A 56,698-nucleotide genomic window follows, 5' to 3' on the forward strand; every position below is an offset into this window, starting at 1 on the left:
AGGCCAGCGGCCTCGCCGAGCCGCAGGAGCTGGTCCGGATGATCCTCGCCGCGGACAACCCCCGCACGGTGTACGGAGGGCTGGTCGAGGTCGTCGACGCGGCCGAGTTCGACGCCACCCGGGAGCGCCACCCCGAGATCGACCGGCACCTGGCGATCGCCGACCTCGTGGTGCTCAACAAGACCGACCGGGTGGCGGAGCCCGAACTGCGGCGCCTGCGCGCCACCCTCGGCGAGCTGAGCCCGGGGACACCGGCGGTCTCCGCCTCGTACGGACGGATCGACCCGGCGCTGCTGTTCGACCCGGCCGTCCGGCCGGCCGGGGAGGAGAAGGTGCGCCAGCTCTCCTTCGAGGACCTGTTGGGCGGCGCGGGAGCCCATGACGGCCACTCCGGCCATGACGGCCATCTCCACGCGGGCTACGAGAGCGTCTCGTTCACCTCGCGCGCCCCGGTGGACCCCCGGCGGCTCATGGCGTTCCTCGATTCACGCCCCGACGGCCTGTACCGCATCAAGGGCTTCGTCGGCTTCGGATCGTACGACGCGGCCAACCGTTACGCGCTCCACGCGGTCGGCCGGTTCCTGCGCTTCCACCCTGAGCCCTGGCCCCGCGACGAGGAGCCGGGCACCCAACTCGTGCTGATCGGCTCGGGCACCGACGGGGACGCCCTGCTCAAGGAGCTGGCGGCCTGCGAGCAGACGGACCCCCCGGAGCCCCACGGCCCGGGCGTCCAGGCCGGTCCCGTCGACGACCGGGCGATGTGGGGCGTCCTGCGGTACGTGCCCGGCCTGTCCGGGGCCGAGGACCCGGACAGGCCGTGAGCACACCGGCCGGCCCGGCGGTCAGCGCGCGGGCCTGACCCTCAGGGCGCGGGCCTGACCGTCGGCGCGTGTCAGTGCGCGGGCCCGGCCAGCACGTCGATCGCCGCGGTGTACGGCGTCCCCGAACCGTCCCGGCGCGGGTCGGGCTCCGGCAGCTTCACCGGTGTGCCGTTCTTCTGCGCGGCGCGCGCCGGGGTGGCCCCCGCCCAGGCCAGCGTCAGCAGGTCCTCGCCCTTCAAGAAGCGGTGACAGCGCACGCCGCCCGTGGCCCGGCCCTTGCGCGGGTACTGGTCGAAGGGGGTGAGCTTGGCCGTACGCGCCGGGACGTCCAGCGTGCCGAGCGAACCGGTCAGCGTGAACACCGCCGCGTCCGCCGCCGGGTCCACCGCCGTGAAGGAGATCACGGACGCGCCCTCGGCCAGCTTGATGCCCGCCATGCCACCCGCGGCCCGGCCCTGCGGCCGTACCTGCGACGCCTGGTAGCGCAGCAGTTGCGCGTCGGAGGTGATGAAGACCAGGTCCTCCTCGCCCGTGCGCAGCTCCGCCGCGCCGACGATCCGGTCGCCCTCCTTGAGGGAGATGACCTCCAACTCCTCCTTGTTGGCGGGGTAGTCGGGGACCACCCGCTTGACCACGCCCTGGAGCGTGCCCAGCGCGAGTCCTGGCGACGACTCGTCGAGCGTGGTCAGACAGACGAGCGTCTCGTCGTCCTCCAGCGCGAGGAACTCCGACACCGGCGCGCCTCCCGACAGGTTCGGCGCGGCGGTCGCGGCCGGCAGCTGGGGCAGGTCGATCACCGCGATGCGCAGCAGCCGCCCCGCGGAGGTCACCGCGCCCACGTCGCCGCGCGCCGTCGCCGGCACGGCCGAGACGATCACGTCGTGCTTGACGCGCTTGCCGTCACCGCCGGCCAGCGGTTCGCCGTTGGCCGTACGCGCCAGCAGACCGGTCGAGGACAGCAGGACCCGGCACGGGTCGTCGGCGACCTGCAGCGGCACCGCGGCCACCTCGACGCCCGTGGACTCCAGCAGCTGGGTGCGCCGGGGCGTGCCGAACTTCTTCGCCACCGCGGCCAGTTCGCCGGAGACGAGCTTGCGCAGCTCCGTGTCCGACTCCAGGATCCCGGTCAGCTCGTCGATCTCCCCGTTGAGCCGGTCGCGCTCGCTCTCCAGCTCGATGCGGTCGAAGCGGGTGAGCCGGCGCAGCGGCGTGTCCAGGATGTACTGCGTCTGGACGTCGCTCAGCGAGAAGCGCTCGATCAGCCGCTCCTTGGCCTGCGCCGAGTTGTCGCTCGACCGGATCAGCCGGATGACCTCGTCGATGTCGACCAGCGCGACAAGAAGTCCCTCGACCAGGTGAAGCCGGTCGCGCCGCTTGGTCCGCCGGAACTCGCTGCGCCGGCGCACCACCGTGAACCGGTGGTCCAGGTAGACCTCCAGCAGTTCCTTCAGGCCCAGCGTCAGCGGCTGCCCGTCGACCAGCGCCACGTTGTTGATGCCGAAGGACTCCTCCATCGGCGTCAGCTTGTAGAGCTGCTCCAGCACCGCCTCGGGCACGAAACCGTTCTTGATCTCGATGACCAGGCGCAGTCCGTGGGCCCGGTCCGTGAGGTCCTTGACGTCCGCGATGCCCTGGAGCTTCTTGGCGGAGACCAGGTCCTTGATCTTCGAGATGACCTTCTCGGGACCGACCGCGAACGGCAGCTCCGTGACGACCAGGCCCTTGCGGCGCGCGGTGACGTCCTCCACCGTCGTGGTGGCACGGATCTTGAACGTGCCGCGGCCCTTCTCGTACGCGTCCTTGATGCCGCCCGTGCCGACGATCCGGCCGCCGGTGGGCAGGTCGGGCCCCGGGACGAACCGCATCAGCGTCTCCAGGTCGGCGCCCGGATGCTTGATCAGATGGCGGGCGGCCGCCACGACCTCGCCGAGGTTGTGCGGCGGCATGTTCGTCGCCATGCCGACGGCGATCCCGGAGGCGCCGTTGACCAGCAGGTTCGGATACGCGGCCGGGAGCGTGACCGGCTCCCGCTCCTGACCGTCGTAATTCGGCTCGAAATCGACGGTGTCCTCGTCGATCGACTCCGTCATCAGTGACGTCGCGTCGGCCATCCGGCACTCTGTGTACCGCATCGCGGCCGGCGGGTCGTCGTTGCCGAGCGAACCGAAGTTGCCATGGCCGTCGACCAGGGGAAGCCGCATCGAGAACGGCTGTGCCATCCTGACCAGAGCGTCGTAAATGGAGGCGTCGCCGTGCGGGTGGAGCTTACCCATCACCTCACCGACGACCCGGGCGCACTTCACATAGCCACGGTCGGGGCGCAGCCCCATCTCGTTCATCTGGTAGACGATCCGGCGGTGCACCGGCTTCATGCCGTCCCGGGCGTCCGGCAGGGCACGGGAGTAGATCACCGAGTAGGCGTACTCGAGGAAGGAGCCCTGCATTTCATCGACCACGTCGATGTCGAGGATCCTCTCCTCGAAGTCCTCCGGCGGCGGGGTCTTCGTGCTGCGGCGGGCCATCGCTGCTGCGGCTCCTTCACAGGATCAGGGTGCTGGACCAGTGGCCAGCTGCTGGCGGGACGCGGGATCCGTACGACAACGTCGCGGTCCGACGCCGACCATTGTGGACCGGGCCACCGACAACACCGACCTCGACCCGTCGTCGGCCGTGCGTCGAGGGTACGCGGCGAGGGAACGGGCGCGGGAACTTCGCCAGGTGTCAGCACGCTTGCATACAGTGGCAGGACCTCTCCATATCGCGATCGAAGGGACGTACATGCCCATGGGTCACACGGCCACAGCGCAGGCCGGTACCAGCGGCCTGACAGCGACTGAGCACCGGCTGGACAACGGCCTGCGCGTGGTGCTCTCCGAGGACCACCTGACCCCGGTCGCCGCGGTCTGCCTCTGGTACGACGTCGGTTCGCGCCACGAAGTCAAGGGCCGTACCGGCCTGGCTCACCTCTTCGAGCACCTGATGTTCCAGGGCTCGGCCCAGGTCCGGGGCAACGGCCACTTCGAACTGGTGCAGGGCGCGGGCGGTTCCCTCAACGGCACCACCAGCTTCGAGCGCACCAACTACTTCGAGACGATGCCCGCCCACCAGTTGGAGCTGGCGCTCTGGCTGGAGGCGGACCGCATGGGCTCGCTCCTCGCCGCGCTCGACGAGGAGTCCATGGAGAACCAGCGGGACGTCGTCAAGAACGAGCGCCGCCAGCGCTACGACAACGTGCCCTACGGCACGGCTTTCGAGCGGCTGACCGCCCTCTCCTACCCCGACGGCCACCCGTACCACCACACGCCGATCGGCTCCATGGCCGACCTGGACGCAGCGACCCTGGAGGACGCCCGCGCGTTCTTCCGTACCAACTACGCGCCGAACAACGCCGTGCTGTCGGTCGTCGGCGACATCGACCCCGAGCAGACGCTCGCCTGGATCGAGAAGTACTTCGGCTCCATCCCGTCCCACGACGGCAAGAAGCCGCCGCGCGACGGCACGCTGCCCGACATCATCGGCGAGCAGCTGCGCCAGGAGATCCACGAGGAGGTCCCGGCCCGCGCGCTGATGGCCGCCTACCGGCTGCCCCACGACGGCACGCGCGAGTGCGACGCCGCCGACCTGGCGCTCACCGTCCTCGGCGGCGGCGAGTCCTCCCGCCTCCACAACCGACTGGTGCGCCGGGACCGCACGGCGGTGGGCGCCGGATTCGGGCTGCTGCGGCTGGCCGGCGCCCCCTCGCTCGGCTGGCTGGACGTGAAGGCGTCCGGCGGCGTCGAGGTGGACCGGATCGAGGCGGCCGTCGACGAGGAGCTGGCCCGGCTCGCCGCCGACGGACCCACCGAGGAGGAGATGGAGCGGGCCCAGGCCCAGCTGGAGCGCGAGTGGCTGGACCGGCTCGGCACCGTCGCCGGCCGCGCCGACGAACTGTGCCGGTACGCGGTCCTGTTCGGCGACCCGCAGCTGGCGCTGACCGCCGTCGGCCGGATCCTGGACATCTCCGCGGAAGAGGTGCGTGCCGTCGCCGCGGCGCGGCTGCACCCGAACAACAGGGCGGTGCTGGTGTACGAGCCGCTCGCCGCCGCCGACGACGACACCGCTGCCGAAGGCGCCGACGCCGCCACCGCCGACGAGACCGACGAGCACGAAGGGGCGGACCAGTGACCGACGCTGCCGTGACCATGGACCTCCACCCGCAGCCGACCGCCGGCACCGCCAAGCCCTGGGCCTTCCCGGCCCCCGAGCGCGGCACCCTCCCCAACGGGCTGACGGTGCTGCGCTGCGACCGCCCCGGCCAGCAGGTGGTGGCCGTCGAGATCAACCTCGACGCGCCGCTGGACGCCGAGCCGGAGGGCCTCGACGGCGTCGCCACGATCATGGCCCGCGCCTTCTCGGAGGGCACCGACAAGCACACCGCCGAGGAGTTCGCCGCCGAGCTGGAGCGCTGCGGCGCCACGCTCGACGCGCACGCGGACCACCCGGGCGTCCGGCTCTCCCTGGAGGTCCCCGTCTCCCGGCTGGCCAAGGCGCTCGGCCTGCTCGCCGAGGCGCTGCGGGCCCCCGCCTTCGCGGACAGCGAGGTCGAGCGGCTGGTCCGCAACCGGCTGGACGAGATCCCGCACGAGACCGCCAACCCCGGGCGCCGCGCGGCCAAGCAGCTCTCCAAGGAGCTCTTCCCCGCCTCCTCGCGCCTGTCCCGGCCGCGCCAGGGCACCGAGGAGACGGTCGAGCGCATCGACGCCGCCGGGGTGCGCGCCTTCTACGAAGCGCACGTGCGCCCCGCCACGGCCACGGCGGTGATCGTCGGCGACCTCTCCGGCGTGGACCTGGACGCGCTGCTGACCGACAGCCTCGGCGCCTGGACGGGCAACACCGCCGCGCCCCGCCCCGTACCGCCGGTGACGGCCGACGACACCGGCCGGGTCGTGATCGTGGACCGGCCGGGCGCCGTCCAGACCCAGCTGCTGATCGGCCGGATCGGCCCGGACCGGCACGACCGGGTCTGGCCGGCCCAGGTGCTCGGTACGTACTGCCTCGGCGGCACGCTCACCTCCCGGCTCGACCGCGTGCTGCGCGAGGAGAAGGGCTACACCTACGGTGTCCGGGCCTTCGGCCAGGTGCTGCGCTCCGCAGCGCCCTCGTCGCCGGGCGGGGCGACGGGCGCCGCGATGCTCGCGATCAGCGGCTCCGTGGACACCGAGTCCACCGGCCCGGCGCTCGCCGACCTCTGGACGGTGCTGCGCACCCTGGCGGCCGACGGGCTCACCGACGCCGAGCGCGACGTGGCCGTGCAGAACCTGGTGGGAGTGGCCCCGCTGAAGTACGAGATGGCGGCGTCGGTCGCGGCCACGCTCGCCGACCAGGTCGAACAGCACCTCCCGGACGACTTCCAGGCGCAGTTGTACGCGCGCCTGGCCGAGACCGGCACGGTCGAGGCGACCGCCGCGGCCGTCAACGCCTTCCCGGTGGACCGGCTCGTCACCGTGCTCGTGGGGGACGCCGCGCAGATCGAGGAGCCGGTCAAGGCGCTCGGCATCGGTGAAGTGACCGTCGTCGCGAGCTGATTCGCGGATCTTCACGAGCTGATCCGTGGATCTCCGTACCACAGAGGGAACCCCGGCGGCGGGCGCTGCCGGGGTTCCGGTCTTATTTCCGTTTTGTTGGTCAATTGGCTTGTTTGAGGGAGAGGTTGCCTGTCTGGGGTGTGGGCTGCGCTACAAAAACACGCGTCCGTTTGGTTATCGAAAGATGACGCGCTTAGCGTCGGTCCGGCTGTTCGCCCGTCCCGCCGCATCCCGTGGCACGGACAGCCATCGCCGAGTTCCCGGTTCGCCGGGGAGCCGGGGACCCACCGTGTCCCTGGGGTGAATCGGACGCCTTCGCGCGGCGCGTGGAGGGGCCCGTAGGAGACCTTCCTGCTCCGAACCCGTCAGCTAACCCGGTAGGCGAGAAGGAAGGAAAGGACCGGCCACCCCATGGCTTTCACCCGCGCCACCGGGAAGCATCGTGCCCGCAGCCAGATGAGCCGTACGAGCGCGAGAGCCGCGGGCGCCGCGACGCTCACCGCGACCGGCGTCATCGGCACCCTCGCGGCCTCCCCGGCGTTCGCCGGTGGTGCCGCCGACGCCCAGGCCGCCTCGCACACCGGTCTGACCGGGGCCGTCGCCCTCGGGGACGACCTGGCCGGTACGGTCGACGACCAGGCCGACGCGCAGGCCCGGGCCGCCGCCCAGGACAAGGCGAGGGCCGTGGCGAAGGCCGAGGCCGAACGCAGGGCGGAGGCCCGCGCCAAGGAGGCGCGCGCCGAGGAGATCCGCGCCGCCCGGGAGGCGGAGCGCAAGCGGCTGAACACCTTCCAGCTGCCCGTCGCCGGCTCGTACGTCACGACCGGCTACCAGTCCGGCGGCTCCCTCTGGTCCTCCGGCAGCCACTCCGGTGTCGACTTCCGTGCCGCCTCCGGCACCCCGGTCGTCTCCGTCGGCACCGGCACCGTGGTCGAGGCCGGCTGGGGCGGTTCCTACGGCAACAACATCGTGATCCGGATGCACGACGGCACGTACACGCAGTACGGCCACCTCTCCTCCATCGGCGTCTCCGTCGGGCAGAGCGTCACCCCGGGCCAGCAGATCGGTCTGTCCGGCGCGACCGGCAACGTCACCGGGCCGCACCTGCACTTCGAGGCCCGTACCAGCCCGGACTACGGGTCGGACATGGACCCGGTCGGCTACCTGCGCGCGCACGGCGTGAACCTCTGACGCGCCGGGGCGCCCGCGCCCCCGCGCTTCCGTGTGCGGTGCGCCGCCCCGCGTGCGCGGGTGCGTACTCCGAACCCCGCGCACCTTCGTTTCCCCAGCCCCCGTCAGGCCCCGGCAGCGCGCCGGGGCCTGACGCGTCCGGTCCTGCGCTGTCAGGTCCGCTCCGGTCCGCTCCGCTCCCGGGCCGGGTTCTTCCGCTGTTTCTGGCCAAAAGATATCCATGGATTCCGGGTGGCCATCGGAAATTCGTTGCTGCTGCAATAGAGTCACGGAACAGGCGTCAATCGGAAGAGTTTCACGCCGATTAAGTCGGAGGTTCGGACATGCGCATTCCCGCGCACTCGGTATGCACGGCGATCCGCGACGACATCGTCTCCGGACTGTTCGAGCGGGGCAGCAGGCTCACCGAGGAGCAGCTGGCCCGGCGCTACGGCGTCTCCCGCGTCCCGGTGCGCGAGGCGCTGCGCACCCTGGAGTCGGAGGGGTTCGTGACCACCCGCCGCCACGCGGGCGCGTGCGTGGCCGAGCCGACGGAGCAGGAGGCCGCCGATCTGCTGGAGGTGCGGCTGCTGCTGGAGCCCCTGGGCGCCGCCCGGGCCGCCCAGCGCCGCACCGACGCGCATCTGAAGGTACTGCGCGGCCTGGTCAGACTGGGGCAGGAGCGGGCCCGCCGGGGACAGGGCCAGGACCTGCGCTCACTCGGCGCCTGGTTCCACGAGACGCTCACGCAGGCGTCCGTGAGCCCCGGTCTGATCGCGCTGCTCACCCAGCTCCGGCACAAGATCGCCTGGATGTACACGGTCGAACAGCCCGCCCATCCTGTGGAGGCGTGGGCCGAGCACGGCGCGATCGTGGACGCGGTGGCGCGCGGGGACGCGGAGCGGGCGCGCACGCTCACCGCCCTGCACGCGGAGCGGAGCACGGCCGCGCACCGGCTGCGCAGGCCGGAGGCGGGCCCGGAAAGGGTGAGGGTTTCGCAACACGGCGTAAACACCGCGAGCGTCCGCGCTTAACATGCCCGCCGTATACAAAGACTGTAAATAGGCGGGGCCTGTTTTTTGCTGCCCATTCACGAAAAGAGGGCCGGGGTGCGCTGAATTCAGCGCACCCCGGCCCTGTCATGCGATTCCCGGGAAAACGGGCCCCGCGGCCTCGGGCCGTCTCAGGGGCGGACCGTCTCGGGGTCGGACCGTCTTGAGGTCAGACCGTCTCGGGCAGTTCGTCGAGGCCCTCGGCGACCAGCTTCGCCAGTCGGTCGAGGGCGACGTCGGCGTCCTCCGCGTCGGACGCGAGCACGATCTCCTCGCCGCCCTGCGCGCCCAGGCCGAGCACCGCGAGCATCGACGCGGCGTTGACCGGGTTGCCCCCGGCCTTGGCGATGGTCACGGGGATGCCGGCGGCCGTGGCGGCGCGGACGAAGATGGAGGCGGGACGAGCGTGCAGGCCCTCGGCCCAGCCGACATTGACGCGGCGCTCAGCCATGGTGTGTTGCCCTTCAAGTCGCAAAAAGTCTGAATAATGCTGCCTGCCCCCAGCCTCTCATGTGCTGACACGGGGTCCTCCGCCACCCCTCCCGGCCCACGTCCGACGGCCGGACGCGGCCCCGCCCGGCCCCGCCCGGGACGGTCCGGCCCGGCTCCGGACGGCCCGGCTCCGGATCGACCGGGGTTCGGGCGGCGGACCGGCCGGTGTCGGACCCGCGCCGTACGCTGTGGCCATGGAGAAGCCGCCGGACTTCGCGTACCCCTCCCACTGGGAGGCGGACGTGGTGCTCAGGGACGGCGGCACGGCCCGGATCAGGCCCATCACCGCGGACGACGCCCAGCGGCTGGTCAGCTTCTATGAACAGGTCTCCGACGAGTCGAAGTACTACCGCTTCTTCGCCCCCTACCCTCGCCTGTCCGCCAAGGACGTGCACCGCTTCACCCACCACGACTACGTGGACCGGGTCGGACTCGCCGTGACGGTGAGCGGCCGGTTCATCGCGACCGTGCGGTACGACCGCGTCGACGCCCGCGGACTGCCCGCCTCCGCGCCCGCCGAGGAGGCGGAGGTCGCCTTCCTCGTCCAGGACGCGCACCAGGGGCGCGGGGTCGCCTCAGCACTCCTGGAGCACATCGCGGCGGTCGCCCGCGAGCGCGGTATCCGGCGCTTCGCCGCCGAGGTGCTGCCGGCCAACAGCAAGATGATCAAAGTCTTCCGGGACGCCGGGTACACCCAGCGGCGCAGCTTCGAGGACGGCGCCGTCCGGCTCACGCTCGACCTGGAACCGACCGCCGAGTCCGTCGCCGTCCAGTACGCCCGCGAGCAGCGCGCCGAGGCCCGCTCGGTGCAGCGCCTGCTCGCCCCCGGATCGGTCGCGGTCGTCGGCGCGGGTCGTGCGCCCGGGGGCGTCGGCCGTACGGTGCTGCGCAATCTGCTCGCCGCGGGCTTCACGGGTCGTACGTACGCGGTGAACGACGCCTTCGCCCCGGACCAGGACCGGATCGACGGCGTCCCGGCGGTCCGTTCCCTGACAGGGCCGGGCGGGGTGGACGGGCCCGTGGACCTCGCGGTGCTGGCCGTCCCCGCGGAGCGGGTGCCCGAAGCGGTCGAGGACTGCGGCCGGCACGGCGTGCAGGGGCTGGTGGTCCTCTCGGCGGGCTACGCGGAGAGCGGGCCGCGGGGGCGGGAGCGCCAGCGCGAACTGGTGCGGCGGGCCCGCTCGTACGGGATGCGCGTCATCGGCCCCAACGCCCTGGGGATCATCAACACGGCCGACGCGGTCCGGCTCAACGCGTCCCTCGCCCCCGAACTGCCCGTGCGCGGGCGCACCGGCATGTTCACCCAGTCCGGCGCGATCGGCATCGCCCTGCTGTCCGCGCTGCACCGGCGCGGCGCCGGCCTGTCGTCCTTCGTCTCGGCGGGCAACAGGGCGGACGTGTCGGGGAACGACTTCCTCCAGTACGTCTTCGAGGACCCTGACACCGATGTGGCCCTCCTCTACCTCGAAACGATCGGCAATCCGCGCAAGTTCACCCGGCTCGCCCGGCGCACGGCGGCGGTGAAGCCGGTCGTGGTCGTCAAGGGCGCGCGGCACAGCGGCAGCACGCCCCAGGGGCACGCGGTCCCGGTGGGCCGGATCCCGGACGCGACGGTGTCGGCGCTCATGCGCCAGGCGGGGGTGATCCGGGTGGACACGGTCACCGAACTGGTCGACGCGGGCCTGTTGCTCTCCTCCCAGCCGCTCCCGGCGGGACCGCGCGTGGCGATCCTCGGCAACTCGGAGTCGCTGGGCCTGCTCACGTACGACGCCTGCCGTACGGAGGGCCTGAGCCCGCTGCCGCCGCGCGACCTGACGACCGCCGCGACCCCGGCCGACTTCGGTACGGCCCTCACGAAGGCCCTGGCGGACCCGGACTCCGACGCGGCGGTGGTGACGGCGATACCGGCCGTGGCGGGGACGGCCATGACCGGCCCGCCCGACGCCGGCGCCCTGGGCGCGGCCCTGCGCGAGGCGGCGGCCACGGCGCCGGCGAAGCCGGTGATGGTGGTGCACGTGGAACTCGGCGGTCTGACGGAGGCGCTCGCGACGGCCTCGAACAACCCGCCGCACGCCCTGCCCGAGGACCGGCCGGACACGGACGGCCCGGGGGAGGGGCCGCGCGTGGACGAGGCGTACGACGGCGTACGAGCGCGGGCCGGGCGTCCGGCGGCGGGAGCGGAGCCGGGACCCGGCGCGTCCGACTCCGGCGGGTCCGGCGGGTCCGGCGGGTCCGGCGGGTCCGGCGGGTCTGGCACCGGCGTGTCCGGCGCCGTCGGCCGGACGCCCGGCGGTACGGCCGGTCCCGAGGCGATCGACCGCGGCGGCTCCGGCCGCATCCCCGCCTACCCCGCCGCCGAGCGCGCCGTACGGGCGCTCGCCGAGGCCGTCCGGTACGCGCGGTGGCGGCGGCAGGCCGCCGAGCCCGGCAAGGTGCCCGAGTACGACGACATCGACCAGGCCGCGGCCACCGCGCTGATAGAGCGGCTGCTGGGCCCTCGCGATCCGTCCGGCCAGGCGTCCGCCGACGGCCCCAGGAGCGTCCCCGTCCCGGCGGACGACGCGCGTGCGCTGCTCGGCATGTACGGCATCCCCGTGCGGCAGGCCCTGGCCGCGCCCGGGCCCGACGAGGCCGCCGCGGCGGCGGCCCGGCTCGGCTATCCCGTCGCGCTCAAGACCACCGCTCCGCACCTGCGCCACCGCGCCGACCTCGGCGGCGTCCGGCTCGACCTCGCCGACGAGGCGCAACTGCGCCTGGCCTACCGCGAGCTGACCGACGCCCTGGGCAGCCCCGCCGAACTGCGGCCCGTCGTCCAGTCCATGGTCCCGCGCGGCGTGGACACGGTCGTACGGGCCGTCGTCGACGCGGCCGCGGGCTCGGTCCTCTCCTTCGGCCTCGCGGGCGCCCCCTCCGAACTGCTCGGGGACGTCGCCCACCGGCTCGTGCCCGCCACCGACCGCGACGCCGCCGAGTTGATCAGGTCCATCAGGACGGCACCGCTCCTGTTCGGCTGGCGGGGCTCCGCCCCGGTCGACACCCCCGCCCTGGAGGAACTGCTCCTGCGCGTGTCCCGGCTGGTGGACGACCACCCCGAGATCGTCTCCGTCTCGCTGGAGCCCGTCGTCGTCGCCCCCCGCGGCCTCTCCGTCCTCGACGCGAGCGTCCGGCTCGCGCCGCCGCCCGCCCGCGACGACCTCGGCCCGCGCCACCTCCCGAGCTACTGAGACCCGAGTCCCGGCCGAGAGGCCCGCCGGACGCCGCCCGAGGCCGCCGAGGACGACCGACCGAAGGAACGGGGCCTGGCCTCGCACCCGCGAGGCCGAGCACCGTGGCCCCGAGCGTGGTGGCCCCCGAGCGTCGTGGCCCCCGAGCGTCGTGGCCCCCGAGCGTCGTGGCCCCCGAGCGTCGTGGCCCTCGCCTCCCCGGGGCACCGCCTCCCCGGGGCACCGCCCGCCCGGTGCCGTCGGCGGCCGGAGACCTGGCCACGACCTCCACAGCCCCGCCCCGGACGTCTTCCACAGTCATCCGGCCCCCGTAGGATGGAGCCCATGGCGAAGACCGGTACGACGACCCAGGGGCTGCGCACGGCGATCGAGCGCAGCGGCTACTACCCGGCTCTCGTGGCCGAGGCGGTGGAGGCCGCCGTCGGCGGCGAGCGGATCTCGTCGTACCTGGTCCACCAGGAGACGACGTTCGACGCCAACGAGGTGCGGCGGCATGTCACCGTCCTCGTGCTGACCGCCCACCGCTTCATCGTCAGCCACACCGACGAGCAGGCCGCCGACTCCAGCTCCCCGACCCCGTACGCCACCACCTCCACCGAATCGGTCAAGCTCGACCGGATCTCCTCGGTCGTGGTCAGCCGGGTCGTCGCGAACCCGGAGTCGTACAAGCCGGGCACCCTGCCGCGCGAGGTCGTCCTCACCATCGGCTGGGGCGCCGTCTCCCGTATCGACCTGGAGCCCGCCGCCTGCGGTGACCCCAACTGCGAGGCGGACCACGGCTATACCGGCAACACCACGGCCGACGACCTGAGCCTGCGCGTCAGCGAGGCCGGGGACGGCCCCGACACCGTCCGGCAGGCACTCGCCTTCGCCCAGTCCCTGTCCGAGGCCACCGCGGCCGCCGCGGCGACCGGCCGCTGATGTCCGCCGAGGCCGTCCGACAGGACCAGGGGCAGGCGCGGGACCGGGGACGGAGCCATCCACACGACCAGGCACGCGATCAGGCATGGAACCAGGTGCGGGACACCCACCGGCCCGGGCACCCGTCCCCGGCGTACGAGCAGGACCCCGTCCCGCTCGCCCTCCACACCGCGCCGCTCCCGGAGTACGGCAGCGGCTCCCTCGCCGACCTGCTGCCCACCCTCGCGGCCGGCCAAGGCGTACCGGATCTGACCGCGAACATCACCGAACTGACCCCCGCCGACCGGAACTGCGTGTTTCTGATCGATGGTCTCGGCTGGGAGCAGATCAAAGCCCACCCGGATGAGGCGCCGTACCTGACGTCGCTGCTCGGCACCTCTCGCGGCAACACCGGCCGGCCGCTGACCGCCGGGTTCCCCGCCACCACCGCGACCTCCCTGGCGTCCGTGGGCACGGGGCTGCCGCCCTCCTCGCACGGACTGCCCGGCTACACCGTCCGGGACCCCGCGACCGGCGAGCTGATGAACCAGCTCCGCTGGAAGCCCTGGACGGACCCGCACGCCTGGCAGCCGTATCCCACCGTCTTCCAGCTCGCCGAGGCCGCCGGGGTGCACACCGCGCAGGTGAGCTCCCCGGCGTTCGCCGACACCCCGCTCACCCGGATCGCGCTCAGCGGCGGCACCTTCCACGGCAGGCTCACCGGCGAGGAGCGCATGGACCTCGCCGCCGGGCAACTCGCCGCGGGTGACCGGTCGCTGGTCTACACGTACTACAGCGAGGTCGACGGCAACGGCCATCGCTTCGGCGTCGACTCCGACGCCTGGCGGGGCCAGCTGATGTACGTGGACCGGCTCGTCCAGCGGCTCGCCGCGCAACTTCCGCCCCGGGCCGCGCTCTACGTCACCGCCGACCACGGGATGATCGACATCCCCTTCGACGAGCGGTCGCGCGTCGACTTCGACGAGGACTGGGAGTTGAAGGCCGGCGTCGCCCTGCTGGGCGGCGAGGGCCGGGCCCGCCATGTGTACGCCGTACCGGGCGCCGAGAGCGATGTGCTCGCAGTCTGGCGCGAGGTGCTGGGCGAACAGTTCTGGGTGGCGAGCCGGGACGAGGCCGTCGCCGCGGGCTGGTTCGGCCCGCCGGGCATGCTCGACGAGCGGGTGTACGGACGGCTCGGCGATGTCATCGCGGCGGCCCACGACGACATCGTGATCACCGCCTCGGTCCGGGAGCCGAACGAGTCCGCGATGGTGGGCATGCACGGCTCCATGACCCCCGTCGAACAACTCGTCCCGCTCCTGGAAGTACGCTCGTAGCCGTCCGCGCGACGGCGCGCGGACGCGTTCGCCCGGGGCTCCGGCAGCACAACCACCGCACGAGTGGCCCCGACCCCACCTTTCGAAAGGCCGTCACCCTGTCATGCCCGAGCTGGTGTTCTTCTCCGGAACCATGGACTGCGGGAAGAGCACCCTCGCTCTCCAGATCGAACACAACCGGTCGGCACGCGGACTCCAGGGCATGATCTTCACCCGGGACGACCGCGCGGGGGAGGGCAAGCTCTCCTCCCGCCTGGGCCTCGTCACCGACGCCGTCGAGGCCGCGGACGGCTTCGACTTCTACGCCTACCTGGTCGACCGGCTCTCCCAGGGCGGCCGGTGCGACTACGTCATCGTCGACGAGGCACAGTTCCTCGCGCCCGAGCAGATCGACCAGCTCGCCCGGGTCGTGGACGACCTGGAGCTGGACGTCTTCACCTTCGGCATCACCACCGACTTCCGCTCCAAGCTCTTCCCCGGCTCGCAGCGGCTGGTGGAACTGGCCGACCGGGTCGAGGTCCTCCAGGTCGAGGCGCTGTGCTGGTGCGGCGCCCGGGCCACCCACAACGCCCGCACGGTCGGCGGCGTCATGGTGGTCGAGGGCGCCCAGGTCGTTGTCGGGGACGTCCACCAGACCGGCGGCGAGGTCGGCTACGAGGTGCTCTGCCGGCGCCACCACCGCCGCCGGATGACCGCCGCCACCGCCCGCGCGGCCACGCTATCCCCGGACGTTCTGCCCATCGGCCCCGCCTGACCCCGTTCAGGAGGCGAAGCCGCCCGGCGCTGTGTCGAACCTGCCGGCCGCCGGGCGTCGGCGGCCACTCTGCCGAGGAGCGCGGAATTCATGCCGGCACCGAAGCGCGCCGGAGAGGACCCCGATGAGCTCTCGCCCGTCCCCGTGGCGTGCCCGGTACCAGCAGCGGTTCGCGGCCGCGCAGACCGTGGTGGTGCAGCCCAGGACCTGGTGCAATCTGGCCTGCGCTATGTCACGATCGCGCTGTGAGGAAGAACATCGCATTAGTGGCAACTGTCCTGCCCACGCTCATCGACGAAGAGCAGTACCGGCGGCCGGCCCCCGACGACCCCCACTGCGGCCTCCTCACCGACTTGACCAACTGGTAGAGCCGCTGCACCTACCGATAAAAGCGCCAGGGGTCGGCGGGCTGATCAGCGCTGCAAGGACGGGGAGTTGGTGCGGCTGCCAGGCAGTCGCACCACGTCCGCCTTCTGGGTGAGTTCCTCCTTCGCCTGCTCCAACTCCAGAGACCGTTCGACCCGAGCCGGTGGCTCTCACTCGTCGTGACGATCTGCCTCGCCGGTGTCGTCCGCCTCGGCGGGCGTTGGCAGCGAGAGCGTCGCCCACACCGCCTTGCCGGGGCCGCTCCGGGCGCGTACTCCCCACGCCTCCGCAAGCGCGGCGACGAGGACGAGCCCGCGCCCGTCACACGCGTCCGCGCCCGGAGCGCGCGGCTCGGGCGGCGTCGGCGACGCGTCGTGCACCTCGATCCGCAGGCCGTCCGGCAGTTGGGCGAACCGCGTCTCGATCACGTGTCCGGGGGAGACACGGGCGTGCCGCACGGCGTTGGTGAGGAGTTCCGAGAGCACCAGTGCGGCGGGATCCTCCAGCGCGGCGAGCCCCCAGTCCGCCAGAGCCTTGCGCAGCTCACGCCGCGCCTGCCCGACGCTACGGGGGTGGCGCGGCCAGCGCCGTACGACGACGGCGTGATCGGTGTCGGCCGAACAGGGCGTCCGAGCTGTACGGGACACCTCGACGGGGTCGTCCCACCCGAGGCCGGGCACCATCAGGACCGCCCTTCGCGGCGCAGCGCGAGCGCCAGCTCCATGCGCCGCGACCGCAGTTCGGCGCGTTGCCAGCGCTCGAACTCGGCCCGCGAGCAGGGCGTCGCGGGGAGTACGTACTCGCCGTGCAACGGGATGTCCCCGGTGGCGACGAGCGCGACGGAATACGCGACGACCACCGGGCGCCGCAGCGGTGGCATGGGGGTGGGTACGGGCACGGGCGGCCGAGGTGCGAGGGCGACAGCTCCGGCGCGATGCCGGGCGGTGGCCGAGCGGCGGAACAGCCGCCGGATGCGACGGAGTCCGAGTTCCAACACGTGTGACGCTCCTTGCTTCGCTCTCTGTGATGAATCGCTCACAGCATGTTGCTTGCGTCGCTAGGCTTGCCAGTGGTTGGTGCATGACGGAGCAGGTGTCAGGAAGGGGAGTTGGTACCGATGGCCGAGCAACGGAAGCCACGAACACACAGGGAGAAGTACGGGGAGGAACTGAGGATTCGGCGCCTGGCGGCGGAGATGACACAAGAGGCGTTGAGCGACGGGGTGGTGTGTTCCCCGACGTTGATCAGCCACTTCGAGGCGGGGCGGCGGTTGCCGAGCCCGGACGACGCCAAACGGATCGACCTCGCGTTGGGGACTGACGGCTTCTTCGCTCGCTGGCTGAAAGATCTGGAGGCCAAATACGCCGACCACTTCGCTGTCGCGGCCGAACTGGAACGGCAGGCCCGGGAAATCCGGCAGTTCGGGCTGTCACTCGTCCCTGGGCTGCTCCAGACCGATGGGTACGCGCGCGCTGTCTTCCGTGCCTATCGCGCGAACTACCGGGCGGACGATCTTGACCGGCGAGTGGTCAACCGTCTGGAGCGTGCTCAAATCCTTGAGGCGCCATCGCGGCCGGTAATTTGGACCCTGTTGGACGAAGCGGTACTGCGGCGACGTGTGGGTGGCCCACGCTGTATGGCTGAGCAACTACTCAAGATCGTAAGCATGGCGGAGGCCGGGCGGGTGAGACTGCACGTCCTGCCATTCGGGGCTGGTGAGCATGCACTCATGGAGAGCATGCTCACCCTGATGAGCTTCGAGGATGCCGCGCCGATCTCGTATGTCGAAGGCGTGTGCACGGGCAACTTGATGGATGACCCGGCACTGGTCGATGAATGCCGAGCAGCCTACGATCTCGCTATGAGCGATGCGTTGTCGCACAAGGAGTCAATGGCCCTCGTCAGGGCCATAGCGGAGGAACACGAGCATGCGCACCGGTGAGCACCTTGCCGTTGAAGGTCCATCCTCTTTGGACTGGCGGAAGTCAAGCTATAGCGGTGGCGGCAACGGCGACTGCCTCGAAGTCGCCGACGGACACCCCGCCGTCCCGGTCCGTGACTCCAAGAACGTCCCGGGCCCCGTGCTCGTCTTCGGCGCCGACGGCTGGTCGTCGTTCGTCTCCGCCGTCAGGCGCGGCGAACTCGCCTGAGCGGCGGCGGTCGGTCCTCGCCGTACGACGAGAACCGACCGCCGGGTATTACGTCCGGGTGTTCGTCAGGTGCGGGCCGATGTAGCCCACGTACACGCGTCCCGTCCCAGGGCCGTCGTCGTAGAAGTGCAGCCGGGGCGCGACGGTGTTTCCGCCTCCGATGCGCAGATGCGCTTCCATGTAGATCTCGCCGGAGGGATCGACCGAGGTGGGCACGGCGAACGTCCGCTGCTTGCGCCACCGCCCCCGGTTGCCCACCGTGTCGGACTCCTTCATCTTCACCTTGCCCGCCGAGAACGGGTGGGCGTCGTTCGGTGGCTTGGAACACCAGGCACGGAAATCACCGCACGTGGTTCCGGCCGCCGATGCCGCCGCGAAGTCCTGGAGCGCCAGCAGCGCGTCCCAGGCCATCTCCACCCAGTTGCTGACCGACTGTTCGTCAAGGGCTCGAGTGATCTTCGCATCCCCTGTGAAGGTCAGTTGCGGCAACTCCTGCAACCTGCCCAGTATCTCGTCGAAGGAGGACGGGGCATTGACGGGTTCCTCGGTGGGCGTGTGCGCGAGTTCGTACTCGCCGACCTTCTCCAGGCCGGCCTCCAGGGCTTTGACCCTTCGGCGCAACCGCCGGAGTTCGGCCTCCAGTTCCTCGTTCTCGCCGATGAGCCCGTACTCGCGGTCTCCCGTCTGCTTGAGTTCGGACCGCAGCGCGCTGATCTCGTCCGCGTGGGCCGTCTCGGTCTGTTCGGCCTGGGCGAGCATGTCGTACAGCGTCTGGTTCTCGACGGTGAGTTTCTCGACCTCCGAGCCCCGGGCGGCGGGGCGGGGCCGGGTGCGCTGGACGGGAAGGGTGTCCAGCGGCGCGGGTAACGGCTGCCGCAGGGCCAGCCGCTGGGGCATGGAGGCCAGTACGGAGGCCGCGCGGCGCGGGGCGGCTTCTATCGTGGAGCGGGCCATCACCGGGTGGCGCTGCGCGTCCGGCTTCCACGCCAGGTCGATTCCGGGAAGGTAGGTGCGGATGCCGCCGCCGAAGACCGGGTGGTACTCCAGCGCCTTGTTGAACAGCGGCTGGGCCTCAGGGGTGAGGACGTACAGAATGGCCAGGCCGGGCAGGTACGAGAACGCCGGCTCGACGACGGACTCGGCCCACTTCGTGGCGTCCGCCCCACGTGGGACGGACGCGACGACGATTGGCAGCCGCCGGGCCTCGTCACACAGTTCCTCGATGACTTCGTCGACGTCCTCGGGCTCGATGAAGTCGGGCGAGGCCACGACGGCGGCCAGACCGTCCTGGGCTTCCAAGGACTCCAGCAGCAGCTTGGCGATCTTCGGGGTATTGGCCCGCTTGGGGCGGAGGTCGGCCGACGCGGGCCGGTGTTCGATGTCGACCTGGAGCCAGGTGCGGCGGTCGTCCTCGCGTGGATCCGCCCGGACCACCAGGGTGGACTGCCAGGTCCCGTCTTTCCCGGAGCGGGTCTCGCGCAGCCGCCACCGGCTGTACGCGCCCCTTCTCCCGGAGGCCGCGTCGTGGTCCAGTGTGACGCCGGGAGCGATCTCGTTGCGGCCCTCGTCCAGCGCGGAGGTGTCGTACCGCTTGCCCTCCAGCCAGTCGTGGAGCTGGCGTTCGGTGATGGCGGAGGCGTTGACGTATTCCTGCTTGGTCGAGATGACCATGCGGTAACTGTGAGGTTCCATGGCTCCCTCTGGGGGTGGAGGCGGGTGAAACGCGCGAGCCCACCGCCCGGAGGGGCGCAACGGAAAGGGATCCGGTCGGGTTCAGCGCGCACCCGAGCATACGATCGTGAAGACCGCGCCCTCCGGGTCGGTGACCGTCGCCGTCCGGCCGCGCCCGGCGTCGCGCGGGGCTTCGAGGAGCCGACCGCCCAGGTCCGTGACCAGCCGGGCCGCCGCGTCCGTGTCGGCGACCTCGAAGGACGTCATCCAGTGGGCGCCCCGGTCGCGGGGCAGGGCGCGGCCCAGGCCGTGCAGGGACGCGACCGGGCGGTCCTCCAGACGCAGCGTCAGTTCGTCCGTACCCGCGGGCCCGGCCGGCTCGACCTCGTAGCCGAAGAGTGATTCGTAGAAGCGGGCGACCGAGGACGTCTCCCGCGTGAACAGTTCGTTCCAGACAGGCGTGCCGGGAGGGCCGGACACCGCCGTTCCCGGGTGCGCGGCGGCCTGCCAGATGCCGAGGACCGCGCCCGCCGGGTCCGCCGCGATGGCCATCCGGCCCGCCTCGGCGGCTTCCAGCGGGCCGACGGCGACCGTGCCGCCACAGCTTCGGATCGTCTCCGCGGTCTTGTCCGCGTCGTCCGTGGCCAGATAGGTCAGCCAGGCGGTCGGCAACCGCCTGCCGCCCGGCAGCCTGCCGATCCCGGCGACCTCTCTGCCGTCGAGGAGTCCACGCACGTACGGTCCGAGCTGCTGCGGGCCCGGCTCGAACTCCCAGCCGAACAACGCCCCGTAGAACTCCTCGGTCGCCGCCAGGTCGCGCACCATCAGACTCACCCAGCAGGGCGTTCCGGGTGTGCGCCGGATCGCTTCCTCGGCCATCGTCACTCTCTCCTCGGAACCGTCGTGCCGTCGTGCCGGACAAGGGTGGTGCGATGCTCGCACTCGGTGCCGCGCGGTGCCGCTCGACCGGGCTGTATTTGGCGGGAACTCGATCGGGTGTTTACTTACTGTTGTCACGATGTCGCGTCCGGTGGGCGGCCGGGTACGCGCGGGCCGCCCTGTACGGGAGGATGGCATCCATGACAGCCATCATCAACGCGGCCGATCTCGCGAGCGAGTCGGCCGGGCCGCGACCGCCCGTACTGCTCGACGTCCGCTGGCAGCTGGGCGGTCCGCCCGGACGTCCGGCGTACGAGGCCGGGCACCTGCCCGGTGCCGTCTTCGTCGACCTGGACACGGAACTGTCGGCGCCGCCCGGTGCAGGCGGTCGCCACCCCCTGCCGGACGTGGCCGATTTCGGCGCGGTGATGCGCCGGGCCGGCGTGGGACAGGACACCCCGGTCGTCGTGTACGACGGTGGGCAGGGCTGGGCGGCGGCCCGCGCCTGGTGGCTGCTGCGCTGGGCGGGCCACCGGGACGTACGGGTCCTGGACGGCGGGCTGGCCGCCTGGGAAGGACCGTTGTCCACCGAGGAGCCCAAGCCGGAGGAGGGGGACTTCGCTCCCGTCCCGGGGTCGCTCCCGCTGCTGGACGCGGACGGAGCGGCGGCCCTCGCCCGCGACGGGCTGCTGCTGGACGCGCGGGCGGCCGAGCGCTACCGGGGCGACGTCGAGCCCATCGACCGGGTCGGCGGCCACATCCCCGGCGCCCTCTCCGCGCCCACTACGGAGAACGTGGCCGAAAATGGACGGTTTCTCCCCGCGGGCGACCTCGCGGAACGCTTCTCGGCACTCGGCGCGACCAAGGGAGCCCAGGTCGGTGTCTACTGCGGTTCCGGCGTCTCCGCCGCCCATGAGGTGCTGGCGCTCGAACTCGCGGGCGTTCCGGCCGCGCTGTACGCGGGTTCCTGGTCGCAGTGGTCGGCGGACGAGTCCCGCCCGGTCGCCACGGGCCCGGACCCCCAGTAGGCCCGCCCCGGGGCCCGGGCAGGCCACCGAGCGCGGGCCCGCATGAGGGAGGGCCCCGCAGGGACGCGCGCGAGGGACTTCCGCATTCGAAGTCCGTACCCGAGGCGACGGGCCCGTACTCCGGATGCGGTGAGTACGGGCCCCTCGGCGTACGTATGTAAGGACGTGCTGATCCACTTACCCCGACGGGGCCCGTCGCCGCCGTCAGTCCTGTTTCTTGCGGCGCGTGCCGAACACGATCTCGTCCCAGCTCGGTACCGCGGCCCGCCGGCCCGGACGCACCCCGTCCGCCTCGGCCTGGCGGTCCGTCGTGCCTGTGAGCCGGTCGCGGTGCCCGGCGACCGAACGGGGCATCAGCACGTCCGCGTACGCCGAGCCGGCGCCGGCCGACGCGGCGGGCGCGATCGGCTCCTCGGCCTCCTCCGGCTCCTCGTCCACGTCCAGGGACGTGGACGAGGACGAATCCGGCAGGGCGGGGCGTTCCGGTACGACCATGTCGCCGCGGAAGCTCGGCACCGCCTCCAGGAGACTGGTCAGCGAGTCACGCTCGTCGGCCTCCTCCGGCTCCGCCGAGGGCGGCCGCTCCAACTGCCGGTCGAGCGAACGGTCCAGCGGCCGGTCGCGCGGCAGCCGGGCGATCCGTGGGACGAACGGGAAGCTCGGCTCCTGCGTGACCGTGTCGTCCGTGTCGCCGATCAGCGCGCGCGCCTCGTCGTCGACGGCCTGTACGAGCCGCCTCGGGGGGTCGTACGTCCAGCTCGCCGCGTGCGGCTCGCCCGCGACGCGGTAGACCAGCAGCACTTCCCACGTGCCGTCGTCCCGGCGCCAGGAGTCCCACTGGACGGTGTCCTTCTCGGCGCCGCGCAGCGTCAGTCTCTCCTGCACCGCCTCGCCGAGCTGGGGTCCGGTGTTCTCGCCGGGGCGCCGGACGGGTGTCTTCCGGGCGCGCTCGGCCATGAAGGCGCGCTCGGCGAGCACGGGACCCTCGAACCGGCGGACCCGGTCCACCGGGATGCCCGCGTGCTGGGCGACCTCCTCCGCGGAGGCACCGGCTCGTATCCGCGCCTGGATGTCGCGCGGCCTGAGGTGGCTCTCCACCTCGATCTCGATCTGGCCGAGACGGGCGCGGTCGTTGCGCACGGCGGCGCGCAGCCGCTCATCGATCGGAAGCGTGTATTCCGTACTGTCGGCAGCCTTGAGCACCAGTCGTGTGCCGTCGTTGGAGACGGCCACGACACGCAGTTCGGGCATGGGGACCTCCCGGGTGGTGCCTGCCGACGTCACGTGCGTCGCTGCTTCCGCTAGTCGAGTGTGACCTGCCCGGGTGCAGCCTGCCACAACCTTTCCGTACTGCCCGGCGTGTCGGGCCGGGGGCCTGGATCGCCGTCATGGCACGGTACCTGCTTGCCACGCGGAGTGACGAACCCGGTCACTCTGTGCAGCAGGCGCCCGTACGGTGCCGTCGGCTCCGCCGGATCGAGTGCCACGTGCGGCCCCCTTCCCGTAGGTCCCCGGCCACCCGTGAGGGAGTCCGGCCCCAGGGCTCGCCACAGTACTCCATTCGGGCCATCCGGGTGGACCGGCGCGCCGCTCGAGATTCTCTCCGGTCGGGGACTCGTCCGCGCGAAGCCGCCGCTGACGGTACGTGGAGCGGATCAGCGGGTGGGATGCTTCACACAATCCCCTGAAACGGAACTATCCCCTTCGCTCATCGGTCACTTCCGGGTGCAAGCTGGGACAGATGGGCAAGCAGGGGCTTTAGATGCACCAGAAGCATGGCAGCGGCACGCGACGCGCGGTGCGGGATGCGGAAGCGGAGCTGAGTACGGGCGACGGGCGGGACGAGGCGGGGGAGCGGGGCGCGGACGCGCCCACGGAGCGGCGGCGCCTCGATCTGAACCTTCCGCAGGTCGCGGGCAGTGCCCTCGCCGCGATCGCGGCGGCGGTCCTCGCCTCCCGGCTCGGCGTGTACGGCACGGTCCTCGGCGCGGGAGTGGTCAGCGTCGTGGCCACGTGTGGCGGTTCGGTCTTCCAGCACCTGTTCCGGCGAACCGGGGAGCAGATCCGCGTGGTCACCGTCCAGGCCAAGCCCGGAGGGCGGCAGGTGGTGGTGCGGAGCGACCGGAACGGTGCGGGCGGCGCGACGAACGCCGCGGATTCGGGTGCTTCCGGCGATCTTCGTATGCCAGGTGAATCCCCTGATCCGGGCGATCCGTACGTTCCTGTTGACGCGACCCGGCTGCTGCGTGTGCCGACGGACCTGAACACCGAGTACGGCGAGGCCACCACTCATGGTGCCCGCGCCCGGACCCGTGACCGGGCGCGGGGGCGCGGCTGGAAGCGCCCGCTGCTCGCGGCCGTCGGCGTCTTCCTGCTCGCCATGGCCGGTGTCACCGGGTTCGAGCTGATGTCCGGCCAGGGTCCGGGCGGCGGCCACGCGACGACCGTCGGGTCCGTCGTACGCGGCGGTGGCGGTGGATCCGTACCGGAGGACGGTCCCGCGCCCACTCCGTCCTCCGGCTCTCCGTCCGACGGGCAGGGGCAGGACGGCGGGGCGAGCCCGGACCCGAACGCGTCGCCGGACGCCGGGCAGGGCGCGGACAGCGGTGGGGGCGGCAGCGCCGGTCCGTCCCGTACGCCCGCCACCCCGCCCTCCGGTGCGGGCGACGGCGCACGGTCCGGCGACCCGACGCCGGCGCCCTCCGGCACCTCGGGCGGCGGATCCGGAACGGACAACTCCGGTCCCTCCGGGCCGGACAGCTCCGGAACCGGCGCCACACCGGATTCCGGTTCCGGTGCGGGGTCCGGGGGCGACTCCGGCGCCGGCACGGCGAACCGGTAACGGCAGGAGAGCCATGGCCCGTCAGTCGCCCAGCACCCGGCGCAGGTAGTCGTTGCCGAACAGCCGGTCGGGGTCCAGCCGGTCGCGGAGCGCCGTGAACTCGCCGAAGCGCGGATAGGCCGCGGACAGGTACGCCGCGTCCCGGGTGTGGATCTTGCCCCAGTGCGGCCGTCCGCCGTGCGCGGTCATGACGCGTTCCACCGCGGTGAAGTACGCGCGGTGGGACGTGCCCCGGAACAGGTGCACCGCGATGTACGCGCTCTCCCGGCCCGAGGCCGTCGAGAGGGCGATGTCGTCCGCGGGCGCCGTCCGGACCTCCACCGGGAAGCTCACCCGCAGAGGGGACCGCTCGACCATGGCCTTGACCTCGCGCAGCGCCTCGACCACCGCCTCCCGGGGCAGCGCGTACTCCATCTCCACGAAGCGCACCCGGCGCGGTGTCGTGAAGACCTTGTAAGGGATGTCCGTGTACGTACGCGCGGACAGCGCGCGGCTGGAGACGCGGGCGAGCGGGGGAACGGCGGCGGGCACGGCCCGGCCGAGCGAACACGCCACCTGGAAGACCCCGTTGGAGAGGAACTCGTCGTCGATCCAGCCCCGGACGCGACCGAGGGGAGCCGCGGGCCCCGCGCTGCGGTTATTGCGCTTGGTATTGCAGTTGTCCGTGTGTGGAAACCAATAGAACTCGAAATGCTCGTTCTCGGCGACATGCTGATCGAACTCGGCGGTGACCCGGTCGAACGACATCGGTTCCTCACGCGCCGTCAGCAGGAACAACGGCTCCACGGCGAACGTGATCGAGGTGACCACACCCAGCGCGCCGAGCCCGATCCGGGCGGCGGCGAAGACGTCCGGGTTCTCCCCGGGGGAGCAGCGCAAGCGCGAGCCGTCCGCGGTGACCAGCTCCAGGGCGCGGATCTGCGCCGCGATCGAGGCCGAGTCGCGGCCGGTGCCATGGGTGCCGGTGGCGGTCGCGCCGGAGACCGTCTGCTCCATGATGTCGCCCATGTTCGTGAGCGACAGGCCCGCCCGGGCCAGCGCCGCGTTCAGCCGTCCGAGCGGCGTGCCCGCGGCGACGGTGACGGTGCCCGCCGCCCGGTCGAGCTTCCGGATGCCGACGAGCCGCTCGGGCCGGATCAGCACCCCGTCCGTGGCGGCGATGGCGGTGAACGAGTGCCCCGTACCGACGGCCTTGACCCTCAGCCCGTCCTCGGCGGCCCGGCGCACGGCGGCGGCGACGGCGTCCGCGGAGGCGGGGGAGACCTGCCGGGAGGGCCGGGCGGTGACCGTCCCCGCCCAGTTACGCCACGCGCTCGATCCCGTCCCGCCTGTCAGGATTCCGGTCATCCGCCCCGTGCCCTCCCCGCGTCGGTGCCGGCTCGCGCAGCCGGCGGAACCCCAGGAACGCCACCGCGGCCGCGACGGCGCCCGCCACCGCGGGCACCGCGTACCCCGCCCGGGCACCGGCCGCGTCGACCACCCAGCCGGCGGCCGACGAGCCGAGCGCCACCCCGACCAAGAGCCCGGTACTGGTCCAGGTCATGCCCTCGGTCAGCTTGGTGCGCGGTACGTGCGCCTCGACGAGGGCCACCGTGGTCACCATCGTCGGTGCGATGGACAGACCCGCGACGAAGAGCGCCACGGCCAAGAACGGCAGGCTCCCGGCCAGTTGGAGGGGGATCATACTCACGGCCATGGCGCAGACGCCCACCAGCCACCTCCGCGCGGGCGGCCCGGACAGATGCAGCATCCCGAACGCCACCCCGGCCAGGCACGATCCCAGGGCGTACACGGCCAGCACCAGGCTCGCCGCCGTCTTGTGGCCCTGCTCCTCGGCGAAGGCGACCGTCACCACGTCGACCGCGCCGAAGATCGCGCCCGTCGCCAGGAAGGTCGCCGCCAGCACCCGCAGGCCCGGTGAACGCAGCGCCGACCCGCCGGTGTGCTCGGCACGCGGCCGGGGGACGGGCTCGGTGGCCCGCTGAGCCGTCAGCCACAGGACGCCGACGACCAGGAACACCCCCGCCAGCAACGGGCCCGCGGCGGGGAACCAGGCCGTCGACAGACCGATCGAGACGATCGGACCGACGATGAAGCACATCTCGTCGACGATCGACTCCCACGAATACGCGGTGTGCAGCTCGCGGGGCGAGCCCCGGTAGATCTCCGCCCAGCGGGCCCGCACCATCGCGCCCAGGCTCGGCACACAGCCCGTGCCGGTCGCGAAGACGAACAGCGTCCAGTCCGGCGCGCCCCACTCGGCACAGAGCAGCAGGCCCGCGACGGCCGCCACCGCGATCAGGGTCGCCGGGCGCAGGACGCGCCGCTGGCCGTGCCGGTCCACCAGCCGGGAGATCTGCGGGCCGAGGACGGCGGCCGACATCGCCATCGTCGCCGACAGCGCGCCGGCCAGCCCGTACCGCCCGGTGAGCTGGGAGACCATCGTCACCACGCCGATGCCCATCATGGCCAGCGGGAGCCGTCCGATCAGGCCGGCGGCGCTGAATCCCCCGGTACCGGGAGCCGCGAAGATCGCGCGGTAGGAACTGGACAACGGGCACTCCGGTGAGGGAACGGGCGCTGCGGAGAGGAACGATCCGGCAGGGCTCCGGTAAGGAACGAACGGCGACGGAACAGCTTACGGTCGCACGCCGTCCCCATGCCCCCGATTTTCTGGCCAGTGCGGTGCGCGGGGCACGGCCCCGGCGTCGGGCCGGTGCCGTACGCGCCCCACCCGCTCGCCGTCTCGCGCCGGATCGCGCCCCGGGCACGCCGTCACGCGCCGGACCGCGCCCCGGGGCCCGCCACGCCATGGGCCGGGGCGCGGTACCGGCGCCGCGGGGCTGGTGGCAGGATCGATTCATGGCCGAACAGCTCGACACCTCCCCCTACGACGCCCTCCTCCTGCTGTCGTTCGGCGGCCCGGAAGGGCCCGACGACGTGGTCCCGTTCCTGGAGAACGTGACCAGGGGCCGGGGCATCCCCACGGAGCGGCTCAAGGAAGTGGGGCAGCACTACTTCCTGTTCGGCGGGGTCAGCCCGATCAACGGCCAGAACCGCGCGCTGCTCGACGCGCTGCGCGGGGACTTCGCCGAGCACGGCCTTGACCTGCCCGTGTACTGGGGCAACCGCAACTGGGCGCCGTACCTGACCGACACGCTGCGCGAGATGGCCGCGGACGGCCGACGGCGTATCGCCGTCCTCGCCACCAGCGCCTACGCCTCGTACTCAGGCTGCCGCCAGTACCGCGAGAACCTCGCGGAGGCGCTGGCCACCCTGACCGCCGAGGGGATCGACGTCCCCCGGGTGGACAAGCTGCGGCACTACTTCAACCACCCCGGTTTCCTGCGCCCCATGATCGACGGGGTGCTGGCCTCGCTCGCGGACCTGCCGGAGGACGTCCGCGCGGGCGCGCACATCGCCTTCACCACGCACTCCATCCCCGTCGCGGCGGCCGACACCTCGGGCCCCGTCGAGGCGCACGGTGAGGGCGGGGCCTACGTGGCACAGCACCTGGACGTCGCCCGCCTGATCGCGGACGCCGTACGGGAGGAGACCGGGACCGAACACCCCTGGCGGCTCGTCTACCAGTCGCGCAGTGGCGCCCCGCACATCCCGTGGCTGGAACCGGACATCTGCGACCACCTGGAGGAGCTGCACGGGCAGGGCGTCCCGGCGGTCGTCATGGCCCCGATCGGCTTCGTCTCCGACCACATGGAGGTCCTGTACGACCTGGACACCGAGGCCACCGCCAAGGCCGCCGAGCTGGGACTGCCGGTGCGCCGCTCGGCGACGGTGGGCGCGGATCCGCGCTTCGCCGCCGCCGTGCGCGACCTCGTCGTGGAGCGCGCCGCCGCCGAGCGGGGGCGCGAGGTGACGCGCTGTGCCCTCGGCGCGCTGGGGCCCGGCCATGACCTCTGCCCGGTGGGCTGCTGCCCGGCCCGTGCCCCCAAGCCCGCCGCCGCGGGCGCCGACAGCGCCTACGCGTGAGCCCGGGACCGGCGGCCTCACGGCCGGCCGCCCCCGCGCCCGACCCGGCCCTCTCAACCTCTTACGGAGCCCCTGTGACCGACGCCCCCCGACCGGACGCGGACCTCTCCGCCGAACTGCTGACCCTGGCCCTGGAGGCGGCCCACCGGGCCGGCGCGCTGCTGCGCGACGGCCGGCCCGACGACCTGGCCGTGGCCGCGACCAAGTCCAGCCCCATCGACGTCGTCACCGAGATGGACATCGCCGCCGAGAAACTGATCACGGGCTACATCGCCGAGCGCCGCCCGGACGACGGCTTCCTCGGCGAGGAGGGCGCCAGCTCGGCCGGCACCAGCGGCGTCCGCTGGATCGTCGACCCGCTGGACGGCACCGTCAACTATCTGTACGGCCTGCCCACCTGGGCCGTGTCGGTGGCGGCGGAGCACGAGGGGGAGACGCTGGTGGGCGTCGTGGAGATCCCCATGCGGGCGGAGACCTTCCGGGCCGTACGCGGGGGCGGCGCCTTCCTGAACGACCGGCCGGTCCGCTGCCGGCCCGCGCCGCCGCTGGACCAGGCCCTCGTCTCGACCGGCTTCAACTACGTCACCGCCGTACGCGCCCACCAGGCGGAGATCGCCCAGAAGCTGATCCCGCGGCTGCGGGACATCCGGCGCGGTGGCTCGGCCGCCGCCGACCTCAGCGACGTCGCGGCGGGCCGGCTGGACGGCTACTACGAGCGCGGGCTGCACCCCTGGGACCTGGCGGCCGGCGAACTCATCGCCCGCGAGGCGGGCGCGCTCACCGGCGGCCGGCCCGGCGCCCGGCCGGACGGCGATCTGACGGTGGCCGCGTCCCCCGGGGTCTTCGAGCCCCTGCAGGCGCTCCTGGAGGAGTACGGCGCCTGGCACGACTGATCCCCGACTGATCGGGGCGGAGGACAGGCGGAAGGGCCCCGGCGCCGATCCCCTCGGCGCCGGGGCCCTCTCTGTGGGTCTCTACGGCTCTGTACTACGTATGGATCTGTATATGTCTACGACTGTGCGTCTACGACTGTGTCTGCAAGACCCCGGTCCGGATGTCAGGCGCTGCCCGCGCCCACTTCCACACCGTGCTCGGCGGCGAGCCGCCGAAGGTCTTCCAGCTCTTCCTGTTCGACGTCCGCGAGGAAGTCGTCGCCCGTCTCCCGGGCGCGGGTCAGGTCGGTCTCCGTGGCTTTTATACGCTGGAGAAGCCCGGCGGTGAACGCGTCCATTGCGCCCCCTCGTCGTGGGTCAGCGGCACGGGGGTGTGCCGGCGTCGGTCAGTGGCACGGGGGTGTGCCGACGGCGGGTAGATCACGCACCCACTGCCTCTGGATTGGCAGACAAGGGTGTGGCAGGCCACAAACAGGGCGCGATCTCGGGTGTGCAGTCGTCATCCCCAGGGGCGGAGCGCCAGAAACCTCCACGCTTCAATAAATCCGGTCCGTTCCGCGACGGCCCCTGATGTGCCTGGTCACCCGACATCGCCTTACCGTCGGTTTATGGCCGTAACAGGCAGGATGGAGCCGCACAGCCAGTGCCACGACCTGCCCTGATCACGGGTGACGGGCCCAGAGGAAGGAAAAAGCGACGTGCGCGTACTCGTCGTCGAGGACGAGCAGCTGCTCGCCGATGCGGTGGCCACCGGGCTGCGCCGGGAGGCCATGGCCGTCGACGTGGTCTACGACGGGGCGGCCGCGCTGGAGCGCATCGGGGTCAACGACTACGACGTGGTGGTGCTCGACCGCGATCTCCCCGTGGTCCACGGCGACGACGTCTGCCGCAAGATCGTCGAGCTCGGCATGCCGACCCGGGTCCTGATGCTCACGGCATCGGGCGATGTCAGCGACCGGGTCGAGGGCCTCGAGCTGGGCGCGGACGACTACCTGCCCAAGCCGTTCGCGTTCACGGAGCTCACGGCCCGGGTCCGGGCCCTCGGCCGGCGTACGACCGTACCGCTGCCCCCGGTCCTGGAGCGTTCCGGCATCAAGCTGGACCCCAACCGCCGTGAGGTCTTCCGCGAAGGCCGCGAGATCCAGCTAGCGCCCAAGGAATTCGCGGTGCTGGAGGTCCTGATGCGCAGCGAGGGCGCGGTCGTCTCGGCCGAGCAGCTGCTGGAGAAGGCGTGGGACGAGAACACCGACCCGTTCACCAATGTCGTCCGGGTCACCGTGATGACCCTGCGCCGCAAGCTCGGTGAGCCGCCCGTGATCGTCACGGTGCCCGGCTCCGGATACCGGATCTGATGCCCGTGGCGACCGCCCCGGTGCCGCCGGCGGCACCTCCGAAGCCCACCTGGGACCCGCGCCGGCCCGACCAGTCCCTCCCCTGGGTGCGGCCGACGATCCGGATAAGGCTCACCCTCCTGTACGGCGGGATGTTCCTGATCGCCGGGATCCTGCTGCTCTCGATCATCTATCTGCTGGCCGCGCAGGCCCTGCACGTGGGCAGTGAGCTGCCGTTCAAGATCGTGACCGGCAAGGTGAGCAGCGACGTCTGCAACTTCCCCGACCAGGCGCCGCCCGAGGAGTTCAACGCGGCGATGAACAGCTGCGTCAACCACCAGCGCCAGCAGGCGCTGGACGAGCTGCTGACGCGGTCGATCTTCGCCCTGATCGGGCTGAGCGTCATCGCCTTCGCCTTCGGCTACGCGATGGCCGGCCGGGTCCTCTCGCCGCTGGGCCGGATCACCCGTACCGCGCGCCGCGTGGTCGGCTCCGACCTCTCGCGCCGGATCGAGCTGGACGGCCCCGACGACGAGCTGAAGGAACTGGCCGACACCTTCGACGAGATGCTCGACCGGCTGGAGCGGGCCTTCAGCGCCCAGCAGCGGTTCGTCGCGAACGCCTCGCACGAACTGCGCACACCGCTCGCGATCAACCGGACCCTCCTGGAGGTCCACCTCTCCGATCCGGGGGCGCCGGCGGAACTGCAGCAACTCGGCAAGACGCTGCTGGCCACCAACGAGCGCAGCGAACAGCTCGTGGAAGGACTGCTGCTGCTCGCCCGCAGCGACAACCAGATCGTCGAGCGCAAGCCCGTCGACCTGGCGGAGGTGGCCACCCGCGCGGTGGACCAGACACTCGCCGAGGCGGACAGCAAGGGCGTCGAGGTGCGTGGGGAGCGGGCGCCCGTGGTCGTCCAGGGCAACGGCGTCCTGCTGGAGCGGATCGCCCTCAACCTGGTGCAGAACGCGGTCCGTTACAACATCCCGGAGGGAGGCTGGGTGGAGGTCACGACCGAGTCGCAGCAGGGGCAGGCGGTCATGGTGGTGTCGAACACCGGCCCGGTCGTCCCGGCGTACGAGATCGACAACCTCTTCGAGCCGTTCCGGCGGCTGCGGACCGAACGCACGGGCAGCGACAAGGGCGTGGGACTCGGCCTGTCGATCGCCCGGTCCGTGGCCCGCGCGCACGGCGGGCGGATCCACGCGGAACCCCGCGAGGGCGGCGGGCTCGTGATGCGTGTCACTCTCCCGATCTGAGAGAATGCGCGCGGTGTTCGGTCGGCAGATTGCTTTGTTCGCTTTGCGCGGAATTTCGCGCACCGGATGCCGGAGGAGCCCTGTGTGATCGATCACAGGGGCGAATTCCCGCCTGTCCACTCTCCGTGATCAATTGTCCTGCGGAAAGCCGGTAAAGTCCGGGTTTCCAAGGGGCTGGATCACGGGAAGTACACGGGGTGGCGCCCGTGAAGTAGCACCTGGGGACCGTGTACGGTCCCCCTCGCCACCCGAAGCCGATCACTCCCAGGGGAGCCGGCTGGGTGTCGATTGAGTAACAGACCTTGATGTGAGGCAAAATCTCCGCCTCGAGCCGGGCACAAGTCCGGCCCCTCACGCGTTACGAGCGCTGAGACACCACAGACACCCAGAGGGGGAGAACGACATGGCAACGGATTACGACACCCCACGCAAGACCGACGACGACGTCGATCAGGACAGCCTCGAGGAACTGAAGGCACGGCGGAACGACAAGTCGACCTCCGCGGTCGACGTCGACGAGTTCGAGCAGGCCGAAGGGCTCGAACTGCCCGGCGCGGATCTCTCCAACGAGGAGCTCTCCGTCCGGGTCCTGCCGCGCCAGGCCGACGAGTTCACTTGCATGAGCTGCTTCCTGGTGCACCACCGCAGTCAGCTGGCCCGCGAGAAGAACGGCCAGCCGATCTGCCGCGACTGCGACTGAGGTCCGGTCGGCCGTGGCAGGCGACAAACCGTCCAGGAAGCGCCGCTTCCGGCGTGCGGGCCGTCCGGCCCCACCGGAGGCGCACAAGGGCGGCTCGGGCCCGGCTGAGGGCATGACGCCCACTCCCGAGCACGCCGCCGTCCCGCTGCCCCGTTCCGACGCGCGTGACAACGAGCGAGGCCGCTCGGCCTCGCTCGAAGCCGCGTCCCCCGAGGCATCCACCACCCTCGGCGTCCCCCTGACCAGGGGCCGACGAACGGACCTCGGCGGGCGGCTGCACAGCGTCAGACGCGGGGTGCGCAAGGGCAGCGGCAGCGCCAAGGCGGCGCTCGGCCACCTCGCCGACCGGATCATCGAGAACGCCCCGCGGGTCCCCGTGCGGGACCTCGCGACCCTGCGCAGACAGTTCCCGGGCCTCGGCCCCGAGGAACTGGCCGACAAGCTGATCGCCGGGGCCGCGAACAGCAGCTCGACGGTCGGCGCCGGGATCGGCGCCGTCGCGATGCTGCCCGTACCACCGGCGATGCCGGCCGAGCTGGCGGCGGAGATCACCGCCGTGGCCGCGATCGAGCTCAAACTCATCGCGGAACTGCACGAGGTGTACGGGCTGCGACCGCCCGGCACACTGACCCAGCGCAGCGCCGCCTACCTGACGTCCTGGACGCAGGAGCGCGGCGTCGACATCACCAGACCGTCCACCTTCAACGGCGCCCTGAGCGGCCCTGTGAAGCGCGAGCTGCGCCAGCAGATCATGAAGCGCACGATCCGCAGCCTGCCCAACCTGGTCCCGTTCCTGGTCGGTGCCACCGTCGGCGCCATGATGAACCGGCGGGACACCAAGAAGGTGGCCGAGCGCGTCCGCAAGGACCTGCGCGCCCGCCAGGTCGCCTGGAACGCGCTGCCCGGGCTGCCGCCCCTGGAGCAGCCCGCGGAACCCCTCCCCGAGCTGCCCGGCGGACCGCGGCCCTGACGCCCCGCCCGTCCGCCCTTCCCGGCGGACGCCTCCCGGGCGCGGAGTCAGCTCTGGGAGCCGGCCGGCCGGTCCGTGTCCTGACCCGCGCGTACGGCCGTCAGCGCCGCCGCCAGCCGCTTCGGCGACCGGGTCGAGAGGTAGACGTACGGCGTCGGGTCCTCGGGGTCCGTGACCGGCACGCGCAGCGCCGTCGGCACATAGCTGCGCAGCAGCAGGAAGGCGCGGGGATCGGCCTTGTACCCCCGCCAGGCGACCGCCTCCTCGCCGTCCAGCGGCTCCGCCTCGCCGAGCGCCGCGACCGGGATCCGGGCGTCGCCCGCGACCAGCGAGTCCGCGACCACCCGGATCCGCGCCGAGCCGTACGCGCTCACTCCCGCCGCCGCCAGCGCGCCCGCGGTGAGCACCCCGCCGAGCATCGGCAACGGGCCCAGGGGCAGCAGGATCAGTCCGCCCGCCACCCCGATGAGAGCGGCGATCCCCCACCAGGAGCGGGGGGCGGTCAGGCGTTCGTCGTAGCGCACGGCGGAAGGCTCCATGAAGCCAAGCTTGGCACGGTGCGGTACGGGGGCGACCGCGCGGGTAAGGTCTGCGCCTGTGAGTAACGTGCCATCCCGGGGAGCGCCCCCCGGACTCCCGGCCGGGCCGAAAGTGTTGTCGCCGTACCCGCCGTACCCGCCCCGCGGGCCGCGCACGCGGTACGCGCCGCACACGGCGGCGTACGCGCCGTACGTGCCGATACGCCCGGGGCACGTCCGCGCCGGCGCCTTCGAGGTGACCCCATGAGCCGCAGTCCCGTCGACGTGCTGATCCGCCGGATCGACCCCGAGGCGCCGGTCCCCTCGTACGGACACCCGGGCGACGCCGGCGTCGACCTCGTCACCACCCGGGCCGCCGAGCTCGCTCCCGGCGAGCGGGCCGTCCTGCCGACGGGCGTGGCCATCGCCCTCCCGGACGGCTACGCCGCCTTCGTGCACGCCCGCTCCGGGCTCGCGGCCCGCTGCGGTGTCGCCATGGTGAATGCCCCCGGGACGGTGGATGCCGGGTACCGTGGAGAGATCAAAGTGATCGTGGTCAATCTCGATCCGCGCGAGAGCGTGCGGTTCGAGAGGTACGACCGGATTGCCCAGCTGGTCGTCCAGCAGGTCGAGAAGGTGCGCTTCCACGAGGTGGCGGAGCTCCCCGGCTCCGCGCGGGCCGAGGGGGGCTTCGGGTCCACCGGCGGCCATGCCGCCGTGGACGGCGTACAGGGTGGGAATCGATACGCGTCGGTCGTATCCGACCGGGAAGGACAGTGACGTGTTCGGACGTCGCAAGAAGAAATCCGCACAGGACACGGCGGAAACAGCGGGCGAGACCGAGCAGTTCGTCGAGGACTCCGGCACCGACACGGATGACGCCGGGAGCGAGGAGGCCGATGCCCCTCGCCGGACCAACCTTCCGCCGGCGCCCCGTCCCGACGGCCCCTGGGACATCTCCGAGGTCTCCAGGCCCGCCGAGGGCCGGGTGGACCTGGGCGGCATCTTCGTGCCCACCGTCGACGGCATGGAGCTGCGCGTGGAGGTCGCCGGTGACGCGATCGTCGCCGCGACGGTCGTCCTGCGCGACAGCGCCGTACAGCTCCAGGCGTTCGCCGCGCCCAAGCGCGAGGGCATCTGGGGCGAGGTCCGCGAGGAGATCGCCACCGGCATCACCCAGCAGGGCGGCATCATCGACGAGATCGAGGGACCGCTGGGATGGGAGCTGCGCGCCCAGGTGCCCGTGCAGCTGCCGGACGGCACCGGCGGTGTCCAGCTGGTGCGCTTCATCGGCATCGACGGGCCGCGCTGGTTCCTGCGCGGGGTGATCTCCGGGCAGGGCGCGGTGCAGCCGGAGGCCGCCGGACTGCTGGAGCAGATCTTCCGGGACACCGTCGTGGTGCGCGGCGAGGGACCGATGGCGCCGCGCGACCCGATCGTCCTCAAGCTGCCCGACGACGCGCAGATGGTTGCCGAGGGCGTCCAGCAGGAGGAGCAGGAGAACTCGCGCTTCTCCGGCGGCATGGGGCAGCTCCAGCGCGGTCCCGAGATCACCGAGGTGCGCTGACCCGCTTCGGGCTGATGACCTGACGACCGGCTCCTGACCCGGCGACCGGGCCGACCGCGGCGGCGACGGCCACCGCAGCCGCGCGACGGCCGCCCGCGGTCTGGGCCGTACGGCTGAATATCGATGTGCGGCGCGTGTCCGCGCCTACCGCCCCCTGTGGGCCGCGTCCCGTGCACGGGACGCGGCCCACAGGCGTTTTCGCAGGTCCTCAGCGGCACGCACCGGTGTGTATGGAGTCCGTCAAGCCGACGGGGCGCGGCGTATGGGAGCCGTCAACGGTGCGTGCCTGCGGCCGGAACGCGGGGTTTCCTCTGAGAGTCGTTTTTCGTCCCGCACTCACTCAGGAGCACACGGTGGCCGATCTGGCCTTCGTCCTCGCCACGGTCGCGGTCTTCGCGCTGGTGGCCCTCGTCGCCAAGGGGGTGACGAAGCTGTGACCGCCGAGAATGTCGTCGGCCTGGTCGTGGCCGTCGCCCTGCTGGGTTATCTCGTCCTCGCCCTCGTCTTCCCCGAGAGGTTCTGAGCGATGAGCCCTGTCCTCGCCGGGGTACTCCAACTGCTCGCGCTCATCGCCGCGCTCGCACTGGCGTACCGTCCGCTCGGTGACCACATGGCCCGGGTCTACTCGTCCGCCCGGCATCTGCGGGTCGAGAAGTGGATCTACCGGTGCGTCGGCGCCGACCCGTCCGCGAACCTGCGCTGGCCCGCCTACCTGCGCGGCGTCCTCGCCTTCTCCGCGGTGAGCGTCCTCTTCCTCTACCTGCTCCAGCGTCTCCAGGGCGGCCTGCCCGGGTCGATGGGCTTCGCCTCGATCGACCCGGACCAGGCGTTCAACACCGCCGCCTCGTTCGTCTCCAACACCAACTGGCAGAGTTACGCCGGTGAGCAGGCCATGGGCCACCTCGTCCAGACCGGCGGGCTCGCCGTGCAGAACTTCCTGTCGGCCGCTGTCGGGATGGCGGTCGCGGTGGCGCTGGTCCGGGGTTTCGCCCGGTCCCGCACGGGCGAGCTGGGCAACTTCTGGGCCGACCTGGTGCGCGGCACCGTACGGATCCTCCTGCCGCTGTCCGTGATCGGCGCGGTCGTGCTGGTGGCCTGCGGCGCGATCCAGAACTTCGCCGGGGTCCACGAGGTCGGCCAGTTCCTCGGCGGCTCCCAGCAGTGGCGCGGCGGCGCGGTGGCCTCCCAGGAGGCGATCAAGGAGCTGGGCACCAACGGCGGCGGCTACTTCAACGCCAACTCCGCACACCCCTTCGAGAACCCCAACCCGTTCTCCAACCTCTTCGAGATCTTCCTGATACTGCTGATCCCGTTCGCCCTGACGCGCACCTTCGGGCGGATGACCGGCAGCCTCAGGCAGGGGTACGCGATCCTCGCCGCGATGGTGGCGATCTGGATCGCCTTCGTCGCGCTGATGATGTGGACCGAGTTCCACCACGGCGCACCGGCCTACGACATCGCGGGCGGCGCGCTGGAGGGCAAGGAGACCCGCTTCGGGGTCGCCGGCTCCTCGCTCTTCGCCGTCTCCACGACGCTCACCTCGACCGGAGCGGTCAATTCCGCGATGTCCTCCTTCACCGGTTTCGGCGGGGGAATCGCGATGCTCGGCATGCAGCTCGGCGAGATCGCGCCCGGCGGTGTCGGCTCCGGCCTGTACGGCGTGCTGATCATGGCGGTCATCGCGGTCTTCCTGGCCGGGCTGATGGTCGGCCGCACCCCCGAGTACCTGGGCAAGAAGATCGGCGGCCGGGAGATCAAACTGGCCGCCCTCTACATCCTGGTCACCCCGGCGCTCGTGCTCTGCTTCACCGCCGTGGCCCTGGCCCTGCCCACGCCACGCGACTCCCTCCTCAACACGGGCCCGCACGGCTTCTCCGAGATCCTCTACGCGTACACCTCGGCGGCCAACAACAACGGCTCGGCCTTCGCGGGGCTCGCCGCGGACACGCCGTGGTTCAACACCTCGCTCGGCGTGGTGATGCTGCTGGGCCGCTTCCTGCCGATGGTGTTCGTCCTGGCGCTGGCCGGTTCGCTGGCCGAGCGCTCGCCCGTACCCGAGACCTCCGGCACGCTCCGTACCGACAAGCCGCTGTTCTCCGGGCTGCTCGTCGCGACGATCCTGATCGTCGCCGCTCTGACGTACTTCCCGGCGCTCGCGCTCGGGCCGCTGGCGGAAGGGCTGGCGTCATGATCCCCCGTAAGAAGCACACGACGGCACCTCGTGCCACTCCCACGCCCGGTACACCTCGTGAGCGGCGCGCGGCACCGCGCACCGGTCGCACCGGGGAGCGGGTCGGCGGCGGGCTGTTCGAGCCGAAACAGCTGCTCCTCTCGCTGCCGGACGCGGTACGCAAGCTCGACCCCCGGGTGATGGTCAAGTCGCCCGTGATGTTCGTGGTCCTCGTGGGGTCCGTGCTGTCCACGGTCTTCGCGGCGGTGAACCCGGGTGACTGGTTCGGCTGGGCCGTCGCCGCCTGGCTCTGGCTGACCACCCTCTTCGCCAATCTCGCCGAGGCGGTGGCGGAGGGCCGCGGCAAGGCGCAGGCCGACACGCTGCGCAAGGCCAAGACCGACACCGTCGCCCGCCGGCTGGCCGGAGGCGCCGAGGAGCGCGTGCCGGGCACAGGTCTGCGCGTCGGCGACCACGTGGTCTGCGAGGCGGGCGACATCGTCCCCGGCGACGGCGATGTGATCGAGGGGATCGCCTCGGTCGACGAGTCCGCCATCACCGGCGAGTCCGCGCCGGTGATCCGCGAGTCCGGCGGCGACCGGAGCGCCGTCACCGGCGGTACGAAGGTCCTCTCCGACCGGATCGTCATCCGGATCACGGCCAGGCCGGGGGAGACCTTCATCGACCGGATGATCGCCCTGGTCGAGGGCGCGGCCCGGCAGAAGACCCCCAACGAGATCGCCCTCAACATCCTGCTCGCCTCGCTCACCGTCGTCTTCCTGCTGGCCGTCGTCACCCTCCAGCCGTTCGCCGCGTACGCCCACGCCGAACAGTCCGTGATCGTGCTGGTGGCGCTGCTGGTCTGCCTGATCCCCACGACGATCGGGGCGCTGCTGTCCGCGATCGGCATCGCGGGCATGGACCGGCTGGTGCAGCGCAATGTGCTGGCGATGTCCGGGCGCGCGGTCGAGGCGGCGGGCGACGTGTCGACCCTGCTGCTCGACAAGACGGGCACGATCACGTTCGGCAACCGGCAGGCCGCCGAGTTCGTCCCGGTCAGGGGCGTGACGGAGGCCGAACTCGCCGACGCCGCCCAGCTCTCCTCGCTGGCCGACGAGACCCCGGAGGGCCGCTCCGTCGTGGTCCTCGCCAAGGAGAAGTACGGCCTGCGCGAGCGCCACCAGGGCGAGCTGGCCGGTGCCGAGTGGGTCGCCTTCACGGCGCAGACCCGGATGTCCGGCGTCGACCTCGACGACGACGGCGCCCGGCGGCGGGTGCGCAAGGGAGCGGCCGGCTCGATCACCGCCTGGGTCGGGGAGCGCGGCGGCCGGATCGCCGACGACGCGGCGGACCTCACGGAGCGGATCTCCGCGGCCGGCGGCACGCCGCTGCTGGTGGCCCTGGAGGACGCCGACGGGGCCCGGGTCCTCGGCGTCATCCACCTCAAGGACGTCGTCAAGGCCGGCATGCGGGAACGGTTCGACGAACTGCGCCGGATGGGCATCAGAACCGTCATGATCACCGGCGACAACCCGATGACCGCCCGCGCGATCGCGGCCGAGGCCGGGGTGGACGACTTCCTCGCCGAGGCCACGCCCGAGGACAAGATGGCCCTGATCCGCCGCGAGCAGGCCGGTGCCAAGCTGGTCGCGATGACGGGGGACGGCACCAACGACGCCCCGGCGCTGGCCCAGGCGGACGTCGGAGTGGCCATGAACACCGGCACCTCGGCCGCCAAGGAGGCCGGGAACATGGTCGACCTGGACTCCGACCCCACCAAGCTGATCGAGATCGTGGAGATCGGCAAGCAGCTCCTGATCACGCGGGGCGCGCTGACGACCTTCTCGATCGCCAACGACGTCGCCAAGTACTTCGCGATCATCCCGGCCATGTTCGCCGTGGTGTACCCCGGCCTGGACACGCTCAACGTGATGCGGCTGTCCTCACCGGAGTCCGCGATCCTCTCCGCGGTCGTCTTCAACGCCCTGATCATCGTCGCGCTCGTCCCGCTCGCGCTCAAGGGCGTGCGCTACCGGCCGATGACCGCGGACCGGATGCTCCGCAGGAACCTCGGGATCTACGGCCTCGGGGGCCTGGTCGCCCCCTTCGTCGGCATCAAGATCATCGACCTGATCATCTCCCTCATCCCCGGAATCCGGTGAACGACGTGATGTCCACGAACGGTTCGGCGGGCGGCGCGGCGCGGCTGCTCGCGGCGAGCCTGCGCGCCCTGCTCGTCCTGACCGTGCTCTGCGGAGTGCTCTACCCACTGGCGGTCACGGGCGTCGCCCAGGGGCTCTTCCCGCACCGGGCGAACGGCTCCGAGATCAGCGAACGCGGCACCGTCGTCGGGTCCTCGCTGATCGGACAGCGCTACGACCTGCCGCCGGCGAAAGGCCGGAAGACCTCCGCACCCGATCTGCGCTGGTTCCAGCCGCGCCCGTCGGACGGCCTCTCCGACAACACCGTCAACACGCGCTACCGGCTGCTGGTGTCCGGAGCGACCAACCGGGCCGGCGACGACAAGGAGCTGATCCGGTCGGTCCGGGAGGCCAGGGCCGTCGTCGTCCGGGACAACTCGACTCCCGGTCACCCCGTACGGCCCTCCGCCGTGCCGCCGGACGCCGTCCTGTCCTCCGGCTCGGGCCTCGACCCGGACATCTCCCCGGCGTACGCCCACCTCCAGGTGCGGCGGGTCGCCGAGCGCAACCACCTGCCCGTGGAGCGGGTGGAGAGGCTGGTCGAGGAGCACACGCGGCAGCGGGTCCTCGGCTTCATGGGGGAGCCCCGGGTGAACGTGCTGGAGCTCAACGTCGCACTGAGGGGGCTGACCCGTTGAGCGGTGGGTCCACACGGTCGGAGCCCGCCCCGGCGCCGGCGTCCGCGTGGCCGGGCCGGTCAGGACAGCCGGGCCGGCCGACGCGGCGGACGCGAGGGCTCACGCGGGCCGACAATGGGGCCATGGGACGCGGCAAGTTTCGGATCTACCTGGGAGCGGCACCGGGCGTCGGCAAGACGTACGCGATGCTCTCCGAGGCGCACCGGCGAGTGGAGCGGGGCACCGACTGCGTCGTCGGCTTCGTGGAGCACTACGACCGGCCGCGCACCGAGGTCATGCTGCACGGCCTGGAAACGGTCCCCCGCCAGGAGCTCCAGTACCGGGGAACGGTCTTCACGGAGATGGACGTCGACGCGGTGCTGGCGCGCCGCCCGGCCGTCGCCCTGGTGGACGAGATGGCGCACACCAATGTGCCGGGATCCCGCAACGCCAAGCGCTGGCAGGACATCGAGGAACTGCTCCAGGCCGGGATCGAGGTCATCTCGACCGTCAACATCCAGCACCTGGAATCACTCGGCGACGTGGTCGAGTCGATAACGGGGGTACGGCAGCGGGAGACCGTGCCCGACGAGATAGTCCGCCGGGCCGACCAGATCGAGCTGGTCGACATGTCGCCCCAGGCGCTGCGCCGCCGGCTCGCGCACGGCAACGTCTACAAGCCCGACAAGATCGACGCGGCGCTCTCGCACTACTTCCGCCCCGGCAACCTCACCGCGCTGCGGGAGCTGGCGCTGCTGTGGGTCGCCGACCGGGCGGACGAGTACCTGCGGCAGTACCGCGGCGAGCACGGCATCCGCTCCACCTGGCAGGCGCGCGAGCGGATCGTCGTCGGCCTCACCGGCGGCCCCGAGGGACGCACGCTCATCCGCCGCGCCGTCCGGCTGGCCGAGAAGGGGGCGGGTGGCGAGGTCCTCGCCGTCTACATCGCCCGCAGCGACGGGCTGACCTCCGCCTCGCCCAAGGAACTCGCCGTCCAGCGCTCCCTGGTCGAGGACCTGGGAGGCACCTTCCACCATGTCGTCGGCGACGACATCCCCTCCGCGCTGCTGGAATTCGCCCGCGGGGTGAACGCCACCCAGATCGTCCTCGGCTCCAGCCGCCGCAAGACCTGGCAGTACGTCTTCGGGCCGGGCGTCGGAGCCACCGTCGCCCGGGAGTCCGGTCCCGATCTGGACGTCCACATCGTCACGCACGAGGAGGCGGCCAAGGGCCGCGGGCTGCCGGTGGCCCGGGGAGCCCGGCTGGGCCGCTCCCGGGTCCTGTGGGGCTGGCTGTGCGGGGTCGCCGCGCCGGTGCTGCTGTCCCTGCTGCTGAGCGAGCTGCACAACACGCTCGGGCTGGCCAACGACGTCCTGCTGTTCCTCTTCCTGACCGTCATGTCCGCGCTGATCGGCGGTCTGCTGCCGGCGCTCGGCTCGGCGGCCGTGGGGTCGCTCCTGCTCAACTACTACTTCACCCCGCCCAGCCACACCCTGACCGTGCAGGACCCGAAGAACCTGGTCGCCATCGTGATCTTCTTCGCGGTGGCGGTGTCCGTGGCGTCCGTGGTGGATCTGGCGGCCCGAAGAACCCAGCAGGCGGCCAGACTGCGGGCGGAGGCCGAGATCCTGTCCTTCCTCGCGGGCAGCGTGCTGCGCGGCGAGACCACGCTGGAGGCGCTGCTGGAGCGGGTGCGGGAGACGTTCTCCATGGAGTCGGTGGCCCTCCTCGAACGCGAGAGCGATGTCGATCCCTGGACGCCCGCCGCCAGCGTCGGACCCCAGCCCGTGGACCGGCCCGAGTCCGCCGACGTGGACATGCCGGTCGGCGACCACATGGCGCTGGCTCTCTCGGGCCGGGTGCTGCCCGCGGAGGACCGGCGGGTGCTCGCCGCGTTCGCCGCCCAGGCCGCCGTCGTACTGGACCGGCAGCGCCTGGTGGGCGAGGCCGAGCAGGCCCGTGCGCTGGCCGAGGGCAACCGCATCCGCACCGCCCTGCTGGCGGCCGTCAGCCACGACCTGCGCACCCCCCTGGCGGGGATCAAGGCGGCCGTCTCCTCCCTGCGCTCGGACGACGTCGAATGGTCCGAGGAGGACCGGGCCGAACTGCTCGAAGGCATCGAGCACGGTGCCGACCGCCTCGACCACCTGGTGGGCAACCTGCTCGACATGTCCCGGCTCCAGACCGGCACCGTCACCCCGCTGATCCGCGAGATCGACCTGGACGAGGTGGTCCCGTGGGCGCTCGTCGGCGTTCCGGAGGGCAGCGTCGACCTGGACGTCCCGGAGACGCTGCCCATGGTGGCCGTCGACCCGGGGCTGCTGGAGCGCGCCGTCGCCAACATCGTCGAGAACGCCGTCAAGTACAGCCCCGAGGACCGCCGCGTCACCGTCGCGGCCAGCGCGCTCGGCGAACGCGTGGAGCTGCGGGTCGTGGACCGCGGCCCCGGCGTTCCCGACGACGCGAAGGACCGTATATTCGAGCCCTTCCAGCGGCACGGAGACGCGCCGCGCGGAGCGGGTGTCGGGCTCGGGCTCGCGGTCGCCCGCGGCTTCGCGGAGGCGATGGGCGGCACCCTCGACGCCGAGGACACCCCCGGCGGAGGACTGACCATGGTCCTCACCCTCCCCGCGGCGTCCGGACGCGCTCCGGCCCGCCCCGAATCACCCGCCCGGATCGGCACCTGACCGGGACGACCGGGACAGCAGAAAGGCAGGCCCCATGACCCGGGTCCTCGTGGTCGACGACGAGCCGCAGATCGTGCGTGCCCTCGTGATCAACCTGAAGGCACGCAAGTACGAGGTGGACGCCGCCGCCGACGGCGCGGGCGCGCTGGAACTCGCGGCGGCGCGCCACCCCGACGTGGTCGTGCTCGACCTGGGGCTGCCGGACATGGACGGCGTCGAGGTCATCAAGGGGCTGCGCGGCTGGACGCGCGTGCCCATCCTGGTGCTCTCGGCCCGCCACACCTCCGACGAGAAGGTCGAGGCGCTGGACGCGGGCGCCGACGACTACGTGACGAAACCCTTCGGCATGGACGAGCTGCTGGCCCGGCTGCGCGCCGCGGTCCGGCGGGCGGAGCCGGTGGGCGGGGAGACGGACGACGGCACGGCGATGGTCGAGACCGAGAGCTTCACCGTCGACCTCGCCGCGAAGAAGGTCCACCGGGAGGGCCGGGACGTACGGCTCACTCCGACGGAGTGGCACCTGCTGGAGGTCCTGGTACGGAACACGGGCCGGCTCGTCAGCCAGAAGCAGCTGCTCCAGGAGGTGTGGGGGCCCTCGTACGGCACCGAGACCAACTACCTGCGGGTCTACATGGCGCAGCTGCGGCGCAAGCTGGAGGTGGATCCGTCGCACCCGCGGCACTTCGTCACCGAGCCGGGGATGGGCTACCGCTTCGAGCGTTGATGCGGATGCGCCCGGCCGGCTCGTGTCCGGCCGGGTCCCGCCCGGTCGGCTTGTGCCGGCGTGTGTCCCGCCGACTGCGCGCGGTGCTCGCGGAGTGCGGCCGCCGGCCGCTTCCGGGGCACGTCGGCACGGGGCGGGGCGGTGATCGGGAGGATGACCCGGCCACGCCCGTACCCCGGTACGCTTTGACCATGAGTGCCGAGAAGCCGACCGGCCGTTTCCGCCGGATGCTCAACCGGCTCTCCAGCTCCCAGGAGGATCTGGAGTCCGAGGAACTGCGCGAGGACGCGCAGGCATCGGGCTGCACCCGTATCTCCGACTGCGACGACCGCCAGGTCGTCCGCGTCACCGGTACGCTGCGGACGGTCACCCTGCGTCCCCGGGCCGGCGTGCCCGCGCTGGAGGCGGAGCTGTTCGACGGCACCGCGCCGCTGGACGTGGTGTGGCTGGGCCGGCGCTCCATCGTGGGCATAGAACCGGGCCGCAAGCTGATCGCCTCCGGCCGGATCTCGTTGAGCCACGGCCGGCGGGTGCTCTTCAACCCCAAATACGAACTCCGACCGCTCGGACAGGAGTAGCCGGTGACGTCAGCCGACAAATCCGCCCCCTCGCACACCCCCACCGCCTCACCCGCCGCCCCGTCGGGCTCGCCCGACCCGGAGGGTGAGGCGAGGGCCGTCACCGAGGCAGCGCTCTTCGAAGCGTTCGGCGGCCTGCGCGGCATGATCGAGACGGTCCTGCCCGGACTGCTCTTCGTCACGATCTTCACGGTCAACAAGGACCTGCACACCTCGGCGATCGCGGCGCTGGCCGTTTCGCTGGTGCTCGTGCTGGTCCGGCTGATCAGGAAGGACACCGTCAAGCACGCGTTCAGCGGGGTCTTCGGTGTCGCCTTCGGTGTCGTGTTCGCGATGATGACGGGCAACGCGAAGGACTTCTACCTGCCCGGCATGCTGTACACGCTGGGGCTGGGGCTGGCGTACATCGTCACGACGCTGGCGGGCGTGCCGCTGATCGGGCTGGTCCTGGGCCCGGTCTTCAAGGAGAACCTGTCCTGGCGCACGCGCAACCCCGGTCGCAAGAAGGCGTACGCGAAGGCCAGTTGGGCGTGGGGGCTGATCCTGCTCGGCAAGTGCGCGATCCTCTTCCCGCTGTACTGGTGGGCGGACACGACGCAGCTCGGCTGGGTGCTGGTGACGCTGAAGATCCCGCCGTTCCTGCTGGCGGTCTACCTCACCTGGATCTTCCTGGCGAAGGCACCGGCGCCGATCGACGTGTTCGCCGAGATGGAGGCGGAGGAGGCGCGGGCGGCGGCGGAGGCCGACGGCGCGGGGTCCTCCGGTGCGGGTACCGATACCGGTGCCGGCGGCACGGAACACGGGCCTGCGAGGCACCGCCGCACGGACTGACGAGCGGCACGCGGGAGCGGGCGCGGGCGTCCGTGCCCGGGGTGCGCCCGCGACGGCCTGCTCCCCGTCCCGCCCCTTCCCGGAACCGGGCTCGCGCTCCGGCCCCCGGGGTGGTCGCGCCGGCTTCGCCGGGCGGCGGACGGGAGCGCGGGCCGACGCACTGGGCCCCGCAGCGCGGGCGGCGCGGTGCGTTGTCCGGCCTCGGCACCCGGCCGACGGCCCCGGGGCCTCCGCACCGGCTTCGCGGAGTGGACTCCGGGTGCGGAGCCGGCCCGGGACCGGCCCGTACGTCTTCGCGCTCGCCGGGACACGGGCCGATCGCCCGGAGGCGAGCGGCCCCGGCCCGCCACCTCGGGCCCGGCCGGCCACCGTGGAACCACCGGGGGACCCCGGTGGGGCCGACCGGCGTCCGGCCACGCGGTCCCGCCGGGAGCGGCACACAGCCACGGCCGCCGGGAACGGCGCACAGCCGCCGGTCGCAGGGAACGGCGCACAGCCGCCGGTCGCGGGGAACGGCGGGAACGGGGAGGGCGGCCACGGCCCGCCGGGCGCGGCACGCGGCCGCCGATCCCCCCGGCGGGAGCCGTTTCGGCCGTCAGTCGGACTCGCGCCGTACCGACAGCAGGTCCTCCAGCTGCTCCTCCCGCGCCTGCGCCGCCACGAACAGCAGTTCGTCGCCCGCCTCCAGCGTCTCCTCCGGGCCCGGTGTCAGCACGCGCGTCCCGCGGATGATCGTGACCAGTGACGTGTCCTCCGGCCAGACCACGTCGCCCACCTGCGTGCCGGTCACGGCCGACTCCGGGGGCAGGGTCAGTTCGACCAGGTTCGCGTCGCCGTGGCTGAAACGGAGCAGCCGTACCAGGTCCCCGACGCTCACCGCCTCCTCCACCAGCGCCGACATCAGCCGCGGAGTGGAGACCGCGACGTCCACGCCCCAGGACTCGTTGAACAGCCACTCGTTCTTGGGGTTGTTGACCCGGGCCACCACCCGCGGAACGCCGTACTCCGTCTTCGCGAGCAGCGAGACGACCAGGTTCACCTTGTCGTCGCCCGTCGCCGCGATCACGACGTTGCAGCGCTGGAGCGCCGCCTCGTCCAGCGAGGTGATCTCGCAGGCGTCCGCCAGCAGCCACTCGGCGAGCGGCACGCGCTCCACCGAGATCGCCGTCGGCGCCTTGTCGATCAGCAGGATCTCGTGCCCGTTCTCCAACAGCTCACCCGCGATGGAACGGCCCACCGCGCCGGCCCCGGCAATCGCGACGCGCATCAGCCCACGCCTCCGTCCGGGCCCTGGGCGAATGCCGCCTCGACCTTCTCGATGTCCTCGGTCCGCATCATCACGTGGACGAGATCGCCTTCCTGGAGCACGGTCTGGGACGTCGGCAGCATCGCTTCGCCGAGCCGGGTCAGGAACGCCACACGCACGCCCGTCTCCTCCTGCAACGTACTGATCTTCTGCCCGATCCAGCTCTCGTCCGTGTGCACCTCGGCGAGCTGTACGGCTCCGCTCGGGTCACGCCACAGCGGCTCGGCGCCGGACGGCAGCAGGCGGCGCAGCATCTGGTCGGCGGTCCAGCGGACCGTGGCGACCGTCGGGATGCCCAGGCGCTGGTAGACCTCGGCCCGGCGCGGATCGTAGATCCTGGCGGCGACGTTCTCGATGCCGAACATCTCGCGCGCCACCCGCGCGGCGATGATGTTCGAGTTGTCGCCGCTGCTCACGGCGGCGAAGGCGCCGGCGTCCTCGATGCCCGCCTCACGCAGGGTGTCCTGGTCGAAGCCGACCCCGCTGACCCGCCGGCCGCCGAATCCCGAGCCGAGCCGGCGGAAGGCGGTCGGATCCTGATCGATGACGGCGACGGTGTGCCCCTGTTGCTCCAGGTTCTGCGCGAGCGCGGCCCCCACCCGGCCGCAGCCCATGATGACGATGTGCATGTCGTCTTACCCCGCAGTCCTGGTCATCTCGATGACCTGCGAAAACACCCTGTTCACTCTTCCTCTTCCGACGTGCCGGGCACCAGGCGGAACGGCGTACACGGCTGTCCGTGGGTCGAGCTTATGCGGCGGGAGGGACGAAGCCCTCATCCCGTACGCGTACCCCGTGCGGCCGCCCGTGTCGGCTCCCGCGCGCGGGGACGGGGGCGAGGAGCGGGGCCGGGCCGTGTGACGAGAGGGGGGTGGGCGGCCCGGCGGGACGGGACAAGCGAATACCATCCTCTGCGTGTCCAAATTGACCGACGTGCCCAAGCGGCTCCTCATCGGGCGGGCCCTGCGCAGCGACAGACTGGGGGAGACCCTCCTCCCCAAGCGCATCGCCCTCCCCGTCTTCGCCTCCGACCCCCTGTCGTCGGTGGCGTACGCGCCGGGGGAGGTCCTCCTGGTCCTGTCGGTCGCGGGCGTTTCGGCGTACCACTTCAGCCCCTGGATCGCGCTGGCCGTCGTGGTGCTGATGTTCACCGTCGTCGCCTCCTACCGGCAGAACGTGCACGCCTACCCCAGTGGCGGCGGCGACTACGAGGTGGCCACCACGAACCTCGGCCCCAAGGCCGGCCTCACGGTCGCCAGCGCGCTGCTGGTCGACTACGTCCTGACGGTGGCCGTGTCGATCGCCTCCGGGGTGGAGAACCTGGGATCCGCGATCCCGTTCGTCGTGGAGAACAAGGTCTCCTGCGCCCTGGGGATCATCGTGCTGCTGACCCTGATGAACCTGCGCGGCGTACGGGAGTCGGGGAAGCTCTTCGCGATCCCCACGTACGTCTTCGTCGGCGGCGTGTTCATCATGATCCTCTGGGGCGCGTTCCGGGGGATCGTCCTCGGCGAGACCATGCGCGCCCCGACCGCCGGCTTCGAGATCAAGGCGGAGCACCAGGGCCTGGCGGGCTTCGCGCTCATCTTCCTGCTGCTGCGGGCGTTCTCCTCGGGCTGTGCCGCCCTCACCGGTGTGGAGGCCATCAGCAACGGCGTCCCGGCCTTCCGCAAGCCGAAGAGCAGGAACGCGGCGACGACCCTCGCCCTGATGGGCGGCCTCGCCGTCACCATGTTCTGCGGCATCATCGGCCTGGCACTGGCCACCGACGTGAAGATGACCGAGTCACCGGGGATGAACCTCTTGCGGAACGGTGTGCCGGTCGGGCCCGCCTACGTCCAGAACCCGGTGATCTCCCAGGTCGCCGCCGCCGTCTTCGGCCAGGGCACGTTCTTCTTCGTCCTCCTCGCGGCGGCCACCGCCCTGGTGCTGTTCCTGGCCGCCAACACCGCGTACAACGGCTTCCCGCTGCTCGGCTCGATCCTCGCCCAGGACCGCTACCTGCCGCGCCAGCTGCACACCCGTGGCGACCGGCTGGCCTTCTCCAACGGCATCGTGCTGCTGGCCGGGGCCGCCGGGCTGCTGGTCTGGATCTACGGCGCGGACTCCACCCGGCTGATCCAGCTCTACATCGTCGGGGTCTTCGTCTCCTTCACGCTCAGCCAGACCGGCATGGTCCGGCACTGGAACCGCCATCTGCGGACCGAGCGCGACGCCGCCAAGCGCCGCCACATGCACCGTTCCCGGGCGATCAACGCCTTCGGCGCCTTCTTCACCGGGCTGGTGCTGGTCGTCGTGCTGGCCACCAAGTTCACCCACGGCGCCTGGGTCGCGCTGCTCGGCATGGTGATCTTCTACGGGACGATGACGGCGATCCGCCGCCACTACGACCGCGTCTCGACCGAGATCGCCGCGGCCGAGGGCCCGTCCGAGGAGGCCGTCCGGCCGTCCCGGGTGCACTCCATCGTGCTGGTCTCCAAGCTGCACAAGCCCACGCTGCGCGCGCTCGCGTACGCCAAGCTGATGCGTTCCGACACCCTGGAGGCGGTCAGCATCAAGGTCGACCCGGCCGAGACGAAGGCGCTCCGGGAGGAATGGGAGCGACGGGGCATCAATGTGCCGCTGAAGATCCTCGATTCCCCGTACCGCGAGATCACCCGGCCCGTGATCGAGTACGTACGCGGGCTGCGCGGCGAGAACCCGCGCGACGTGATCAGCGTCTACATCCCGGAGTACGTCGTCGGCCGCTGGTACGAGCACCTTCTGCACAACCAGAGCGCGCTGCGGCTCAAGGGGCGACTGCTGTTCACGCCCGGCGTGATGGTGACCTCGGTGCCGTACCAGCTGGAGTCCTCCGAGCTGGCGAAGAAACGGGCCAAGCGGCGCGCGGAGTACAGCGCGCCGGGCTCGGTGCGGCGGGGGCCGGTGGACCGGCGGCCGAAGGAGCCGAGCGGCAAGGGATGACGGCGGAGCCGATCGGCGGGCGATGAGACGGAGCGAGCCGCGGGGGACGAGGCGGGAGGCCGCACGGGTGACGCGGACGTAGACTGGTGGGCTTGTCGTCCCGCCGTACCCCTTGAACCTTTGGAGCCACCCCTCATGCACAACGAACCGCAGGCTTCACCGGCTTCACCGGCTTCACCGGCCTCTCAGGATTCACCGGGGTCGCTGGTCGGCACGGAGTACGAGGTCGAGGTCGGCCCGGTCGCCCACGGGGGCCACTGCGTCGCCCGCACCGACGAGGGCCGGGTGCTGTTCGTACGGCACGCCCTGCCCGGCGAGCGGGTCCTGGCCCGGGTGACGGAGGGCGGGGAGGACTCCCGCTATCTGCGGGCCGACGCGGTGGAGATCCTGGACGCCGTCAAGGACCGCGTCGAGGCGCCCTGCCCGTACGCGGGTCCCGGACGCTGCGGCGGCTGCGACTGGCAGCACGCCAAGCCGGGCGCGCAGCGGCGGTTCAAGGGCGAGGTCATCGCCGAACAGCTGCGGCGGCTCGCGGGGCTCACGCCCGAGGAGGCGGGCTGGGACGGGACCGTGATGCCCGCGCCCGGCGACAAGCTGCCCGCGGGCGAGGTGCCGGCCTGGCGTTCCCGGGTGCAGTACGCGGTCGACGAGAGCGGACGCGCGGGGCTGCGCAAACACCGTTCGCACGACGTCGAGCCGGTCGACCACTGCATGATCGCCACCGAGGGCGTCAGCGAGCTGGGCATCGAGCGGCGCGAGTGGCCGGGGATGGCCACGGTCGAGGCGATCGCCGCGTCCGGCTCCGGTGACCGCCAGGTCGTGCTCACCCCCCGCCCGGGCGGCCGGCTGCCGCTGGTGGAGCTGGACAGGCCGGTGTCCGTGCTGCGGGTGGCGGAGAACGACGGGGGAGTGCACCGGGTGCACGGCCGCGACTTCGTCCGCGAACGCGCCGACGGCCGCACGTACCGCGTGGGCATGGGCGGCTTCTGGCAGGTGCACCCGCAGGCGCCGCAGCTGCTGGTGGAGGCCGTGATGCAGGGTCTGCTGCCGAGGAAGGGCGAGACGGCGCTGGACCTGTACTGCGGCGTGGGCCTGTTCGCCGGGGCGATCGCGGACCGGGTCGGTGACAACGGCGCGGTGCTGGGCATCGAGTCCGGCAGGCGTGCCGTCGAGGACGCCCGGCACAACCTCCGGGAGTTCCCCCGGGTCCGGATCGAGCAGGGCAAGGTCGACCAGATCCTGCCGCGCACGGGCATCACCGAGGCGGACCTGATCGTCCTGGACCCGCCCCGCGCGGGCGCCGGCCGCCGCACCGTGACCCACCTCGCGTCCCTGGGCGCCCGCCGTATCGCCTACGTGGCCTGCGACCCGGCGGCCCTCGCCCGCGACCTGGCCTACTTCCAGGAGGCCGGCTACCGCCCGCGCACACTGCGGGCGTTCGACCTGTTCCCGATGACGCACCACGTGGAGTGTGTGGCGATTCTGGAGCCTGCCGAAAAGGGTCACTGACCTGGGGGCTTCAGTCGATGTGCATGATGTGCACTATGGGCGTTACGAGCGATATCTTGACGCTCGAATGACGCTCTCCGAGGTGCTTTGACGCTCATTTGACGCTCGTTCTGATGGCGCGTCAGGTGAGCTTGGAGGTGCCGTGACCTGGGGTGCAGCAAGGACGGAGGGCTATGCATGGGCGGCCTCGCTGATGCCCAAGGGGTAGCACATGCCCTAGTACTCCAGTCTGGTTTCGCGATCTTGTAGCGGACCCGGCTGGGAACGGGTACGGCCACCGCGTGATCATCGGTTGGTGTGTGGACAAACGAAGATCGTGCGGTGGCCGCGGGCCATAGCGTAGGCCCTGCCCGCTGGCGGGTGATGTTCGACCAGGTCATGGCCCGGATCGCAGGCCGGTTCGGCCGGGTCGAGCCGCGGGCGAGTGCCCGCGCCTATCTGATCGGGATGCTGTCGAAGACGGAACGGAAGAACTGCTGGCAGCTGGCCGAGCAGGCCGGTCCGGCCCGGCCGGGGCCGATGCAGCGGCTGCTGCGCTACGCCCGCTGGGACGCCGATGCCGTCCGTGACGACCTGCGTGCCTACGCCGTCGAACACTTCGGCACCGACAGCGGGGTGCTGATCGTGGACGAGACCGGCTTCGTGAAGAAGGGCCGCGCCTCGGCGGGCGTGCAGCGGCAGTACATCGGCACTGCCGGACGCATCGAGAACTCCCAGGTCGGGGTCTTCCTCGCCTACGCCACCAGCCGGGGACGGGCGCTGATCGACCGCCGGCTCTACCTGCCCGAGCAGTCCTGGTGCGGTGACGCCGAGCGTCGCCGGGCGGCCGGGATACCCGACGAGACCGAGTTCGCGACCAAGCCCCGCCTGGCCTGGGAGATGATCGCCGCCGCGCTGGACGCCGGGGTGCCGGCACCGTGGGTGACCGGCGACGAAGCCTACGGGCAGGACCACAGCTGTGTGCCCGACTGGAGGAGGCAGGCATCGGCTACGTCCTGGCCGTCGCCTGCTCCACGCGCCAGCGTAGGTGGTACCGAGCTGTTGGCCGCTGCTCGTAAAGCACTCACGGGCACCCGGGAGGATTTGAGGAGCTTCCTCAGTTGGGGTTGGGAAGCCCCGATGGAGCAGGACCAGCGGGTCCTCGTCGCCCAGATCATCGACGTGAGTGGGCCCATCGTCCAGGATGCTGGGCGGGCCGCGTTGAGAGGTACGTCGGACGATGTCCGGAAGTTCCTCAAGGAGGGGCAGTACGCCCAGCGTGAGCAGGATGAGCGGGTCCAGCTCGCCCAGATCCTCAGTGTGGGCGGGGCCAATGTAATAGCGGCCGGGCGCATCGCGCTGAACGGCGGTGCTGAGGACATCCGGGAGTTTCTGGAGGTCGGTCAGTTCGTCGCGCGTGACAAGGACCAGGAGCACGCCACCGTCGCGCAGCTTGCCGAGCAGGCGAAGGAAGCGGGCAGGCAGGCTGCCAAGGAGACTCAGTCCGCCAAGAGCGAGTCCGCCAAAGCAGTTGAGTCCGCGCAGCTCGCGAAGGAGGCGGCGCTGAAGGCCGCGTCCGAAGCCGAGGCCGCCAAGGGCGACACCGACAAGGCCGCGCGCGCCGCCGGACGTGCAGCCAAGGCTGCCGCCCAGGGTGCTACTGCCGCCCAGACGGCGATCGACGCGTCCCGTGCCGCGAACAACTCGGCACGCGTTGCCGCGAACGCCGCCTCCCAGGCGGCAGCCGCTGCGGCCGGTGCCTCCCAGGCCGCGTCCCGCGCCCGCAGCGCGGCCGCCGATGCGGCCGTGGACGCGCAGAACGCAGCCGCCGCGCGCCAGGCCGCCGAAAACGCCCGGGACGCGGCCAAGGGCGCCAACCTTGCCGCTGACGCCGCCGACGAGGCGTTCAAGGCCGCCAGCGCAGCCGGAGACGCCGCGCGCTCGGCCGTAAGCGCGGGTACCAACGCGAATCTCGCCGCCAACGCCGCGGTCGAGGCGAGCAACTACGCAGGCCAGTCCAGCGCGGCCGCCGCCGAAGCTCGCGCCGCAGCAGCAGCCACCAAGCGCCACGCCGCCGAGGCCAACCGCGCCGCAGCCGCAGCCGAGGCACTGGCCCGCAAAGCGGCCACGGCCGCCGGACAGGCACGCGACGCGGCCCGATCGGCAGCGACACACGCCAACAACGCGGCCAAGGCCGCGGACGATGCCGCCGAACACGCCGGAGACGCCGCCGCGGCGGCCGGCAGGTCAACAGAGCACGCCAACGCCGCCACTGACGCGGCGAACGCGGCAACCAACGCCGTGACCAAAGCCCAGGAGGTCTACACACTCGCGCGCGAGGTGGAGGCAGAGGAACTACTGGGCCGCACCAACGCCGGTATCGAGCGCGCCAGGGACCAGAAAGCGGCCGACGCCGCCCGGACCGACGCTCTGGACGAGCTGGAGCAGGCGGTCAAGGACCGGGACGCAGAGCGCAACCGGCTGGTGGCCGAAGCCGCCAAACCAGGCGCCGATCTCAAGACCGTCGCCGACGAAGGCCGCAAACTGGCCGTGCTCGCGATGAAGAACGGCACCGCGTGGGGCCGGGCCGCGGCCGAGGCCGCCCTTGCCGGCCCCGACGAGGTCGTCATCGACTACCTGCGCAACGGCTGGAAGACCGCCCAGGAACAGGACGACCGCTCCTACGTGGAGCGCCTCGCCGAGGAAAGCGAGGTCGAGGAAGTCCGGGCCGCGGCCGAGACTGCCCTCGACGGCGGCGCCGCCGCCATCACCGCATTCATCAACGACGGTCAGTACCAGGCCGGCGCCCAGGGCATGCGCGTCGCCATCGCCCAGACTCTCTCCGACGCCGGACCGATCCTCACCGAAGCCGGCAGAGAAGCCCTGGCCACCGGCGACCCGAAGAAGTACAGCCAGTTCCTGCTCAACACGCAGTCCATCGCACGCACCCAGGATGAACGCGTCAGGGCGGCGCAGCTCATCGACAGCGGCGGCCCCGAGGTGAAATCGGCAGCCCGGATCGCGCTGGAAGGCTCCCCGCAGACACTGCACGCCTTCATCACCTCCGGCCAGTACAAGGCGCAGCGCAAGGACCACCTCGCGGCCACCCATGTGGCCCAGGTCCAGAAGCTGATCGCCCAGGCAGCGAAAATCGCCGCCACCGCACAGCAGAACGCAGCGACCGCCCAGAAGGTCGCCGCCACCGCCCGCAAGGCAGCCGCCGCGGGCGGCCGACGCAGCGTCGCGGTCCTGACGAGCACGAACTTCGGCATCAAGGAGGAGAAGGCCGCCACCGCGAACAAGACGCTCGTCGAAGCGGCCGCCTGCCAGATGCTCGGCGAGCCGCAGCCCTCGGACGGCCCGGCCGAATGACGGCGGCGGAGGCGGGCCGTCCCTGCTTCCGCCCGCGACGGCTCGCTGACGACCGTCTCGCTGACGACCGGGGAAGCGGAGTCGTGTTTTCCCGGCGCAGCCAGCCACCAGGGCCACCAGCAACACCAGGACCACTCCAAGCCCCGGACGGTCACCGCGAAGAGACCGTAAGGCCGGTCTGCCGCGCCCCGGCGTCCGCCGACGCCTCGTGCCCGGACGCGTAGCCGGGACGACCCGGGTCATGTGCCGCTCGGGGCGTGACTCAGTCTCCGGAGACCGCTGTCCGTGGCGCGGTCCTTTGTGTTGACCGCGAAGGGTCCGGCGCCGGCGGCTTCCGGTTCGCCCCCGTCGTCGAGGCCGCCGAAGCTCACCGGTCGTCCGTCTCGTCGTCCCAGGGGCGCCAGTGGCCGGTGCTGTCGACCGTGCCGAGTTGCTGGTCGGCGAAGTGCACGCCGAATCCGTGGACGTCGTCCTGGGCCGAGGCCCGCTTCGGACCGGTGGCATCCTCATCAACAACGCCGCCCACCTCCACGTCGGCATCATCGAGACCCCCCCTCGCCCACGGCCCCGACGGCACCGCGCTCGTCCCCGTCGACGACTTCGCCATCCCGCGCAACGCCACCCCGGAGGAGATCGCCGACTTCATCCTCTTCGCCGCCTCGGACCAGGCGCGCTTCGCCACCGGCGCCGAGTTCGTCGCCGACGGCGGCTTCGCCCTCGGCCCCCTCGCCTGACGGGGCCAGGACTTCGTCTCCGCCGGGCACGGCGACGTCCCCTGGGAGGACGTGTTCCGGATGCTGCGCTCCATCCGCTACGCCGGGCCGATCTCCGTGGAATGGAGGGACCCCGGCATGGACCGCCTCGTCGGTGCGCCGCAGGCACTCGCCCATCTGAAGCGATTCGACTTCGACCCGCGTTCGGCATCCTTCGACGCCGCCTTCGGAGGCGGCGACAACTGGGCGCTGGGCGCTCCGCACCAAGAGGCGTGATATGCCGCCGGGCTGGTCCGGGCTGGTCCGGGCTGGTCCGGGCTGGTCCGGGCTGCCCGGGCACGGCTTTGTCCTGACTCGGGAAGAAGTTTGCCGTCTCTGTTGCGCAAGGGGTTCCGGTCAAGAACGAACGAGGTTACTGTCCCTTCGTGCACAGGGACCACACAATGGTTCGAGACTGGCGGCGCGTTCAGGTCGCGCGGCGCGCCGCTCGTTTGACCGGCCTACGGAGGACAGCCCGACACTGGGCAGGGCCAAGCACTCAGGTACCCCGCATTTCTCACCGGCGGCCCTTGCCGCCCACTCGCACGCCGTAACCACGCCAACCCTGGTTCACGTACTACTACTGGCTCGACGACGCCCGCGCCCCTGACTTCGCCCGGCTCGTCGAGATCCACCGCAAACCCGCTACGACCTCGTCGAGCTGTTCATGGATCCCGAAGATCCTTACGTGCGGCATGCGCTACCAGCTCGCCGTCGTACCCCTTGACGCCTCACCCGTACGCGGCGGACACGGCCGCCTCCCCACGGGCGACGAAGAAGGTCCGCTCGTCCTGGTCTCCACCCCCCGCGCAGTATCCGGCCGCGTAGCGGCCACCGAGGTGGAAGTCCCCTGGTTCCTGCGGCTCGTCGGCCTCTCTTGAGGCGGTAGCCGTTCGGGCGCCCGCAGCACTGCGACAACGAAAGAGAGAACCACTGTGACCGCGTTCAACGACGAAGCCGTCACCGGCGACGCCCTGCGCCGCGCGCTCGGCGTCAGTCGCCGCCGTTTCCTCAGCACCTGCACGGCCGCCACGGCCGCGGCGGTGGCCGCCCCGGTCTTCGGCGCCGCGCCCGCCCTGGCGCAGGACGGAGCGGAAGCCGCCGGTTATGACGGTGGGCGTTCCGCTCTGGTCCCGCCGCACAAGCGCGGCATCATCCTCTACACCGTGCGTGACGCGGTCGGCCGCGACCCGTTGGCCTCCGATCTGCCGTCCGGTTTCCGTGAGGTGTTCAAGCAGCTGTCGCGCTTCGGCTACCGCCAGGTGGAGTTCGCCGGCTACGGCCAGCACGCCAACGCGCCCGGCGGCGCAGATCTGGGCACCGTCCAGGGCGCGAAGCTGCTGCGCTCATGGCTCGACGAGTACGGCCTGCGGGCGCAGGGCAGCCACGGCTTCATCCCCCCGTCCTGGCCGCTGACCCCGTCCGACCGGGACACCTTCCAGCGCTACCTGGAGATCGCCAACATCCTTGGCATGGAGCACATGGGGACCGGCGGCGACCCCACCGGCACCCCCTACCGGGCCGACTGGG

Annotated in this window: 49 protein-coding genes, 3 pseudogenes and 1 riboswitch (2 of these 53 running past the window's edge); of the genes and pseudogenes, 38 read left to right on the forward strand and 14 right to left on the reverse strand. The window is 71.9% G+C overall.

The window, feature by feature from the left end:
* A protein-coding gene (locus ACU6P3_RS26100; RefSeq protein ID WP_447194355.1) for a CobW family GTP-binding protein crosses the window boundary here: on the forward strand, window positions 1-821 show its 3' portion. It extends 286 nt beyond the left edge of the window; the window shows 821 of its 1,107 coding nt (coding positions 287-1,107); its start codon lies off the left edge, out of view; the stop codon is at window positions 819-821.
* 71 nt (window positions 822-892) lie between these two features.
* Here the strand turns inward: ACU6P3_RS26100 and ACU6P3_RS26105 are convergent, their stop codons facing one another.
* Window positions 893-3,343, reverse strand: a complete 2,451-nt coding sequence (locus ACU6P3_RS26105; RefSeq protein ID WP_447194356.1) for a DNA gyrase/topoisomerase IV subunit A — start codon at window positions 3,341-3,343, stop codon at window positions 893-895.
* Window positions 3,344-3,599: 256 nt separating this feature from the next.
* On the opposite strand from ACU6P3_RS26105, the gene ACU6P3_RS26110 reads away from it, so the two are divergent.
* The 4 genes from ACU6P3_RS26110 to ACU6P3_RS26125 all read left to right on the forward strand — a co-directional run bounded on the left by ACU6P3_RS26110 (window position 3,600) and on the right by ACU6P3_RS26125 (window position 8,589).
* On the forward strand, window positions 3,600-4,985 hold the full coding sequence (locus tag ACU6P3_RS26110) for a M16 family metallopeptidase (protein ID WP_447194357.1): 1,386 nt from the start codon (window positions 3,600-3,602) through the stop codon (window positions 4,983-4,985).
* A gap of 17 nt (window positions 4,986-5,002) precedes the next feature.
* Window positions 5,003-6,385: a M16 family metallopeptidase gene (locus tag ACU6P3_RS26115; protein ID WP_344271127.1), complete on the forward strand. Its 1,383-nt coding sequence runs from the start codon at window positions 5,003-5,005 to the stop codon at window positions 6,383-6,385.
* 240 nt (window positions 6,386-6,625) lie between these two features.
* A riboswitch (cyclic di-AMP (ydaO/yuaA leader) is annotated at window positions 6,626-6,783 on the forward strand.
* Window positions 6,784-6,796: 13 nt separating this feature from the next.
* The gene (locus ACU6P3_RS26120) at window positions 6,797-7,576 is read left to right on the forward strand and encodes a M23 family metallopeptidase (RefSeq protein ID WP_447194358.1); all 780 of its coding nucleotides are present in this window, start codon (window positions 6,797-6,799) and stop codon (window positions 7,574-7,576) included.
* Window positions 7,577-7,899: 323 nt separating this feature from the next.
* A complete protein-coding gene (locus ACU6P3_RS26125) occupies window positions 7,900-8,589 on the forward strand; it encodes a GntR family transcriptional regulator (protein WP_447194359.1) in 690 nt (229 codons plus the stop codon).
* A gap of 187 nt (window positions 8,590-8,776) precedes the next feature.
* Here the strand turns inward: ACU6P3_RS26125 and ACU6P3_RS26130 are convergent, their stop codons facing one another.
* Window positions 8,777-9,058, reverse strand: a complete 282-nt coding sequence (locus ACU6P3_RS26130) for an HPr family phosphocarrier protein (RefSeq protein WP_447194360.1) — start codon at window positions 9,056-9,058, stop codon at window positions 8,777-8,779.
* Between the two features lie 235 nt (window positions 9,059-9,293).
* Between ACU6P3_RS26130 and ACU6P3_RS26135 the strand changes: the two genes are divergently transcribed.
* The 4 genes from ACU6P3_RS26135 (at window position 9,294) to ACU6P3_RS26150 (ending at window position 15,314) form a co-directional block, all read left to right on the forward strand.
* Window positions 9,294-12,323 (forward strand): bifunctional acetate--CoA ligase family protein/GNAT family N-acetyltransferase, encoded by a 3,030-nt coding sequence (locus ACU6P3_RS26135; protein WP_447194361.1) that lies wholly within the window; start codon window positions 9,294-9,296, stop codon window positions 12,321-12,323.
* Between the two features lie 324 nt (window positions 12,324-12,647).
* Window positions 12,648-13,244 carry a DUF5998 family protein gene (locus ACU6P3_RS26140; protein ID WP_344270977.1) on the forward strand — a complete coding sequence of 199 codons (597 nt, stop codon included), beginning with the start codon at window positions 12,648-12,650 and terminating at the stop codon, window positions 13,242-13,244.
* A complete protein-coding gene (locus ACU6P3_RS26145; RefSeq protein WP_447194362.1) occupies window positions 13,244-14,560 on the forward strand; it encodes an alkaline phosphatase family protein in 1,317 nt (438 codons plus the stop codon). The genes ACU6P3_RS26140 and ACU6P3_RS26145 overlap by 1 nt, the downstream gene beginning before the upstream one ends.
* 103 nt (window positions 14,561-14,663) lie before the next feature.
* Window positions 14,664-15,314, forward strand: coding sequence for a thymidine kinase (locus ACU6P3_RS26150; protein WP_344270983.1), 651 nt, complete (start codon window positions 14,664-14,666; stop codon window positions 15,312-15,314).
* Between the two features lie 536 nt (window positions 15,315-15,850).
* On the opposite strand, the gene ACU6P3_RS26155 is transcribed toward ACU6P3_RS26150, so the two are convergent.
* Together ACU6P3_RS26155 and ACU6P3_RS26160 are read right to left on the reverse strand one after the other, a co-directional pair.
* Entirely contained in the window at window positions 15,851-16,363 is a 513-nt protein-coding gene (locus ACU6P3_RS26155) for an ATP-binding protein (RefSeq protein WP_447194363.1), read from the reverse strand.
* Window positions 16,363-16,677 carry a hypothetical protein gene (locus ACU6P3_RS26160; protein ID WP_447194364.1) on the reverse strand — a complete coding sequence of 105 codons (315 nt, stop codon included), beginning with the start codon at window positions 16,675-16,677 and terminating at the stop codon, window positions 16,363-16,365. Before ACU6P3_RS26160 ends, ACU6P3_RS26155 begins: the two co-directional genes overlap by 1 nt.
* 120 nt (window positions 16,678-16,797) lie before the next feature.
* On the opposite strand from ACU6P3_RS26160, the gene ACU6P3_RS26165 reads away from it, so the two are divergent.
* A complete protein-coding gene (locus ACU6P3_RS26165) occupies window positions 16,798-17,622 on the forward strand; it encodes a helix-turn-helix domain-containing protein (protein WP_447194365.1) in 825 nt (274 codons plus the stop codon).
* Entirely contained in the window at window positions 17,609-17,830 is a 222-nt protein-coding gene (locus tag ACU6P3_RS26170; RefSeq protein ID WP_447194366.1) for a DUF397 domain-containing protein, read from the forward strand. Before ACU6P3_RS26165 ends, ACU6P3_RS26170 begins: the two co-directional genes overlap by 14 nt.
* Window positions 17,831-17,878: 48 nt before the next feature.
* On the opposite strand, the gene ACU6P3_RS26175 is transcribed toward ACU6P3_RS26170, so the two are convergent.
* Both ACU6P3_RS26175 and ACU6P3_RS26180 read right to left on the reverse strand, forming a co-directional pair.
* Complete coding sequence (locus tag ACU6P3_RS26175) at window positions 17,879-19,501, reverse strand: hypothetical protein (protein ID WP_447194367.1); 1,623 nt, start codon at window positions 19,499-19,501, stop codon at window positions 17,879-17,881.
* 102 nt (window positions 19,502-19,603) lie between these two features.
* Window positions 19,604-20,380, reverse strand: a complete 777-nt coding sequence (locus ACU6P3_RS26180) for a VOC family protein (RefSeq protein WP_447194368.1) — start codon at window positions 20,378-20,380, stop codon at window positions 19,604-19,606.
* A gap of 200 nt (window positions 20,381-20,580) precedes the next feature.
* Between ACU6P3_RS26180 and ACU6P3_RS26185 the strand changes: the two genes are divergently transcribed.
* Window positions 20,581-21,408 (forward strand): sulfurtransferase, encoded by an 828-nt coding sequence (locus ACU6P3_RS26185; RefSeq protein ID WP_447194369.1) that lies wholly within the window; start codon window positions 20,581-20,583, stop codon window positions 21,406-21,408.
* Window positions 21,409-21,612: 204 nt separating this feature from the next.
* On the opposite strand, the gene sepH is transcribed toward ACU6P3_RS26185, so the two are convergent.
* Complete coding sequence (sepH, locus tag ACU6P3_RS26190; RefSeq protein ID WP_447194370.1) at window positions 21,613-22,659, reverse strand: septation protein SepH; 1,047 nt, start codon at window positions 22,657-22,659, stop codon at window positions 21,613-21,615.
* A gap of 511 nt (window positions 22,660-23,170) precedes the next feature.
* On the opposite strand from sepH, the gene ACU6P3_RS26195 reads away from it, so the two are divergent.
* Entirely contained in the window at window positions 23,171-24,250 is a 1,080-nt protein-coding gene (locus tag ACU6P3_RS26195; RefSeq protein ID WP_447194371.1) for a hypothetical protein, read from the forward strand.
* Between the two features lie 21 nt (window positions 24,251-24,271).
* Here the strand turns inward: ACU6P3_RS26195 and ACU6P3_RS26200 are convergent, their stop codons facing one another.
* The gene (locus tag ACU6P3_RS26200; RefSeq protein ID WP_447194372.1) at window positions 24,272-25,597 is read right to left on the reverse strand and encodes a D-arabinono-1,4-lactone oxidase; all 1,326 of its coding nucleotides are present in this window, start codon (window positions 25,595-25,597) and stop codon (window positions 24,272-24,274) included.
* Window positions 25,551-26,804 (reverse strand): MFS transporter, encoded by a 1,254-nt coding sequence (locus ACU6P3_RS26205; RefSeq protein WP_447194373.1) that lies wholly within the window; start codon window positions 26,802-26,804, stop codon window positions 25,551-25,553. The genes ACU6P3_RS26200 and ACU6P3_RS26205 overlap by 47 nt, the downstream gene beginning before the upstream one ends.
* A gap of 308 nt (window positions 26,805-27,112) precedes the next feature.
* Between ACU6P3_RS26205 and ACU6P3_RS26210 the strand changes: the two genes are divergently transcribed.
* On the forward strand, window positions 27,113-28,240 hold the full coding sequence (locus tag ACU6P3_RS26210; RefSeq protein WP_447194374.1) for a ferrochelatase: 1,128 nt from the start codon (window positions 27,113-27,115) through the stop codon (window positions 28,238-28,240).
* Window positions 28,241-28,314: 74 nt separating this feature from the next.
* Entirely contained in the window at window positions 28,315-29,133 is an 819-nt protein-coding gene (locus ACU6P3_RS26215) for an inositol monophosphatase family protein (RefSeq protein ID WP_030745242.1), read from the forward strand.
* Window positions 29,134-29,297: 164 nt separating this feature from the next.
* Here ACU6P3_RS26215 and ACU6P3_RS26220 read toward each other — a convergent pair whose 3' ends face one another.
* Window positions 29,298-29,471 carry a hypothetical protein gene (locus tag ACU6P3_RS26220; protein ID WP_199814004.1) on the reverse strand — a complete coding sequence of 58 codons (174 nt, stop codon included), beginning with the start codon at window positions 29,469-29,471 and terminating at the stop codon, window positions 29,298-29,300.
* A gap of 360 nt (window positions 29,472-29,831) precedes the next feature.
* Between ACU6P3_RS26220 and ACU6P3_RS26225 the strand changes: the two genes are divergently transcribed.
* The 4 genes from ACU6P3_RS26225 to ACU6P3_RS26240 all read left to right on the forward strand — a co-directional run bounded on the left by ACU6P3_RS26225 (window position 29,832) and on the right by ACU6P3_RS26240 (window position 33,393).
* A complete protein-coding gene (locus ACU6P3_RS26225; protein ID WP_030745240.1) occupies window positions 29,832-30,485 on the forward strand; it encodes a response regulator transcription factor in 654 nt (217 codons plus the stop codon).
* A 5-nt stretch (window positions 30,486-30,490) separates the two neighbouring features.
* Window positions 30,491-31,723 carry a sensor histidine kinase gene (locus tag ACU6P3_RS26230; RefSeq protein ID WP_447198076.1) on the forward strand — a complete coding sequence of 411 codons (1,233 nt, stop codon included), beginning with the start codon at window positions 30,491-30,493 and terminating at the stop codon, window positions 31,721-31,723.
* Between the two features lie 403 nt (window positions 31,724-32,126).
* Window positions 32,127-32,423, forward strand: a complete 297-nt coding sequence (locus ACU6P3_RS26235) for a DUF4193 domain-containing protein (RefSeq protein ID WP_030350183.1) — start codon at window positions 32,127-32,129, stop codon at window positions 32,421-32,423.
* 13 nt (window positions 32,424-32,436) lie between these two features.
* Window positions 32,437-33,393 carry a hypothetical protein gene (locus ACU6P3_RS26240; protein WP_447194375.1) on the forward strand — a complete coding sequence of 319 codons (957 nt, stop codon included), beginning with the start codon at window positions 32,437-32,439 and terminating at the stop codon, window positions 33,391-33,393.
* A 47-nt stretch (window positions 33,394-33,440) separates the two neighbouring features.
* On the opposite strand, the gene ACU6P3_RS26245 is transcribed toward ACU6P3_RS26240, so the two are convergent.
* A complete protein-coding gene (locus tag ACU6P3_RS26245; RefSeq protein WP_447194376.1) occupies window positions 33,441-33,932 on the reverse strand; it encodes a DUF3093 domain-containing protein in 492 nt (163 codons plus the stop codon).
* A 243-nt stretch (window positions 33,933-34,175) separates the two neighbouring features.
* Here ACU6P3_RS26245 and dut point away from each other — a divergent pair, with 243 nt between their 5' ends.
* The 11 genes from dut (at window position 34,176) to ACU6P3_RS26300 (ending at window position 45,286) form a co-directional block, all read left to right on the forward strand.
* A complete protein-coding gene (gene dut / locus ACU6P3_RS26250) occupies window positions 34,176-34,691 on the forward strand; it encodes a dUTP diphosphatase (protein WP_030745233.1) in 516 nt (171 codons plus the stop codon).
* A 1-nt stretch (window position 34,692) separates the two neighbouring features.
* Window positions 34,693-35,478 (forward strand): DUF3710 domain-containing protein, encoded by a 786-nt coding sequence (locus ACU6P3_RS26255; RefSeq protein WP_344271046.1) that lies wholly within the window; start codon window positions 34,693-34,695, stop codon window positions 35,476-35,478.
* Window positions 35,479-35,708: 230 nt separating this feature from the next.
* A complete protein-coding gene (locus ACU6P3_RS26260; RefSeq protein ID WP_344271049.1) occupies window positions 35,709-35,915 on the forward strand; it encodes a hypothetical protein in 207 nt (68 codons plus the stop codon).
* Window positions 35,912-36,001: a K(+)-transporting ATPase subunit F gene (kdpF, locus tag ACU6P3_RS26265; protein ID WP_037802756.1), complete on the forward strand. Its 90-nt coding sequence runs from the start codon at window positions 35,912-35,914 to the stop codon at window positions 35,999-36,001. The genes ACU6P3_RS26260 and kdpF overlap by 4 nt, the downstream gene beginning before the upstream one ends.
* 3 nt (window positions 36,002-36,004) lie before the next feature.
* Complete coding sequence (gene kdpA, locus ACU6P3_RS26270; RefSeq protein ID WP_447194377.1) at window positions 36,005-37,669, forward strand: potassium-transporting ATPase subunit KdpA; 1,665 nt, start codon at window positions 36,005-36,007, stop codon at window positions 37,667-37,669.
* Entirely contained in the window at window positions 37,666-39,810 is a 2,145-nt protein-coding gene (kdpB, locus tag ACU6P3_RS26275; protein ID WP_447194378.1) for a potassium-transporting ATPase subunit KdpB, read from the forward strand. Before kdpA ends, kdpB begins: the two co-directional genes overlap by 4 nt.
* An 8-nt stretch (window positions 39,811-39,818) precedes the next feature.
* On the forward strand, window positions 39,819-40,487 hold the full coding sequence (locus ACU6P3_RS26280) for a potassium-transporting ATPase subunit C (RefSeq protein WP_447198077.1): 669 nt from the start codon (window positions 39,819-39,821) through the stop codon (window positions 40,485-40,487).
* A 122-nt stretch (window positions 40,488-40,609) separates the two neighbouring features.
* Window positions 40,610-43,153 (forward strand): ATP-binding protein, encoded by a 2,544-nt coding sequence (locus ACU6P3_RS26285; RefSeq protein ID WP_447194379.1) that lies wholly within the window; start codon window positions 40,610-40,612, stop codon window positions 43,151-43,153.
* A gap of 34 nt (window positions 43,154-43,187) precedes the next feature.
* Window positions 43,188-43,877 carry a response regulator gene (locus ACU6P3_RS26290; protein WP_344271065.1) on the forward strand — a complete coding sequence of 230 codons (690 nt, stop codon included), beginning with the start codon at window positions 43,188-43,190 and terminating at the stop codon, window positions 43,875-43,877.
* Between the two features lie 191 nt (window positions 43,878-44,068).
* Window positions 44,069-44,455, forward strand: coding sequence for an OB-fold nucleic acid binding domain-containing protein (locus ACU6P3_RS26295; RefSeq protein ID WP_344271068.1), 387 nt, complete (start codon window positions 44,069-44,071; stop codon window positions 44,453-44,455).
* Window positions 44,456-44,458: 3 nt separating this feature from the next.
* Window positions 44,459-45,286, forward strand: a complete 828-nt coding sequence (locus ACU6P3_RS26300) for a DUF3159 domain-containing protein (RefSeq protein ID WP_344271071.1) — start codon at window positions 44,459-44,461, stop codon at window positions 45,284-45,286.
* A 595-nt stretch (window positions 45,287-45,881) separates the two neighbouring features.
* Here ACU6P3_RS26300 and ACU6P3_RS26305 read toward each other — a convergent pair.
* Window positions 45,882-46,553, reverse strand: a complete 672-nt coding sequence (locus tag ACU6P3_RS26305) for a potassium channel family protein (RefSeq protein WP_344271074.1) — start codon at window positions 46,551-46,553, stop codon at window positions 45,882-45,884.
* On the reverse strand, window positions 46,553-47,221 hold the full coding sequence (locus ACU6P3_RS26310) for a potassium channel family protein (RefSeq protein WP_447194380.1): 669 nt from the start codon (window positions 47,219-47,221) through the stop codon (window positions 46,553-46,555). Before ACU6P3_RS26310 ends, ACU6P3_RS26305 begins: the two co-directional genes overlap by 1 nt.
* Window positions 47,222-47,507: 286 nt before the next feature.
* Here ACU6P3_RS26310 and ACU6P3_RS26315 point away from each other — a divergent pair, with 286 nt between their 5' ends.
* From ACU6P3_RS26315 to ACU6P3_RS26330, 4 genes and pseudogenes are all read left to right on the forward strand, one after another.
* The gene (locus ACU6P3_RS26315; protein ID WP_447194381.1) at window positions 47,508-49,556 is read left to right on the forward strand and encodes an APC family permease; all 2,049 of its coding nucleotides are present in this window, start codon (window positions 47,508-47,510) and stop codon (window positions 49,554-49,556) included.
* A gap of 135 nt (window positions 49,557-49,691) precedes the next feature.
* Window positions 49,692-51,065 carry a class I SAM-dependent RNA methyltransferase gene (locus ACU6P3_RS26320; protein WP_447194382.1) on the forward strand — a complete coding sequence of 458 codons (1,374 nt, stop codon included), beginning with the start codon at window positions 49,692-49,694 and terminating at the stop codon, window positions 51,063-51,065.
* Window positions 51,066-51,443: 378 nt separating this feature from the next.
* A pseudogene (locus ACU6P3_RS26325) lies at window positions 51,444-52,078 on the forward strand (IS701 family transposase); the annotation flags it as partial.
* Complete coding sequence (locus ACU6P3_RS26330) at window positions 52,026-54,416, forward strand: ALF repeat-containing protein (protein ID WP_447194383.1); 2,391 nt, start codon at window positions 52,026-52,028, stop codon at window positions 54,414-54,416. The pseudogene ACU6P3_RS26325 and the gene ACU6P3_RS26330, both read left to right, overlap by 53 nt.
* A 367-nt stretch (window positions 54,417-54,783) precedes the next feature.
* Here the strand turns inward: ACU6P3_RS26330 and ACU6P3_RS26335 are convergent, their stop codons facing one another.
* The gene (locus ACU6P3_RS26335) at window positions 54,784-54,942 is read right to left on the reverse strand and encodes a hypothetical protein (protein WP_447194384.1); all 159 of its coding nucleotides are present in this window, start codon (window positions 54,940-54,942) and stop codon (window positions 54,784-54,786) included.
* On the opposite strand from ACU6P3_RS26335, the gene ACU6P3_RS26340 reads away from it, so the two are divergent.
* The 4 genes and pseudogenes from ACU6P3_RS26340 to ACU6P3_RS26355 all read left to right on the forward strand — a co-directional run.
* Window positions 54,914-55,150 (forward strand): SDR family oxidoreductase, encoded by a 237-nt coding sequence (locus ACU6P3_RS26340; RefSeq protein ID WP_447194385.1) that lies wholly within the window; start codon window positions 54,914-54,916, stop codon window positions 55,148-55,150. The genes ACU6P3_RS26335 and ACU6P3_RS26340 overlap by 29 nt on opposite strands.
* A pseudogene (locus tag ACU6P3_RS26345) lies at window positions 55,151-55,405 on the forward strand (sugar phosphate isomerase/epimerase family protein); the annotation flags it as partial.
* A 329-nt stretch (window positions 55,406-55,734) separates the two neighbouring features.
* A pseudogene (locus ACU6P3_RS26350) lies at window positions 55,735-56,049 on the forward strand (alkaline phosphatase family protein); the annotation flags it as partial.
* Window positions 56,050-56,103: 54 nt separating this feature from the next.
* A protein-coding gene (locus ACU6P3_RS26355) for a sugar phosphate isomerase/epimerase family protein (RefSeq protein WP_447194386.1) crosses the window boundary here: on the forward strand, window positions 56,104-56,698 show its 5' portion. Its footprint extends 569 nt past the window's final position; the window shows 595 of its 1,164 coding nt (coding positions 1-595); it begins with the start codon at window positions 56,104-56,106; the stop codon falls past the right edge of the window.

The sequence above is a fragment of the Streptomyces hebeiensis genome (assembly GCF_052983195.1).

Excerpts from the sequence above, each read along its gene's own strand:
- ACU6P3_RS26200 (WP_447194372.1), bottom strand. The coding sequence starts at position 25,597 with ATGACCGGAATCCTGACAGGCGGGACGGGATCGAGCGCGTGGCGTAAC.
- ACU6P3_RS26170 (WP_447194366.1), top strand. The coding sequence starts at position 17,609 with ATGCGCACCGGTGAGCACCTTGCCGTTGAAGGTCCATCCTCTTTGGAC.
- ACU6P3_RS26120 (WP_447194358.1), top strand. The coding sequence starts at position 6,797 with ATGGCTTTCACCCGCGCCACCGGGAAGCATCGTGCCCGCAGCCAGATG.
- kdpA (WP_447194377.1), top strand. The coding sequence starts at position 36,005 with ATGAGCCCTGTCCTCGCCGGGGTACTCCAACTGCTCGCGCTCATCGCC.
- ACU6P3_RS26290 (WP_344271065.1), top strand. The coding sequence starts at position 43,188 with ATGACCCGGGTCCTCGTGGTCGACGACGAGCCGCAGATCGTGCGTGCC.
- ACU6P3_RS26110 (WP_447194357.1), top strand. The coding sequence starts at position 3,600 with ATGCCCATGGGTCACACGGCCACAGCGCAGGCCGGTACCAGCGGCCTG.
- ACU6P3_RS26195 (WP_447194371.1), top strand. The coding sequence starts at position 23,171 with ATGCACCAGAAGCATGGCAGCGGCACGCGACGCGCGGTGCGGGATGCG.
- ACU6P3_RS26220 (WP_199814004.1), bottom strand. The coding sequence starts at position 29,471 with ATGGACGCGTTCACCGCCGGGCTTCTCCAGCGTATAAAAGCCACGGAG.
- ACU6P3_RS26115 (WP_344271127.1), top strand. The coding sequence starts at position 5,003 with ATGGACCTCCACCCGCAGCCGACCGCCGGCACCGCCAAGCCCTGGGCC.
- ACU6P3_RS26245 (WP_447194376.1), bottom strand. The coding sequence starts at position 33,932 with ATGGAGCCTTCCGCCGTGCGCTACGACGAACGCCTGACCGCCCCCCGC.
- ACU6P3_RS26155 (WP_447194363.1), bottom strand. The coding sequence starts at position 16,363 with ATGGTGCCCGGCCTCGGGTGGGACGACCCCGTCGAGGTGTCCCGTACA.
- ACU6P3_RS26210 (WP_447194374.1), top strand. The coding sequence starts at position 27,113 with ATGGCCGAACAGCTCGACACCTCCCCCTACGACGCCCTCCTCCTGCTG.
- ACU6P3_RS26175 (WP_447194367.1), bottom strand. The coding sequence starts at position 19,501 with ATGGTCATCTCGACCAAGCAGGAATACGTCAACGCCTCCGCCATCACC.
- ACU6P3_RS26320 (WP_447194382.1), top strand. The coding sequence starts at position 49,692 with ATGCACAACGAACCGCAGGCTTCACCGGCTTCACCGGCTTCACCGGCC.
- ACU6P3_RS26150 (WP_344270983.1), top strand. The coding sequence starts at position 14,664 with ATGCCCGAGCTGGTGTTCTTCTCCGGAACCATGGACTGCGGGAAGAGC.
- ACU6P3_RS26145 (WP_447194362.1), top strand. The coding sequence starts at position 13,244 with ATGTCCGCCGAGGCCGTCCGACAGGACCAGGGGCAGGCGCGGGACCGG.
- sepH (WP_447194370.1), bottom strand. The coding sequence starts at position 22,659 with ATGCCCGAACTGCGTGTCGTGGCCGTCTCCAACGACGGCACACGACTG.
- ACU6P3_RS26280 (WP_447198077.1), top strand. The coding sequence starts at position 39,819 with ATGTCCACGAACGGTTCGGCGGGCGGCGCGGCGCGGCTGCTCGCGGCG.
- ACU6P3_RS26260 (WP_344271049.1), top strand. The coding sequence starts at position 35,709 with ATGGAGTCCGTCAAGCCGACGGGGCGCGGCGTATGGGAGCCGTCAACG.
- ACU6P3_RS26135 (WP_447194361.1), top strand. The coding sequence starts at position 9,294 with ATGGAGAAGCCGCCGGACTTCGCGTACCCCTCCCACTGGGAGGCGGAC.
- ACU6P3_RS26235 (WP_030350183.1), top strand. The coding sequence starts at position 32,127 with ATGGCAACGGATTACGACACCCCACGCAAGACCGACGACGACGTCGAT.
- ACU6P3_RS26295 (WP_344271068.1), top strand. The coding sequence starts at position 44,069 with ATGAGTGCCGAGAAGCCGACCGGCCGTTTCCGCCGGATGCTCAACCGG.
- ACU6P3_RS26130 (WP_447194360.1), bottom strand. The coding sequence starts at position 9,058 with ATGGCTGAGCGCCGCGTCAATGTCGGCTGGGCCGAGGGCCTGCACGCT.
- ACU6P3_RS26285 (WP_447194379.1), top strand. The coding sequence starts at position 40,610 with ATGGGACGCGGCAAGTTTCGGATCTACCTGGGAGCGGCACCGGGCGTC.
- ACU6P3_RS26185 (WP_447194369.1), top strand. The coding sequence starts at position 20,581 with ATGACAGCCATCATCAACGCGGCCGATCTCGCGAGCGAGTCGGCCGGG.
- ACU6P3_RS26165 (WP_447194365.1), top strand. The coding sequence starts at position 16,798 with ATGGCCGAGCAACGGAAGCCACGAACACACAGGGAGAAGTACGGGGAG.
- dut (WP_030745233.1), top strand. The coding sequence starts at position 34,176 with ATGAGCCGCAGTCCCGTCGACGTGCTGATCCGCCGGATCGACCCCGAG.
- ACU6P3_RS26305 (WP_344271074.1), bottom strand. The coding sequence starts at position 46,553 with ATGCGCGTCGCGATTGCCGGGGCCGGCGCGGTGGGCCGTTCCATCGCG.
- ACU6P3_RS26125 (WP_447194359.1), top strand. The coding sequence starts at position 7,900 with ATGCGCATTCCCGCGCACTCGGTATGCACGGCGATCCGCGACGACATC.
- kdpB (WP_447194378.1), top strand. The coding sequence starts at position 37,666 with ATGATCCCCCGTAAGAAGCACACGACGGCACCTCGTGCCACTCCCACG.
- ACU6P3_RS26140 (WP_344270977.1), top strand. The coding sequence starts at position 12,648 with ATGGCGAAGACCGGTACGACGACCCAGGGGCTGCGCACGGCGATCGAG.
- ACU6P3_RS26105 (WP_447194356.1), bottom strand. The coding sequence starts at position 3,343 with ATGGCCCGCCGCAGCACGAAGACCCCGCCGCCGGAGGACTTCGAGGAG.
- ACU6P3_RS26310 (WP_447194380.1), bottom strand. The coding sequence starts at position 47,221 with ATGCACATCGTCATCATGGGCTGCGGCCGGGTGGGGGCCGCGCTCGCG.
- ACU6P3_RS26180 (WP_447194368.1), bottom strand. The coding sequence starts at position 20,380 with ATGGCCGAGGAAGCGATCCGGCGCACACCCGGAACGCCCTGCTGGGTG.